The 56,196-nt window shown below is 57.8% G+C and carries 54 protein-coding genes (1 of these 54 running past the window's edge); 21 read left to right on the plus strand and 33 right to left on the minus strand.

Features of this window, described 5'->3' with window-relative positions; all coding sequences use genetic code 11:
* Nucleotides 1-493 carry the 5' portion of a dienelactone hydrolase family protein gene (locus ACTJKV_RS10930; RefSeq protein ID WP_274102422.1) on the minus strand. The gene continues 389 nt to the left of window position 1, outside the view, so 493 of the gene's 882 nt are visible here — the first part of the coding sequence; the start codon lies at nt 491-493; its stop codon lies beyond the left edge, outside the window.
* A gap of 183 nt (nt 494-676) precedes the next feature.
* Between ACTJKV_RS10930 and parE the strand changes: the two genes are divergently transcribed.
* The gene (parE, locus tag ACTJKV_RS10935) at nt 677-2,752 is read left to right on the plus strand and encodes a DNA topoisomerase IV subunit B (RefSeq protein WP_274102424.1); all 2,076 of its coding nucleotides are present in this window, start codon (nt 677-679) and stop codon (nt 2,750-2,752) included.
* 376 nt (nt 2,753-3,128) lie between these two features.
* Here parE and lipA read toward each other — a convergent pair whose 3' ends face one another.
* The 10 genes from lipA to ACTJKV_RS10985 form a co-directional block, all read right to left on the minus strand.
* Nucleotides 3,129-4,103: a lipoyl synthase gene (lipA, locus tag ACTJKV_RS10940; RefSeq protein WP_062427372.1), complete on the minus strand. Its 975-nt coding sequence runs from the start codon at nt 4,101-4,103 to the stop codon at nt 3,129-3,131.
* Nucleotides 4,104-4,135: 32 nt separating this feature from the next.
* Nucleotides 4,136-4,384 (minus strand): GlsB/YeaQ/YmgE family stress response membrane protein, encoded by a 249-nt coding sequence (locus ACTJKV_RS10945; RefSeq protein WP_062598428.1) that lies wholly within the window; start codon nt 4,382-4,384, stop codon nt 4,136-4,138.
* A gap of 42 nt (nt 4,385-4,426) precedes the next feature.
* Nucleotides 4,427-4,681, minus strand: a complete 255-nt coding sequence (locus ACTJKV_RS10950) for a GlsB/YeaQ/YmgE family stress response membrane protein (RefSeq protein WP_440598647.1) — start codon at nt 4,679-4,681, stop codon at nt 4,427-4,429.
* Nucleotides 4,682-4,736: 55 nt separating this feature from the next.
* Nucleotides 4,737-6,182 (minus strand): dihydrolipoyl dehydrogenase, encoded by a 1,446-nt coding sequence (gene lpdA, locus ACTJKV_RS10955; RefSeq protein WP_112519124.1) that lies wholly within the window; start codon nt 6,180-6,182, stop codon nt 4,737-4,739.
* A gap of 63 nt (nt 6,183-6,245) precedes the next feature.
* Nucleotides 6,246-6,893, minus strand: coding sequence for an SGNH/GDSL hydrolase family protein (locus ACTJKV_RS10960; protein WP_440598648.1), 648 nt, complete (start codon nt 6,891-6,893; stop codon nt 6,246-6,248).
* Nucleotides 6,894-6,953: 60 nt separating this feature from the next.
* Complete coding sequence (locus ACTJKV_RS10965) at nt 6,954-8,348, minus strand: pyruvate dehydrogenase complex dihydrolipoamide acetyltransferase (RefSeq protein ID WP_144620757.1); 1,395 nt, start codon at nt 8,346-8,348, stop codon at nt 6,954-6,956.
* A 15-nt stretch (nt 8,349-8,363) separates the two neighbouring features.
* The gene (locus ACTJKV_RS10970) at nt 8,364-9,791 is read right to left on the minus strand and encodes a pyruvate dehydrogenase complex E1 component subunit beta (RefSeq protein ID WP_062598433.1); all 1,428 of its coding nucleotides are present in this window, start codon (nt 9,789-9,791) and stop codon (nt 8,364-8,366) included.
* Nucleotides 9,792-9,808: 17 nt separating this feature from the next.
* The gene (gene pdhA, locus ACTJKV_RS10975) at nt 9,809-10,855 is read right to left on the minus strand and encodes a pyruvate dehydrogenase (acetyl-transferring) E1 component subunit alpha (RefSeq protein ID WP_440598649.1); all 1,047 of its coding nucleotides are present in this window, start codon (nt 10,853-10,855) and stop codon (nt 9,809-9,811) included.
* Nucleotides 10,856-11,006: 151 nt separating this feature from the next.
* Nucleotides 11,007-11,324: an FtsB family cell division protein gene (locus ACTJKV_RS10980; protein ID WP_062427380.1), complete on the minus strand. Its 318-nt coding sequence runs from the start codon at nt 11,322-11,324 to the stop codon at nt 11,007-11,009.
* A 112-nt stretch (nt 11,325-11,436) separates the two neighbouring features.
* On the minus strand, nt 11,437-12,351 hold the full coding sequence (locus ACTJKV_RS10985; protein ID WP_440598650.1) for an AraC family transcriptional regulator: 915 nt from the start codon (nt 12,349-12,351) through the stop codon (nt 11,437-11,439).
* On the opposite strand from ACTJKV_RS10985, the gene ACTJKV_RS10990 reads away from it, so the two are divergent.
* A complete protein-coding gene (locus ACTJKV_RS10990) occupies nt 12,323-12,730 on the plus strand; it encodes a DUF2000 family protein (protein WP_440598651.1) in 408 nt (135 codons plus the stop codon). The genes ACTJKV_RS10985 and ACTJKV_RS10990 overlap by 29 nt on opposite strands.
* 96 nt (nt 12,731-12,826) lie before the next feature.
* Here the strand turns inward: ACTJKV_RS10990 and ACTJKV_RS10995 are convergent, their stop codons facing one another.
* The 3 genes from ACTJKV_RS10995 to ACTJKV_RS11005 all read right to left on the minus strand — a co-directional run bounded on the left by ACTJKV_RS10995 (nt 12,827) and on the right by ACTJKV_RS11005 (nt 14,166).
* Complete coding sequence (locus tag ACTJKV_RS10995; RefSeq protein ID WP_440598652.1) at nt 12,827-13,225, minus strand: DUF6331 family protein; 399 nt, start codon at nt 13,223-13,225, stop codon at nt 12,827-12,829.
* A 27-nt stretch (nt 13,226-13,252) separates the two neighbouring features.
* Nucleotides 13,253-13,510: a hypothetical protein gene (locus ACTJKV_RS11000; protein WP_274102434.1), complete on the minus strand. Its 258-nt coding sequence runs from the start codon at nt 13,508-13,510 to the stop codon at nt 13,253-13,255.
* 113 nt (nt 13,511-13,623) lie between these two features.
* Nucleotides 13,624-14,166: a single-stranded DNA-binding protein gene (locus ACTJKV_RS11005; protein ID WP_062427384.1), complete on the minus strand. Its 543-nt coding sequence runs from the start codon at nt 14,164-14,166 to the stop codon at nt 13,624-13,626.
* A 322-nt stretch (nt 14,167-14,488) separates the two neighbouring features.
* Between ACTJKV_RS11005 and uvrA the strand changes: the two genes are divergently transcribed.
* Nucleotides 14,489-17,410, plus strand: a complete 2,922-nt coding sequence (gene uvrA, locus ACTJKV_RS11010; protein ID WP_062598439.1) for an excinuclease ABC subunit UvrA — start codon at nt 14,489-14,491, stop codon at nt 17,408-17,410.
* 43 nt (nt 17,411-17,453) lie between these two features.
* Nucleotides 17,454-18,254, plus strand: a complete 801-nt coding sequence (locus ACTJKV_RS11015; protein ID WP_274102436.1) for a DUF72 domain-containing protein — start codon at nt 17,454-17,456, stop codon at nt 18,252-18,254.
* Nucleotides 18,255-18,265: 11 nt separating this feature from the next.
* Here ACTJKV_RS11015 and dusA read toward each other — a convergent pair whose 3' ends face one another.
* Nucleotides 18,266-19,294, minus strand: coding sequence for a tRNA dihydrouridine(20/20a) synthase DusA (gene dusA, locus ACTJKV_RS11020; protein ID WP_274102437.1), 1,029 nt, complete (start codon nt 19,292-19,294; stop codon nt 18,266-18,268).
* 217 nt (nt 19,295-19,511) lie between these two features.
* Here dusA and ACTJKV_RS11025 point away from each other — a divergent pair, with 217 nt between their 5' ends.
* The 3 genes from ACTJKV_RS11025 (at nt 19,512) to ACTJKV_RS11035 (ending at nt 20,981) form a co-directional block, all read left to right on the plus strand.
* Complete coding sequence (locus ACTJKV_RS11025) at nt 19,512-19,655, plus strand: hypothetical protein (protein ID WP_162727935.1); 144 nt, start codon at nt 19,512-19,514, stop codon at nt 19,653-19,655.
* An 80-nt stretch (nt 19,656-19,735) separates the two neighbouring features.
* A complete protein-coding gene (locus ACTJKV_RS11030; protein WP_274102438.1) occupies nt 19,736-20,425 on the plus strand; it encodes a fumarylacetoacetate hydrolase family protein in 690 nt (229 codons plus the stop codon).
* 28 nt (nt 20,426-20,453) lie between these two features.
* On the plus strand, nt 20,454-20,981 hold the full coding sequence (locus ACTJKV_RS11035) for a gamma carbonic anhydrase family protein (RefSeq protein WP_274102439.1): 528 nt from the start codon (nt 20,454-20,456) through the stop codon (nt 20,979-20,981).
* A 36-nt stretch (nt 20,982-21,017) separates the two neighbouring features.
* Here the strand turns inward: ACTJKV_RS11035 and zur are convergent, their stop codons facing one another.
* The 3 genes from zur to ACTJKV_RS11050 are packed head-to-tail and all read right to left on the minus strand — an operon-like array spanning nt 21,018 to nt 23,186.
* Nucleotides 21,018-21,428, minus strand: coding sequence for a zinc uptake transcriptional repressor Zur (gene zur / locus ACTJKV_RS11040; protein ID WP_440598712.1), 411 nt, complete (start codon nt 21,426-21,428; stop codon nt 21,018-21,020).
* 5 nt (nt 21,429-21,433) lie between these two features.
* Complete coding sequence (locus ACTJKV_RS11045) at nt 21,434-22,249, minus strand: metal ABC transporter permease (RefSeq protein WP_440598653.1); 816 nt, start codon at nt 22,247-22,249, stop codon at nt 21,434-21,436.
* Nucleotides 22,242-23,186: an ATP-binding cassette domain-containing protein gene (locus tag ACTJKV_RS11050; protein ID WP_440598654.1), complete on the minus strand. Its 945-nt coding sequence runs from the start codon at nt 23,184-23,186 to the stop codon at nt 22,242-22,244. Before ACTJKV_RS11050 ends, ACTJKV_RS11045 begins: the two co-directional genes overlap by 8 nt.
* 103 nt (nt 23,187-23,289) lie before the next feature.
* Here ACTJKV_RS11050 and ACTJKV_RS11055 point away from each other — a divergent pair, with 103 nt between their 5' ends.
* Both ACTJKV_RS11055 and ACTJKV_RS11060 read left to right on the plus strand, forming a co-directional pair.
* Nucleotides 23,290-24,351: a zinc ABC transporter substrate-binding protein gene (locus ACTJKV_RS11055; RefSeq protein ID WP_274102441.1), complete on the plus strand. Its 1,062-nt coding sequence runs from the start codon at nt 23,290-23,292 to the stop codon at nt 24,349-24,351.
* Between the two features lie 80 nt (nt 24,352-24,431).
* Nucleotides 24,432-25,637 carry a GTP-binding protein gene (locus ACTJKV_RS11060; protein ID WP_274102442.1) on the plus strand — a complete coding sequence of 402 codons (1,206 nt, stop codon included), beginning with the start codon at nt 24,432-24,434 and terminating at the stop codon, nt 25,635-25,637.
* A gap of 50 nt (nt 25,638-25,687) precedes the next feature.
* On the opposite strand, the gene ACTJKV_RS11065 is transcribed toward ACTJKV_RS11060, so the two are convergent.
* From ACTJKV_RS11065 to ACTJKV_RS11075, 3 genes are all read right to left on the minus strand, one after another.
* On the minus strand, nt 25,688-26,017 hold the full coding sequence (locus ACTJKV_RS11065) for an RcnB family protein (RefSeq protein WP_062427394.1): 330 nt from the start codon (nt 26,015-26,017) through the stop codon (nt 25,688-25,690).
* A gap of 190 nt (nt 26,018-26,207) precedes the next feature.
* Nucleotides 26,208-27,242 carry an L-glyceraldehyde 3-phosphate reductase gene (gene mgrA / locus ACTJKV_RS11070; RefSeq protein ID WP_274102443.1) on the minus strand — a complete coding sequence of 345 codons (1,035 nt, stop codon included), beginning with the start codon at nt 27,240-27,242 and terminating at the stop codon, nt 26,208-26,210.
* 87 nt (nt 27,243-27,329) lie between these two features.
* Entirely contained in the window at nt 27,330-29,786 is a 2,457-nt protein-coding gene (locus ACTJKV_RS11075; protein WP_274102444.1) for a beta-mannosidase, read from the minus strand.
* A gap of 476 nt (nt 29,787-30,262) precedes the next feature.
* On the opposite strand from ACTJKV_RS11075, the gene ACTJKV_RS11080 reads away from it, so the two are divergent.
* Complete coding sequence (locus ACTJKV_RS11080) at nt 30,263-31,315, plus strand: LacI family transcriptional regulator (RefSeq protein ID WP_274102445.1); 1,053 nt, start codon at nt 30,263-30,265, stop codon at nt 31,313-31,315.
* Between the two features lie 8 nt (nt 31,316-31,323).
* Here ACTJKV_RS11080 and ACTJKV_RS11085 read toward each other — a convergent pair whose 3' ends face one another.
* Entirely contained in the window at nt 31,324-32,838 is a 1,515-nt protein-coding gene (locus ACTJKV_RS11085; protein WP_274102446.1) for an NAD(P)H-hydrate dehydratase, read from the minus strand.
* 349 nt (nt 32,839-33,187) lie between these two features.
* Between ACTJKV_RS11085 and ACTJKV_RS11090 the strand changes: the two genes are divergently transcribed.
* From ACTJKV_RS11090 to hspQ, 4 genes are all read left to right on the plus strand, one after another.
* Nucleotides 33,188-33,526 (plus strand): P-II family nitrogen regulator, encoded by a 339-nt coding sequence (locus ACTJKV_RS11090; protein WP_007753933.1) that lies wholly within the window; start codon nt 33,188-33,190, stop codon nt 33,524-33,526.
* 66 nt (nt 33,527-33,592) lie between these two features.
* Nucleotides 33,593-35,002: a type I glutamate--ammonia ligase gene (gene glnA / locus ACTJKV_RS11095; protein ID WP_062437373.1), complete on the plus strand. Its 1,410-nt coding sequence runs from the start codon at nt 33,593-33,595 to the stop codon at nt 35,000-35,002.
* A gap of 160 nt (nt 35,003-35,162) precedes the next feature.
* Nucleotides 35,163-36,080 (plus strand): DMT family transporter, encoded by a 918-nt coding sequence (locus ACTJKV_RS11100; RefSeq protein WP_274102447.1) that lies wholly within the window; start codon nt 35,163-35,165, stop codon nt 36,078-36,080.
* A gap of 74 nt (nt 36,081-36,154) precedes the next feature.
* A complete protein-coding gene (hspQ, locus tag ACTJKV_RS11105; RefSeq protein ID WP_062437371.1) occupies nt 36,155-36,484 on the plus strand; it encodes a heat shock protein HspQ in 330 nt (109 codons plus the stop codon).
* Between the two features lie 81 nt (nt 36,485-36,565).
* Here the strand turns inward: hspQ and ACTJKV_RS11110 are convergent, their stop codons facing one another.
* A complete protein-coding gene (locus ACTJKV_RS11110) occupies nt 36,566-37,213 on the minus strand; it encodes an invasion associated locus B family protein (RefSeq protein WP_062427402.1) in 648 nt (215 codons plus the stop codon).
* A gap of 318 nt (nt 37,214-37,531) precedes the next feature.
* On the opposite strand from ACTJKV_RS11110, the gene ACTJKV_RS11115 reads away from it, so the two are divergent.
* From ACTJKV_RS11115 to ACTJKV_RS11125, 3 genes are all read left to right on the plus strand, one after another.
* Entirely contained in the window at nt 37,532-39,358 is a 1,827-nt protein-coding gene (locus ACTJKV_RS11115; RefSeq protein WP_153311496.1) for an extracellular solute-binding protein, read from the plus strand.
* A 108-nt stretch (nt 39,359-39,466) separates the two neighbouring features.
* Nucleotides 39,467-40,138: a DsbA family oxidoreductase gene (locus tag ACTJKV_RS11120; RefSeq protein ID WP_144620743.1), complete on the plus strand. Its 672-nt coding sequence runs from the start codon at nt 39,467-39,469 to the stop codon at nt 40,136-40,138.
* A gap of 76 nt (nt 40,139-40,214) precedes the next feature.
* Nucleotides 40,215-41,159, plus strand: coding sequence for a DMT family transporter (locus tag ACTJKV_RS11125; protein ID WP_113265743.1), 945 nt, complete (start codon nt 40,215-40,217; stop codon nt 41,157-41,159).
* Between the two features lie 92 nt (nt 41,160-41,251).
* Here ACTJKV_RS11125 and ACTJKV_RS11130 read toward each other — a convergent pair whose 3' ends face one another.
* The 3 genes from ACTJKV_RS11130 to ACTJKV_RS11140 form a co-directional block, all read right to left on the minus strand.
* Nucleotides 41,252-41,572, minus strand: coding sequence for a hypothetical protein (locus ACTJKV_RS11130; protein WP_062427406.1), 321 nt, complete (start codon nt 41,570-41,572; stop codon nt 41,252-41,254).
* A 138-nt stretch (nt 41,573-41,710) separates the two neighbouring features.
* Complete coding sequence (gene mfd / locus ACTJKV_RS11135; RefSeq protein ID WP_440598655.1) at nt 41,711-45,220, minus strand: transcription-repair coupling factor; 3,510 nt, start codon at nt 45,218-45,220, stop codon at nt 41,711-41,713.
* 3 nt (nt 45,221-45,223) lie between these two features.
* Entirely contained in the window at nt 45,224-45,535 is a 312-nt protein-coding gene (locus ACTJKV_RS11140) for an FAD assembly factor SdhE (protein ID WP_062427408.1), read from the minus strand.
* A gap of 190 nt (nt 45,536-45,725) precedes the next feature.
* Between ACTJKV_RS11140 and recG the strand changes: the two genes are divergently transcribed.
* Together recG and ACTJKV_RS11150 are read left to right on the plus strand one after the other, a co-directional pair.
* On the plus strand, nt 45,726-47,831 hold the full coding sequence (gene recG, locus ACTJKV_RS11145; protein ID WP_274102449.1) for an ATP-dependent DNA helicase RecG: 2,106 nt from the start codon (nt 45,726-45,728) through the stop codon (nt 47,829-47,831).
* Nucleotides 47,832-47,838: 7 nt separating this feature from the next.
* Nucleotides 47,839-48,105: a hypothetical protein gene (locus ACTJKV_RS11150; protein ID WP_113265740.1), complete on the plus strand. Its 267-nt coding sequence runs from the start codon at nt 47,839-47,841 to the stop codon at nt 48,103-48,105.
* Nucleotides 48,106-48,210: 105 nt separating this feature from the next.
* On the opposite strand, the gene ACTJKV_RS11155 is transcribed toward ACTJKV_RS11150, so the two are convergent.
* From ACTJKV_RS11155 to coaD, 7 genes are all read right to left on the minus strand, one after another.
* Complete coding sequence (locus tag ACTJKV_RS11155) at nt 48,211-49,698, minus strand: esterase-like activity of phytase family protein (protein ID WP_274102450.1); 1,488 nt, start codon at nt 49,696-49,698, stop codon at nt 48,211-48,213.
* A 164-nt stretch (nt 49,699-49,862) separates the two neighbouring features.
* Nucleotides 49,863-51,017, minus strand: a complete 1,155-nt coding sequence (locus ACTJKV_RS11160; RefSeq protein ID WP_274102451.1) for an aminodeoxychorismate synthase component I — start codon at nt 51,015-51,017, stop codon at nt 49,863-49,865.
* Between the two features lie 21 nt (nt 51,018-51,038).
* Nucleotides 51,039-52,169: a tRNA guanosine(34) transglycosylase Tgt gene (gene tgt / locus ACTJKV_RS11165; protein ID WP_112358293.1), complete on the minus strand. Its 1,131-nt coding sequence runs from the start codon at nt 52,167-52,169 to the stop codon at nt 51,039-51,041.
* Entirely contained in the window at nt 52,169-53,251 is a 1,083-nt protein-coding gene (gene queA / locus ACTJKV_RS11170) for a tRNA preQ1(34) S-adenosylmethionine ribosyltransferase-isomerase QueA (protein ID WP_274102452.1), read from the minus strand. The genes tgt and queA overlap by 1 nt, the downstream gene beginning before the upstream one ends.
* 189 nt (nt 53,252-53,440) lie before the next feature.
* Nucleotides 53,441-53,950, minus strand: coding sequence for a peptidylprolyl isomerase (locus ACTJKV_RS11175; RefSeq protein ID WP_062427414.1), 510 nt, complete (start codon nt 53,948-53,950; stop codon nt 53,441-53,443).
* Between the two features lie 66 nt (nt 53,951-54,016).
* Nucleotides 54,017-54,586, minus strand: coding sequence for a peptidylprolyl isomerase (locus tag ACTJKV_RS11180; RefSeq protein WP_111850684.1), 570 nt, complete (start codon nt 54,584-54,586; stop codon nt 54,017-54,019).
* A gap of 28 nt (nt 54,587-54,614) precedes the next feature.
* On the minus strand, nt 54,615-55,109 hold the full coding sequence (coaD, locus tag ACTJKV_RS11185) for a pantetheine-phosphate adenylyltransferase (protein ID WP_062427416.1): 495 nt from the start codon (nt 55,107-55,109) through the stop codon (nt 54,615-54,617).
* Nucleotides 55,110-55,503: 394 nt separating this feature from the next.
* On the opposite strand from coaD, the gene ACTJKV_RS11190 reads away from it, so the two are divergent.
* Together ACTJKV_RS11190 and ACTJKV_RS11195 are read left to right on the plus strand one after the other, a co-directional pair.
* Nucleotides 55,504-55,683 carry a hypothetical protein gene (locus ACTJKV_RS11190; protein ID WP_062427417.1) on the plus strand — a complete coding sequence of 60 codons (180 nt, stop codon included), beginning with the start codon at nt 55,504-55,506 and terminating at the stop codon, nt 55,681-55,683.
* A gap of 35 nt (nt 55,684-55,718) precedes the next feature.
* Nucleotides 55,719-55,856: a hypothetical protein gene (locus ACTJKV_RS11195; RefSeq protein ID WP_153311501.1), complete on the plus strand. Its 138-nt coding sequence runs from the start codon at nt 55,719-55,721 to the stop codon at nt 55,854-55,856.
* Nucleotides 55,857-56,196 lie beyond the last annotated feature (340 nt).

Below are 56,196 nucleotides of genomic sequence, written 5' to 3' on the forward strand. Positions count from 1 at the left end.
CAACGCCGTTTTGATCGAAACTTTTCACGCTCGGCGCGTAATACGTCCCGCCGTTTTCGACAGCGAGGTTTTTCAGCCGGTTGAAGTTGCCGCCGAATGTATAATCTTTCATTGCAAGCCGGCGGTCCCCACCTCGTCCATGGATGAAGATCACAGTAAAGGCCTGCCCGTTCGCTGGACCGACGCGCCCCACATCGATGGACCGTCCGCCGATGGACATGGTCTCCATCTCCTGCACACGTTTCGGTGCGAGATCGACATATTGCCGTTTTACCCGCTGCTCAGGAATCTCATCGCGCCCGTTGATGTCACGCAATTCCTGGTAGTCGATCACCTGCGAGGCACCGCCATCCCCCGTGGAAAGCACTGTCTGACTTGAGAAGAGATCATCCTTGAAGGGCTTCAGTGGTCCGCCGCTGGTCTGAGCGTGAGCGGGCATCGCTGCAACAGACAGGCAGAAAAGAGTACAAAAGGTGAAAAGAGCTGTGGACATGCCTTGAGGAACCGTTTGATTTGCGCCACAAGTCTTGCCATCCGGGCTGCTGCAACGCAATCCTTAGCGGTAAAGCATCAAGCCCTTTGTACCCTGCTAGAGTAGCCTGACACCGGTATCGATGTCTGAATCCTGTCTGCTCGCATGGACAAAATCCGGGCAAAATCTGATTGAACTGGACCTATGGACGATAGCAACGATCTTTTTTCCGGCCTTCCCGCAGCCACTCGCGCTGAAGCAGAACCGCGAGAAACCGCACCTGTTGTAGAACCAGTTGCCAAGGCGGCCGTGCAGCCGAAAGCCCCTTCCGCACCCGTCACGTCGTCGGGCGATGATTACGGCGCCTCGTCTATCCGTGTTCTGGAAGGTCTGGAGCCGGTGCGCATGCGTCCCGGCATGTATATTGGCGGTACCGACGAGAAGGCGCTGCACCACCTCTTTGCCGAAGTCATCGATAACTCGATGGACGAAGCCGTCGCAGGCCATGCCAACTTCATCGAGGTGCATCTCGATACCGAGGGTTTCCTGACGGTGAGCGATAACGGTCGCGGTATCCCTGTCGAAAACCATCCGCAGGTACCGGGCAAGTCCACGCTTGAAGTCATCATGACCAAGCTGCATGCGGGCGGCAAGTTCGACGGCAAGGCTTACGAGACCTCAGGCGGTCTGCATGGTGTGGGCGTGTCCGTCGTCAACGCGCTTTCCGACGTGCTGGAAGTGGAAGTCGCACGTAATCGCAAGCTCTACCGCCAGCGCTTCTCGCGCGGCATTCCGCAAGGTTCGCTGGAAGAGTTGGGCGATGTTCATAACCGCCGCGGAACCCGCGTACGCTTCCATCCGGATGCGCAGATTTTTGGCGACCATGCCAAATTCGACGCCGCCCGCATCTTCCGCATGGCGCGCTCCAAGGCCTATCTCTTTGGCGGTGTTGAAATCCGCTGGAGCTGCGATCCGGGTCTCGTGCCCGCAGGCGGCGAAATCCCTGAAAAGGCTGTCTTCCATTTCCCTGGCGGCTTGAAGGATTACCTCTCGGCCACGCTTGGCAAGGACTTCACCGTCACCCGCGAAATCTTCTCGGGCAGAACGGAAAAGACCGGCGGCCACGGTGCGCTAGAATGGGCGGTCACGTGGTATGGCGGCGACAGCCAGGTCCATTCCTATTGTAACACCATCCCGACGCCCGAAGGCGGCACACACGAAGCTGGTCTTCGCATCGCCTTGACCAAAGGCTTGAAGAACTACGCCGAGCTGACGCAGAACAAGCGCGCACGCGAGATCACCACCGATGACGTGATGATCTCGGCTGTCGGCATGCTCTCCGTCTTCATTCGCGAGCCGGAATTTGTCGGCCAGACCAAGGACAAACTCGCGACCGTCGAAGCCCAACGCATCGTCGAAAACGCGCTGCGCGATCCGTTCGATCATTATCTCACCGGCAATCCCGCAGAAGCGGCAAAGCTTCTGGAATGGGTGATCGAGCGCTGCGAGGAGCGTCTGCGCCGTCGCAAGGAAAAAGAGGTCAACCGCAAGACTGCGGTGCGCAAGCTTCGCCTGCCGGGCAAGCTCGCCGATTGTTCTCAGAACACCGCCGAAGGCGCAGAGCTTTTCATTGTCGAGGGTGACTCGGCTGGCGGTTCAGCCAAGCAGGCACGCAACCGCGCCAACCAGGCCATCCTGCCACTACGCGGTAAGATTCTGAACGTCGGTAGCGCCAGCCGCGAAAAGCTCTCTGCCAACCAGCAGATCGCCGATCTCATTCAGGCGCTTGGCTGCGGCACACGCACGAAGTACCGCGACGAGGACCTCCGTTACGAACGCATCATCATCATGACCGATGCCGACGTCGACGGCGCCCATATCGCCTCGCTGCTGATCACCTTCTTCTATCAGGAAATGCCTGAACTGATCCGCGGCAGCCACCTCTATCTTGCCGTTCCGCCACTCTACAAGATCACGCAAGGATCGAAGTCAGCCTATGCGCGCGACGACATCCATCGCGCTGAGCTGATGGAGACCGAGTTCAAGGGCCGCGGCAAGATCGAAATCAGCCGCTTCAAAGGTCTTGGCGAAATGTTGCCGGCCCAGTTGAAGGAAACCACGATGGATCCCTCCAAACGCACATTGCTGCGCGTGGAAATCGACGACGTGGATTTCGAAGGCACGCGCGAGGCGGTCGACAATCTGATGGGAACAAAGGCAGACGCCCGCTTCCGCTTCATCCAGGACAGAGCCGCCTTTGCGGAAAACCTCGATATCTGATTGGTGCCGAAACTAGACTTCCGAAAGGCCTGAAGTGCTTTTATGATCAAAGGTGATCACGGCAAAGGGCCAAACCGCTGCGTCGTCATGGTCACCCCTCTGATCAAGTCGAGGAGACCGGGTCATTCATAAGCCATTGAAAACCTGGATCCTTGGGTCAAGCCCGAGGATGACGCAGAACGGATAAGAGCGTGGCCGAACCTTACAGCTTAGGCCCGAAAATCGGAATCGATTTTCAGAAAGCACGATGCGTAGCTTCAAAAGGTGAAGCGCCATGCGTCCAATAAGACGCACGGCGCTTTAGCTGTCAAAATCGACTTGAAACTTCGGATCCACCTCACGAAGCTCATGGTCAAGCGCTTTGGGCGCCAACCCATCACTCAGCAGCAGCCAGAAGCTTCTTCTCACGATTGGCGCGAAGACGTTCGAAATCGTCACCGGCATGGTGCGACGAGCGCGTCAGCGGGCTGGACGAGACCATGAGGAAGCCCTTTGTATAGGCAACCGTTTCGTAGGACTTGAATTCTTCCGGCGTCACGAAGCGTTCCACCTTATGGTGCTTGCGGGTCGGCTGCAGATACTGGCCGATCGTCAGGAAGTCGACATCGGCGCTGCGAAGATCGTCCATCAACTGCAGCACTTCGTTACGCTCTTCGCCAAGACCGACCATGATGCCGGACTTGGTGAACATGGTGGGGTCCAGTTCCTTCACCCGCTGCAGCAGGCGGACGGAGTGGAAGTAGCGTGCACCGGGACGAACGGTCAGATAGTTGCCTGGAACCGTTTCCATATTGTGGTTGAACACATCCGGCTTGGCCGCAACGACACGCTCCAGAGCACCCGGCTTCTTGAGGAAGTCTGGCGTCAGGATTTCGATGGTCGTGTTGGGAGACGCAGCGCGGATTGCCCAGATCACCTTTTCAAAATGCTCGGCACCACCGTCGGCGAGATCGTCGCGGTCCACCGAGGTAATGACGACGTGGCTGAGGCCCATCTGCTTGACGGCCTTGGCAACATTTTCCGGCTCATTGAGATCGAGTGGATTGGGCTTGCCGGTCGAGACGTTGCAGAATGCGCAGGCGCGCGTGCAGATCTCGCCCATGATCATGAAGGTGGCGTGCTTCTTTTCCCAGCATTCGCCGATATTTGGACAGCCAGCCTCTTCGCACACCGTGACCAGCTTGTGGCTGCGTACCAGTTCGCGCGTCTCGTGGTAACCCTTGGACGTGGGCGCCTTGACGCGGATCCATTCCGGCTTGCGCGCCACTTCCGTATCCGGCTTGTGTGCCTTCTCCGGATGGCGGATGCGCTTCTCTTCCGGCTGGGACATCCTGTCGAGAATAGTGACCATAACAAACCTGCTTCTACCGCTTATAAGCGGCTCTAACGCCTGACGAGCTTGGCGAGGAATAACAGAAGGCTTGCGCCCAGGAAAGACGTGACGAAGTAGCCGAGGCGGCTGTCTTGCACAAAGACATCAAATGTACGCAACAGAGCCACTGCCACCACCGAGCCGACAATGCCGAGAACGATGTTCATGAAGATGCCAAAGCGCATATCCATGAGCTTGCCCGCGAGCCAGCCCGCAAGGCCGCCGATGATGATGGCCGCAATCCAGCCTACACTTTCCATCCGTGATCCCTTTCTTTAACCCGCTGCTTCGGCTGATGTTGGCTAAGCGATCAACCGGGCAATCAGCGTCACGATGATCGCACCCACCGTCGCATGGATGATCTGCACCACCAGCGCATTTTCAATACCAAGCGAAATGCCGAGAGCATTGAACAGATAGCCACCGACAAATGCGCCGATCACACCGGTCAGAAGGCATCCGATCAACCCGCCGCCACCAACGATGAGGCTGGCGAGAAAACCAGCCACCAGACCGATCAGCAGAAAAACAATCCAGGCTTCTGTTGCAATAGACATGACGGCTCTCCTTTGGCGTCGCTCCCTTCAAGAGTGGGAGCGATCAAGCCAATTATCAAGCGTTCAGGACACGTCCATAAGCGTCCAGCACGCTCTCCTTCATCGACTCCGACAGGGTCGGATGCGGGAAGATGGTGTGCATCAGTTCTTCTTCGGTCGTTTCAAGGTTCATGGCGACAACGAAGCCCTGAATGAGCTCGGTCACTTCCGCGCCTACCATATGCGCACCGATCAGTTCACCCGTCTTCTTGTCGAAGATGGTCTTGACCATGCCCTGATCTTCACCGAGCGCCACGGCCTTGCCATTGGCAGCAAAGGAGAAGCGACCCACGCGGATCTCGCGGCCCTGCTCTTTCGCCTTGGCTTCCGTCAGACCGACCGACGCGACCTGCGGATTGCAATAGGTGCAGCCCGGGATCTTGCTCTTGTCCATCGGGTGAACATTCGGAACCCCGGCAATCTTCTCAACGCAGATGACGGCTTCGTGCTCGGCCTTGTGTGCGAGAAGCGGACCTCCGGCAACATCACCAATGGCGTAGATGCCAGGAACATTGGTCTTGCCATAGCCATCGATGACGATGAAGCCGCGCTCGGTCTTAACGCCAGCAGCCTCAAGGCCGATATTTTCGATATTGGCCTGGACGCCAACGGCGGAAATCATCCGATCCGCTGTGATCTTCTGCGAAGAGCCGTCCTTCATCTCGACGGTCGCCGTAATCGAGTTTGCACCCTTTTCGACCTTCGCCACCTTTGCCTCGAGGTGGATCTTGATGCCCTGCTTTTCCAGCTGCTTTTTCGCGAAGGCGGAAATTTCCGCGTCCTCGACCGGCATCACCTGGCTCATGATTTCCACAACGGTAACCTCGACGCCCATGGTGCGATAGAAGCTGGCGAACTCAATACCGATCGCGCCCGAACCCATGACCAGCAGCGACTTCGGCAGCTCTTCCGGCTTCATTGCTTCGAAATAGGTCCAGATCAGCTTGCCATCCGGCTCGATGCCGGGCAGCGCGCGCGGACGGGCACCGGTGGCCACGATGATATGCTTGGCGGTGTAAGTTCCCTCGCCCAGCGTGTTCTTTGGCACAGGCCCCTGCGGCTGAACCACAGGCTTGGTCGACTTGCCGACGACGATCTCACCCGGCTTGGTGATCTTGGCTTCGCCCCAGATAATATCGACCTTGTTCTTCTTGAACAGGAAGCCGACGCCATTATTCATGCGGGCAGCGATGCCGCGAGAGCGCGCGACGATCGCCTTGACGTCCGGCTTGATCGAGCCTTCCAGCGTCAGGCCGTAATCCTTCGCATGGGTGGCCGTATGCATCACATCGGCCGTACGCAACAATGCCTTGGTCGGAATGCAGCCCCAGTTTGAGCAGATGCCCGCGAGATGTTCACGCTCGACGACGGCAACCTTCATGCCCAGCTGAGCTGCGCGAATGGCGGCAATATAACCACCTGGACCGGAGCCAATGACGATAACGTCGTAGGATTGAGCCATTCTATATCCTGCCTTTATCTTTTTGACGGCGACTTCTGCGCCGCTGCGTCAATCGAATTCACATCAAATTCCAAGCAGCATGCGCACCACGGGCTCAAGCCCACGTCCCAGCGCACGCGTGTTTTCAGCGTCCAGGTGAACGCCATCGAGCGGTGTCGTCACCGCAACGGAGGCCGCATCGAAGAAGGCGCAGCCCTTGTCGTCTGCCAGATCGCGATAGAGCGAACCCATCATCTTCGACTGCTCGATGGCACCCGCATACATGGCCGCAAACATATCGTTTGCCGTTTCGCAAATATGCGGCGGCGAAACGATCAGGATCTCCGGCTCGTCATGATCCTCGAAAGACCACGCATGATGCCGGATGAGACTGACCAGCCGCTCCACGCCCTTGACCGCACCGACCGCAGAGCCTGCACCGATACCGCGCTTCAGGTCGTTGGTGCCGAGCATGATGATGACGAGATCAAGCGGGGCATGGCTGTGAAGGATCGTCGGAAGCAGCGTCGCACCATTGCGGTCGCAATCCGCCAGATGATCATCATAAGCGGTGGTGCGTCCGTTCAATCCCTCGTCAATGACATTGACCTCACTGCCCAGGGCCTTCTGCAGCACGCTCGGCCAGCGATCGTCAAAGGCGTGACGCCCGAGATTCTCGGCGTCATATCCCCATGTCAGGCTGTCGCCATAGCAAAGAACGGTCTTCGTCACATCCGCCTCCAGAAGGAGAAGAGCCGAAGGCTGACACCAGCATCCGGCTCGACCATTTTATCAGACCAGCATCGACATCGGGCTTTCGATGTAGCGCTTGAAGGCGGAAGCAAGCTCCGCACCGAGCGCGCCATCGATAACGCGGTGGTCGAAGGCAAAGGTCGCCGTCATCACCGTACCGACTTCGATCTTGCCGCCGCGGACGACCGGCTTCTCGACGCCAGCACCGATGGAGACGATCGAAGCCTGCGGCAGGTTGACGATCGACGTGAAGGACGAAACGCCGAACATGCCGAGGTTCGACACGGATGTCGTGCCGCCCTGGTATTCTTCAGGCTTGAGCTTCTTGTCGCGAGCACGCTTGGCAAGATCCTTGACCTCGTTGGAGATAGCCGAAAGCGACTTCTCCTCAGCCTTGCGGACGATCGGCGTGATCAGGCCATCCGGGATCGACACGGCAACGCCGACGTCGGCGTGCTTGTGAAGAACACGGGCTGTCGATGTCCAGGAAGCATTCGCCATCGGAACATCGCGCAGTGCAAGCGCCATAGCCTTGATGATGAAGTCGTTGACGGAGAGCTTGAAGGCCGGAACCTCGCCCTTCTCGGTCTTCTTCACCGGCGCGGAAGCATTGATTTCGGCGCGAAGCTTCAACATCGCATCGAGCTCGCATTCCATCGAGACCGTGTAGGACGGAACCGTCTGGGTCGACTCGGTCAGGCGCGAAGCAATGGTCTTGCGCATGCCGTCGTGTGGCAGAAGCTCGTAGGAGCCTTCGGCAAACAGCTTGAGAACGCTGTCATCCGACGGACCCTTGGCAGCGGCGGGAGCCGGAGCAGCCGACGATGAAGGTGCCTGTGCCGCGGCAGGCGCAGCCTTCGCGCCACCGGAAGCAACTGCCTTTTCGACGTCAGACTTGACGATGCGGCCATGCGGGCCGGAGCCGGACACAGCGGAAAGATCAAGACCGGCATCCTTTGCCATGCGGCGTGCCAATGGAGAGGCAAAAAGGCGCTCGCCGGACTTGGACACAGGTGCTGGCGTGGAAGGCGCAGCAGCCTGATCTGCAACCGGCTTGTCAGCCTTGGGCGCAGCTTCAGACTTCTCGTCCTTCGGGGCCTCGGCCTTGGCTTCCTGCTTGGGAGCTTCAGCTTTCGCCTCTGATTTGGCAGGAGCAGCATCGCCACCCTTTGCCGCTTCAGCCACGTCTTCGCCTTCGCCTGCGAGGATGGCGATCAAGGCATTCACCTTGACCGCTTCCGTGCCAGCCGGGACCACGATCTTGGCGACCGTGCCCTCGTCCACAGCTTCCACTTCCATGGTCGCCTTGTCGGTCTCGATTTCGGCAATCACGTCGCCGGGAGCAACCTTGTCGCCTTCCTTGACCAGCCACTTGGCCAGATTGCCCTCTTCCATCGTCGGAGAAAGTGCAGGCATGGTGATGTTGATAGGCATCGAAACGCCCTCCCCTTACTTATAGCAGACGGCTTTGACAGCCTGGATGACTTCGTCAACGTTTGGCAGAGCCAGCTTCTCCAGGTTTGCGGCGTAAGGCATTGGAACGTCCTTACCGGCAATGGTCAGGATCGGAGCGTCGAGATAATCGAAAGCAGCGCGCTGAACCTGGTTGGAAATGAAGTCACCGACCGATGACTGCGGGAAACCTTCTTCGACCGTGACCAGGCGGCCGGTCTTCTTGACGGATTCGATGACCGTAGGAAGATCCATCGGGCGGATGGTACGAAGGTCGATCAGCTCGACATCGATGCCTTCCTTTTCCAGTTCGGCGACAGCCTTGACCGCATAGGTCATGCCGATACCGAAGGAAACGATGGTCGCATCCTTGCCCTTGCGATGAATGCGCGCCTTGCCGATCGGCAGGACGAAATCATCCAGCTTCGGCACGTCGAAGCTCTGACCGTACAGGATTTCGTTTTCGAGGAAGATGACCGGGTTCGGATCACGGATCGCCGCCTTCAAAAGGCCCTTGGCGTCGGCTGCCGTGTAAGGCATGACGACCTTGAGTCCTGGGATGTGGCTGTACCATGCTGCATAGCACTGCGAGTGCTGAGCAGCCACGCGGGCAGCAGCGCCCGACGGACCACGGAACACCATCGGTGCGCCCATCTGACCACCAGACATGTAGAGCGTCTTGGCAGCAGAGTTTACGATCTGGTCGATCGCCTGCATGGCGAAGTTGAAGGTCATGAATTCGACGATCGGCTTCAGGCCGGTCATGGCAGCGCCAACACCGATACCGGCAAAGCCGTGCTCGGTGATCGGCGTATCGATAACGCGCTTGGCGCCGAATTCCTGCAGGAGACCCTGGGTGATCTTGTAGGCACCCTGGTACTCGGCAACCTCTTCGCCCATGACGAAGACTTTTTCGTCGGAGCGCATTTCCTCAGCCATGGCATCGCGAAGCGCTTCGCGCACGGTCTGGCTGACGAACTCGGTGCCTTCCGGAATATCCGGATCAGCAGCAACTTCGATCTTCGGTGCAGCCGGTGCCTTCGCCGTTTCCTTGGAAGCGGAAGGTTCTTCGCTGGCTTCGCGGGCCTTGCCGCCGGCGGCGTCAGAACCCGAGCCTGCGGCTTCGGCCTTCGGCTCATCCTTCTTCGGTGCCGCGGAAGACGACAGATCGTCCGCGCTTTCGCCTTCCTGAAGGAGAACGGCAATTGCCGTATTCACCTTGACGTTTTCGGTACCGGCGTCGATCAGGATCTTACCGATGACACCTTCGTCCACGGCTTCGACTTCCATCGTCGCCTTGTCGGTTTCGATTTCCGCGATCACGTCGCCGGAGGTGACCTTGTCACCTTCCTTTTTCAACCACTTGGAAAGCGTGCCTTCCTCCATGGTCGGGGAAAGGGCGGGCATAAGAATTTCTACTGGCATTGTTTTCCCTTTCCCGATCAGAGCAGAATGTCGGTGTAAAGCTCGGATACATCCGGCTCTGGATCGTTCTGGGCAAAGTCGGCGCTGTCGGCCACGATGTCACGAACATCCTTGTCGATCGCCTTCAACTCTTCTTCGCTTGCCCAGCCCTGCTCCATCAACCGCGCCTTGACCTGCTCGATCGGGTCCTGCTCGGAGCGCATCTTCTGCACTTCTTCCTTGGAACGATACTTGGCCGGGTCTGACATGGAGTGACCGCGATAGCGGTAGGTCAGCATTTCCAGAATGATCGGACCCTTGCCGGAGCGGCAATGCTCGAGAGCTTCGTCCGCAGCAGCCTTGACGGCGCGAACGTCCATGCCGTCCACCTGAACGCCGGGGATGCCGAAGCCGGAACCGCGAAGCGAATAGTTCGACTGCGCCGTGGCACGGCTGGTCGAGGTGCCCATGGCGTAACGGTTGTTTTCGACGATGTAGATGATGGGCAGTTTCCAGAGAGCAGCCATGTTGAAGCTCTCATAGACCTGACCCTGATTGGCCGCACCGTCACCGAAATAGGTCACCGACACATTGTCGTTGCCGCGATACTTGTTTGCGAAGGCGAGACCCGTACCGAGCGAAACCTGCGCACCGACGATGCCGTGGCCGCCGTAAAAATGCTTCTCCTTGGAGAACATATGCATCGAGCCGCCCTTACCCTTGGAAAGGCCGCCGCGACGTCCGGTCAGTTCCGCCATGACACCGCGCGGGCTCATGCCGGCGGCCAGCATATGGCCGTGGTCACGATAGGCGGTGATGACCTGATCGCCTTCCTTCTGCGACATCTGCATACCAACGACAACGGCTTCCTGGCCGATGTAGAGGTGACAGAAACCGCCGATGAAGCCCATGCCATAAAGCTGGCCGGCCTTTTCCTCGAAGCGGCGGATGAGCAGCATCTCGCGATACGCGTGGAGTTCTTCGTCCTTGCCGAAATCCGGGGCGTTCTTGCCGGTGAATTCCTTGGCAGGCGTCTTTGCCGTTGTCTTGCGGCCGGATACAGACGCGTTTTTGCGCGGCGCCATTCATCCCTCCCTAGTTGAATTAGAATGGTTGGATCGGCGCGTAACATATGCAAGAACGGTCGCCACAGCAATGCCATAAACGCATGGCACATATTCTAAGTAAACGACTGTATTTAAAAATAAATTCCATGATTAACCGAAATTAGGTTAATCACATATATCCGTTCATGATGACGATTTCGTCCGGTTTCGACATGTTCAACTGATAACGCGAAATCTCGTCGATCATATCCCGCTCAAGCGACCCATCGCTCATCAACTCCACCTGACGCTCCAGCGCCACGCGGGTCTTGACGATCTTGTCCCGCTCAGCGGTTCTGGCAATACGCTGGCGCTCCAGGCGCTCCATGGCTTCCAGTCCAAAATCGCCATGAATGGAATGATAGCCGAAATAGGAAAGAAAGGCGACCGTGATCGCTGGAACAACGAGACGGCCGAACCGTCTTTTCTTATGATGCTTTGTCCACATACTCTGAAAACAGCCTTCAAACGCGCTACTGGAATCACAATAGCCGCATTTGCTTAACCATCCGTTGACCGTGTTTTCGACACTCGCATCAGGGCAAGCAAGTTAACGCTTTTCAGTCTTTGCGATCCTGCAATGCCAGCCACCGGCCCGGCGTGATGCCGAAGGTATCGCGAAAGTGTCGCGTGAGGTGAGCTTGATCCGCAAAGCCTGATTCGACTGCCGCGCCTGCCAGATTGCTTCCCGCCAACAGCAATTGTTTTGCTCGGCCTAGTCGGCGCATCACGAGATAGCGGTGCGGACTTGTGCCAAGCAACTGCCTGAAATGCCTTGCAAGGGCATACCGGTCCAGCCCTGTGATGTTCTCGAGCGTCGCGGATCGCACCGGCTCATCACTATGACTGAGAAGAAAGTCCCGCGCTTGCAAGACCGCCGATTGCGCAACCTTTGTCACCGGTTTGCGCGGCGCTCCTGCTTCACGAGAGAGAATCGTCCCGATCCGCTGGATTGCATCATCCTTGGCGAGATCATCGGGTTCGTGATCAAGGTCCGAAAGAATATAGGCAAGCGTACGGGAGAACTCGACATTGGCGACAACCGGATCCGGCACGAATGGCAAGGAACGAGAGTAACCATCGATGGCACCGATCAACTCGGGCGGCATGTAGACCATGCGATAGATCAGCCCTGCATCCGTTCCAGCAGCCCCATCGTGAACCTCATCTGGATGCAGCACGATGACGTTTCCGGGCATGCTGAACCGCTCGACGCCGCGATAACGAAAGGTTTGCACGCCGTGCAAGGTCAGCCCCAATGCGTAGGTGTCGTGCCGATGCGGTGTAAACCCGTTGCCATGGAACCGCACCTCGGTGCGCTCAATCCCTCTACTTTCCGCAATCACGCGCACCCCGGGCTGAAATTCCGCGCACGAACGTTCAAGACCCAGCGCCCGCTGCACCGCTAGTTGCTCGATGTCCTCGATACCTTCAAAGGAGTAAGACATGTTCGACACCAAAATCGCGATCATCATTCGCGATGACCTTGCCACGTGGCAAAAGCTAAACGTCACCGCTTTTCTGACAAGCGGTATCATCGCTCAATCGCCCGCGATCATCGGCGAAGCATATCGGGATGCCGCGGATAATGTCTACAATCCGATGTCCATCCAGCCAATCGTGGTTCTGACCGCTGACCAAGAGACACTGAGAACCATTCACCGGCGGACGCTGGAGCGAAATGTCACGGCATCAGCCTACATCGAAGAGATGTTCGCAACGGGTCACGACGACGCCAATCGAGAGGTCTTTGCTAGGTTCACTCCGGACAATGTCAAGCTCGTTGGTCTCGCGTTGCGGTCCGATAAGAAGATCGTCGACAAGATTTGCAAGGGTGCAAAGATGCATCCCTGATGTCTCTAAAGCACGTCACTTATAAATGACGATCCTTATCGCAAGGAGCAGCGTGCCAGCAGCAACCGGCGCACCGCGCCGACTGGCGTATGTCCTTCAGGCTGTTGCCCTCAGCATCCTTGAGAACTCCCACTCCCTGTCCTCGATCTCGTCACGATACGGAGCATAGATCGCGTGGGCCTGAATCAACCCGACGCCTATCTCTTCAACTAGGCATACCAGTTGATCTACTGTCAGTATCGCATTGATCTCCAGCACCTCGAGTTTCTCGGATGGCATGTAAGAGCTTCGGACCATTTCCGCAAAATCACTTAGTTGTTCTTGGAGTGACTCGATATCGGTCCATGAAATATCTTCTCCATACTTCGTGAGATGATAAATCATATTAAAAGGAGAAAAACTGAAGGCATTTGGGCCGCAACACTCCTTCTCGCAAAATCTTTCACATTCTTTGACGAGTGCCGAAATTGAAGGCGGAAAACCTAGCTGCTCCATTCATAATTCCTCAAACGGACCCCTCGCTCACCGCTTCGCCTTCAGCAAACGCTTCCAGATCGTTCCACCGAGATATTTGTTAAACACAACAAAATAGGCGACGATGGAGGCGAAGAAGACGATGGCCGATAGGCCACTCAGCTCGAAGCCGTTTTCCGTGCGGCCGCCAAGGATCGACGCGACGAGGAAGCCCAGCACCCAGAACGCCGTAAAAAAATCGAGAATGAAGGCCAGGACGATCCGCCAGGTGGCGGGTTGCGGGGAAGGTGATGTCTGGTCTGGCATATGCGTATCCTTCAATGACTAAAGAAATAAGGGGCAGCGTAACCGCCACCCCTTCATATTGTCTTATCAACTGGCATGAGCGCGCAAAACAACGCGTGCCTCAACCGCCGTCATCAAAACGGGATATCGTCGTCCAGATCGTTGGAGAAGTTGCCGCCGGAGGGCTGGCCACCGCGCGACGCACCGCCGCCACGCGCGGGCTGCTGGTCGTAACCGCCACCGCTGCCCCCACCATAGGAGCCGCCGCCGGCATAATCGCCACCGCCACCAAAGTCTCCGCCACGGCCACCGCCGCCGCCTTCGCCGCGACCGTCAAGCATGGTCAGCGTCGAGTTGAAGCCCTGGAGAACGATTTCCGTCGAGTAACGATCATTGCCGTTCTGGTCTTGCCATTTGCGGGTCTGCAGCGCGCCTTCGATATAGAGCTTGGCGCCCTTCTTGACGTATTGCTCAACGACCTTGCACAGGCCTTCATTGAAAACGACGACCGTGTGCCATTCGGTCTTTTCCTTGCGCTCGCCCGAATTGCGGTCGCGCCAGCTTTCCGACGTCGCAATGCGCAGGTTGGCGATTGGTCGGCCATCCTGCGTGCGGCGAATTTCCGGATCAGCGCCGACATTTCCGACCAGAATAACCTTGTTTACGCTGCCAGCCATATTTATCTTCCTGTCTGCCGAACGTCATGAACGGCATTTTTCCTGTTCAAAAGTCCCGCGCACCATAGACCATCCCCCGCCGCGATGGGCAGCGAGTGGAACGACAATCCACAAGGAATGTTCTTGCCAACGGGCATAGTTGCAATATGTTCCTTTTTTGTTCTATTAAGGCGTGGTGAGTGAGTCAAGCAGATCCAGAAGCATTCCCAGGCGAGAGCGCGCCGGGCAATACCATACCGGAACGTCAATCGTCTCGACACGCCGTTCCAGATGATGACATAAGAACCGATCCGTCCAAACAGCTGAAATCCAGAGCCTTGTCATGAGTGAATTGAAGACGATTTCCATCCGCGGCGCGCGCGAGCACAATCTCAAGGGGATCGACCTTGATTTGCCGCGCAACAAGCTGATCGTCATGACGGGCCTGTCCGGTTCCGGCAAGTCGTCGCTGGCTTTCGATACCATCTATGCCGAGGGACAGCGCCGTTATGTGGAGAGCCTTTCGGCCTATGCGCGCCAGTTTCTGGAGATGATGCAGAAGCCGGATGTAGACCAGATCGAGGGTCTGTCACCGGCGATCTCCATCGAGCAGAAAACGACCTCGCGCAACCCGCGTTCGACCGTCGGCACGGTGACGGAAATCTACGACTATATGCGACTTCTCTTCGCGCGTGTCGGCGTTCCCTATTCGCCCGTGACCGGTCTGCCGATCGAGAGCCAGACGGTGAGCCAGATGGTCGACCGCATTCTTGCTTTCGAGGAAGGCACGCGTCTCTACATTCTCGCACCCATCGTGCGTGGTCGTAAGGGCGAGTACAAGAAGGAACTCGCCGAGCTGATGAAGAAGGGCTTCCAGCGCGTCAAGGTGGATGGCCAGTTCTACGAGATTGCCGACGTTCCTGCCCTCGACAAGAAGTACAAGCACGATATCGATGTGGTGGTGGATCGCGCCGTAGTGCGTCCGGACATGGCTGCGCGCCTGGCCGACAGCCTTGAGACCTGCCTGAAGCTCGCGGACGGTCTGGCCGTTGCCGAATTTGCCGACAAGCCGCTGCCTGCGGAAGAAACGTCCGCCGGCGGTTCCGCCAACAAGTCGCTCAACGAAACGCACGAACGCGTGCTGTTTTCGGAAAAATTCGCCTGCCCCGTTTCCGGCTTCACCATTCCGGAGATCGAGCCGCGCCTTTTCTCCTTCAACAATCCTTTCGGTGCCTGCCCGACCTGCGATGGTCTGGGCTCGCAGCAGAAAGTGGATGAGGCACTGATCGTGCCGGAGCCTGCACGCACGCTGAAGGATGGCGCTATTGCGCCGTGGGCCAAGTCCTCCTCGCCCTATTACAACCAGACGCTGGAAGCGCTCGGCAAAGCCTTCGGCTTCAAGCTCTCCAGCCGATGGAGTGACCTGACGGATGCCGCCAAGAAAGCGATCCTGAAAGGCACCGACGAGAAGATCGAGTTCCAGTATCAGGACGGTGCCCGCTCCTACAAGACGGTGAAGAATTTTGAAGGCATCGTGCCCAACCTCGAACGCCGCTGGAAGGAAACGGACAGCGCCTGGGCGCGTGAAGAGATCGAGCGCTACATGTCGGCAGCCCCCTGCCCGGCCTGCGCCGGTTATCGCCTGAAGCCCGAGGCGCTCGCCGTCAAAATCAACACACTGCATATCGGCGAAGTCACGCAGATGTCGATCAAGGTCGCTCGCGACTGGTTCGAAGGCCTGCCGGAAAAGCTGAACGCCAAGCAGAATGAAATCGCCGTTCGCATTCTGAAAGAAATCCGCGAACGTCTGCGCTTCCTCAATGACGTCGGTCTCGATTACCTCAGCCTGTCGCGCAATTCCGGTACGCTGTCGGGCGGTGAAAGCCAACGCATCAGGCTTGCGTCGCAAATCGGCTCCGGCCTGACCGGGGTTCTCTACGTATTGGACGAACCGTCCATCGGCCTGCACCAGCGCGATAATGCTCGCCTGCTGGAAACGCTGAAGCATCTTCGCGATATCGGCAATACCGTCATCGTTGTCGAGCATGACGAGGACGCCATCCTGACGGCGGACTATGTGGTCGATATTGGCCCCGCTGCCGGCATCCATGGTGGCCAGGTCATTGCCGAGGGCACGCCGCAGGAAGTGATGGCCAACCCGAACTCGCTGACGGGCAAGTATCTGTCGGGCGAAATGGGCGTGCCTGTTCCTGCAGAGCGGCGCAAGCCGAAGAAGGGAAAGGAGATCAAGGTCGTTGGCGCGCGTGGAAACAATCTGAAGAACGTCACGGCTTCGGTGCCGCTCGGCGTCTTCACAGCGGTTACCGGCGTATCGGGTGGCGGCAAGTCCACCTTCCTGATCGAAACGCTCTACAAGTCTGCCGCACGCCGCGTCATGGGCGCGCGCGAGATTCCGGCGGAACACGATCGTATCGATGGCTTCGAATTTATCGACAAGGTCATCGACATCGACCAGTCGCCGATCGGTCGTACACCACGTTCCAACCCGGCCACCTATACCGGCGCCTTCACGCCTATTCGTGACTGGTTCGCCGGTCTGCCGGAGGCGAAGGCCCGTGGATACGCACCTGGCCGTTTCTCCTTCAACGTCAAGGGCGGGCGCTGCGAAGCCTGCCAGGGCGATGGCGTGATCAAGATCGAGATGCACTTCCTGCCGGATGTCTATGTCACCTGCGATGTCTGCCACGGCAAGCGCTACAATCGCGAGACGCTGGACGTAACCTTCAAGAGCAAGTCGATTGCTGACGTGTTGGACATGACAGTGGAAGAAGGCGTTGAGTTCTTTGCCGCCGTGCCTGCGGTGCGCGACAAGCTGCAATCGCTTTTCGATGTCGGTCTCGGCTACATCAAGGTCGGCCAGCAGGCCAATACGCTGTCGGGCGGCGAAGCGCAGCGCGTCAAGCTTGCCAAGGAGCTGTCCAAACGCTCGACCGGCCGGACACTTTACATCCTGGATGAACCGACGACTGGCCTGCATTTCCACGATGTGAAGAAGCTGCTGGAAATGCTGCATGAGCTGGTCAATCAGGGCAACTCTGTCGTGGTCATCGAGCACAATCTCGAGGTCATCAAGACGGCCGACTACATCATCGATATCGGTCCGGAAGGCGGCACAGGCGGCGGTGAGGTCGTGGCAGCGGGCACGCCCGAGCAGATCGTCAAGGAAAAGCGCTCCTATACCGGTCAGTTCCTGAAGGAACTGCTGGAGCGCCATCCGGAAAAGAATATTCAGGCGGCGGAGTGATCCGCCCCCTTCATATGGCAATTCGCGTTGATGGGAGAGACGGATGAGCAAGTCGGGAACGATCCGCGCCGGTATCGGCGGCTGGACCTTCGAGCCTTGGGAAGGCACGTTCTATCCTGAGAAGCTCACCAAGAAACGCCAGCTGGAATATGCGAGCTCCAAGTTGAAGGCGATCGAGGTGAACGGCACCTATTATGGCAGCCAGAAACCCGCGACCTTCGCCAAGTGGGCCTCCGAAGTGCCGGATGGTTTCATTTTCTCGCTGAAGGCCAGTCGTTTCGTCACCAACCGCAAGGTTTTGGCCGAGGCAAAGGAATCGATGACGAAGTTCCTGACGCAGGGGCTGACCGAACTTGGCGAGCATCTCGGCCCAATCCTCTGGCAGTTCGCGCCGACGAAGAAATTCGAGCCGGAGGACTTTGCCGCCTTCCTGGCCTTGTTGCCGGAAAAGCAGGACGGGTTGAAGTTGCAGCATGTCGTCGAAGTGCGCAACGACAGCTTCCAGGTACCGGAATTCATCGAGCTATTGGCCAAGCACAATGTCGCTGTGGTCTGCGCCGATCATCACGACTATCCAATGCTGCCGGATGTGACGGCGGATTTCGTCTATTGCCGTCTACAAAAGGGCGAGGACGATATCGAGACCTGCTATCCTGAGAAGGATGTGAAGGCGTGGAGCGAGCGCCTGAAGACCTATGCAGCTGGCGGCGCGCCAGACGATCTTACAATGATCGCGCCCGACCGAAAAGCCGAGAAGACGCCGCGCGATGTTTTCGCCTTCTTCATCACCGGCGGCAAGATCAACGCGCCGAACGGCGCGCAGCTGCTGCAGACCCTCGTCTGAACCTGCCCTGATTATGCGTCGATTGCCGCCGGCGCTCGCTCGAAGTCGATGGCGTCGAAGGCGGCGGCAATGACTTCGCAGCCGGCGCCGGGTTTCGTCGCGTCGCTGGAGAGGATTTGCCGGAAGCGTCGTGCGCCGGGCAACCCCTGAAACAGGCCGACCATATGGCGGGTGACGTGGTTCAGGCGGCCGCCCTTGGCAATATAATCTTCTGCATAGGCCATCATCGCATCGCGCAAGGCGTCTGGATCGAGATCGCGGGACTGCGCGCCATAGATGCGGTGATCCACCTCCGCAAGGATCGAGCTGTTATGATAGGCAGCACGCCCCAGCATGACCCCATCCATATGCTTCAAATGCTCGTCCGCCTGATCGAGATCGGTGATCCCACCATTGATGCCGATGAAGAGATCGGGAAATTCCTGCTTCATGCGATAAGCCAGCTGATAATCCAGCGGCGGCACTTCGCGGTTCTCCTTGGGTGACAGTCCCTGAAGCCATGCCTTGCGGGCGTGGATCCAGACGGCATCCGCCCCTGCGGCAACCATACGTGCGATGAAGTCTGGAAGAACAGCGTCCGGCTCCTGGTCATCCACGCCGATGCGACACTTTACCGTCACAGGCACAGTCGCCACCGCCTTCATCGCTTCGACGCATGCCGCAACTGTCTCAGGCTCGCGCATCAGGCACGCGCCGAAAGTGCCGGACTGAACGCGGTCGGAGGGACAGCCGACATTGAGATTGATCTCGTCATATCCATAGTCCGAGGCAATTTTGATGGCCTCGGCGAGCTTCCCGGGATCGGAGCCGCCAAGTTGCAATGCCACGGGATGTTCTTGAGGGTGATAGTCCAGCAACTTGTCGCGCTTGCCGTGGATGATGGCATCGGCCACGATCATCTCCGTATAGAGAAGCGCATGCTGCGAAAGCTGGCGATGCAGGAAGCGGCAACGCGTATCGGTCCAGTCGATCATCGGCGCGACGGCGAAGACCTTTCCACGCGCGTAATGCGACGCGCCATCCTTGCGTTGAGAAGTCATCGTCATAATCGTTGGCCAATCCTTGATTGCCGCCTCGTCTCCTTCGCGTGACATAGACGTATCGAAGGCTTAGACGATCGGCGTTTCGGGTCCATATAGGGCGGAATGGCTGAGCGATCTACCCGCGTCTTTTCAAATCCGCGATGCACGAACCGGAACCCTCAATGATCGAAGGGGTTTATGAAGCACGGTGTCAGAAAATTTTGGGGAGATCATGATGAGTGAGAAGAGCGACGAGAAGTCTCTCTACTGGAGCATCGTCGGCGCCGACAGCAACACCAATGCGGGTGTTGGCAGGTTGCTCGCGGTCATCGTCGCCCTCATTGTCGTAGGGGGTTGTGTCGTGTGGCTCTTATCCTGACGGCGAATATTGCAGAAAGATTGGACTGGAAATCGCCTTGAAATTGCGGGACAACACCACTCCCAAGAAGGAGTGCCATTATGTCCGCAACAGTGATCCCCGCCCCCCAACCCGTTCTCCTGCCCGTCGAAGGCACGAACGAAACCTTCCCCGTGCGGCGGGTCTATTGCGTTGGGCGCAACTACGCGGACCACGCCATCGAGATGGGCCATGATCCATCCCGCGAGCCTCCCTTCTTCTTCCAGAAGAACCCGGACAACCTGCTGCCCGCCGGCCAAGACTTTCCCTACCCGCCCCTCTCTTCCAACGTTCATTACGAAGTCGAATGTGTTGTCGCACTGAAAAGCGGCGGCTCGAATATCTCGGTAGACGGCGCGCTCGATCACGTCTGGGGCTATGGTGTCGGCATCGACATGACCCGGCGCGACATGCAGGACGGATTGAAGAAGATGGGCCGCTCCTGGGAAGGCGCAAAGGCCTTTGAATTCTCCGCACCGATTTCGCCACTCGTTCCGGCCTCGAAGATCGGACACCCGGACAAGGGTGCGGTGTGGCTGGATGTGAACGGCGCGCGCAAGCAATCCGGCGATCTCGACCAGATGATCTGGAAGACTGCGGAAATCATCGCCGAACTGTCGAAGGTCTTCACGCTGGCCGCTGGCGATGTGATCATGACCGGCACGCCGGCTGGCGTCGGCCCAGTTGTCAAGGGCGACATCATGGAGTGCGGCGTGGATGGCGTCGGCACTTTGACGGTCAAGGTCGTCTGACACCCGAACAGAAATCGGAGATCCGCCTATGCCAGTCTATCGCCTCGGAACGAGAGTGCCCAACCTGCCAGCAGCGGATCGATACTGGATCGCGCCGGATGCCAATGTCATCGGCTCCGTTACCCTGGGTGACGATGTCGGCATCTGGTTCGGCGCGACGTTGCGCGGCGATAACGAGCCAATGACGGTTGGCCGCGGCACGAACATTCAGGAAGGCGTGATGGTGCACAGCGATCCGGGTTTTCCCGCAACGATCGGCAACGACTGCACCATCGGCCACCACGCCATCATCCACGGCTGCACGATCGGCGACAACACCCTGATCGGCATGGGAGCGACAATCCTGAACGGTGCGAAGATCGGCAAAAACTGCCTCGTCGGCGCCAATGCGCTCGTCACCGAGGGGAAGGAGTTCCCCGACAATTCCCTGATCGTCGGTTCCCCTGCCCGCGTCGTCCGCACGCTGGATGAAAAGGCCGCCGAGGGCATCAGAAAGTCAGCAGAAAAATATGTGGCCAACTGGAAGCGCTTTGCCGAAGAACTGGAGCCCGTCTAGGCTGCCCGCCTACCTTCCAGCCTCGTGCTTTTGAGACTAGACTGCACAGGCCTCACAAAGACCACGGATCTCGATCGTCGTCTTTTCGGCCTTGAACTTCTGTCCCTTGACCCAATCGCCAAGGCGATGATCGATCTCGTGATCGTGAAACTCCGTCACCTGGCCGCAGGCGTTGCAGATGGCGAAGGCCACCGTTCCGTGGTGATGGGTGCAGCAATCCGCGCTTGTGTGGGAGCAGGCTACGAAAGCGTTCAGGCTCTCCAACCGGTGGACCAGACCGAACTCGATCAGCTTTTCCAACGCGCGATAAACCTGCAAGGGCGCGCGAAAGCCGCTGTCCCTCAGCTTGTCGAGGATCACATAGGCACTGAGTGGCGCCTGCGAGCGGGACAGCGCGTCGTAGACCAGCGACTGGTTGCGCGTGAGGTTCTTCGCATTCGTATTCATGTTCATCAGTTCACTCCCTGCTCGGCACTGCGCGACCGTCCCGGCACAGGCAAAAGATTCAAGACGAAAAGCAAGACGGCGGCGACGACAATCGACGGGCCGGACGGCGTGTCGTATTGCAGCGATCCCATCAGTCCGCCGATGACGGCGACAGCACCGATGAGCGACGCCAGCACCGCCATGATTTCCGGTGTCGACGAAAAGCGTCTGGCCGTTGCTGCTGGAATGATCAGCAGCGATGTGATCAGCATGATGCCGACGATCTTCATGGCGATGGCAATGACGAGCGCCATCAGCAGCATGAAGAGAAGCTTCGAACGTTCCGGCCGCAGTCCTTCCGCCTCAGCCAGCTCGGCATTGACCGTGGAGGCCAGAAGCGGCTTCCAAAGATAGACGATCGCCAGGAGCACAAGGATTCCGCCACCCCAGACCATCTGAATATCGGTGACCGAGACGGCAAGAATATCGCCGAAGAGAAAGGCGACAAGATCGATCCGCACCCATGTCATGAAGGCAACGATGACGAGACCAAAGGCAAGTGCGGAATGCGACAGGATACCCAGCAGCGCATCCGCCGACAGAGCTTGACGCCGTTGCAGCAAGAGCAACAGCAGAGACACCGCCGCGGCAACGAGAAAGACGCTGACGATCAGGTTCAATTGAAACAGCAGCGAGAGCGCCACACCCAAGAGCGCGGAATGGGCCATCGTATCGCCGAAATAGGCCATGCGCCGCCAGACCACGAAGCAGCCAAGCGGCCCGGCGGTCAGCGCGACGCCGACGCCTGCAAAGATGGCGCGGATGAAGAAGTCGTCAAACATGCTTCACTCCGGGCGCATGGGTCGTGTCATCAGAGCGATGATCGTGGTGATGGCCGCAGCCGCAGGCATCTTCTTGTTCATCATGGGAATGATTATGAGCGTGGACGTGATCATGGGTGTGATCATGCTCATGATGATGCCCGTCATCGGGATGGCAATGGTCCGTCACCGAGCCGTCGGAATGCATGAAGCGTCCATCCGGCAGATGCGTGTGATCATGGTGGTGGCTATAGACTGCCAGCCCCTTGGCAGCCGCACCGCCAAAGAGGCGCATATATTCCGGGCTCTGGCTCACGGCCTGCGGCGTCCCACGGCAGCAGACATGGCCATTCAGGCAAATGACCGTATCGGTCTCCGCCATCACAACGTGCAGATCGTGGGAGATCAGGAGAATGCCGCAGCCGGTGGAATTGCGGATGGTCTTGATAAGATCATAAAGCGCAATCTCTCCGGAAAAATCCACACCCTGAACCGGCTCATCCAGAACAAGCAGATCGGGCTTGCGGGCAATCGCACGCGCCAGAAGCGCACGCTGGAACTCTCCACCGGAAAGATGCTGGACCTCGGCCTTGGCGAGATGCGCGATGCCGGTGGCATTCAACGCCGCGTCAATTTCACGTGGCGGCAGGGCTCCGGTCAGCGTCATCAGCCGCCAGACGGTCAAAGGCATCGTCCAGTCGACGGAAAGCTTTTGCGGCACATAGCCAACCTTCAGGCCAGCCAAACGCTCGACCTTTCCTTCATCCGGCTTCATCACGCCGATCGCCATCTTGGCACTCGTGGACTTGCCAGAGCCATTCGGTCCAATCAGCGTCACGATCTCACCGCGACGGACGGAAAAGTCGACGCCGCGTACCAGCCAACGCCCGCTCCGTCTCACGCCTGCACTGGACAGGGAGACGAGATTTCCGTTGTTTTTGGCCGGAGAATGAAGCATGGGATTTTCCGATTGCGGCTGTTGCACATGGCTATGGCATACGTTATAGCGTTACGCAACTTATGTAATAACATTACACTTCGATACAAGTGGAGCATACCCTATGAAGTCACTCGCCGCCCTCCTCCTCGCCTCTGCCGCCATGATCGGCGCCTCCAATGCCATGGCCGCGCCGAATGTCGTTGTGTCTATCAAGCCGATCCACTCGCTAGTGGCAGCCATCATGGAGGGCGTCGCAGTGCCGCAGGTCATCGTCGATGGCGGTGCATCACCCCACACCTACAGCCTCAAGCCGTCCAATGCCAAAGCGCTCGAAAATGCAGATGTTGTGTTTTGGGTCGGTGACGGACTGGAAAAGTTTCTGGAAAAGCCGCTGGAATCGCTGGCCGGAAAGGCAACAGTCGTCGAACTGGACGACGCGCCTGGCATCGAAAAGCTGAGTTTCCGCGAAGGCGGCCCCTTCGAAGCCCATGACCATGGCGACCATGAAGGTCATGACCATGCGGAGGCCGAGGGCCATAACCATGCTCACGAGGGCGACGATAAGCACGATCACGAGGGTCATGATCATGCGCATGAAGGCGAAAAAGGTCACGACCACGCACATGAGGGTGAGCACGCGCATGCCCATGAGGACGGACACGACCACGGCGAATACGACATGCATCTTTGGCTGGATCCTGCCAATGCAAGGGCCATGGCGACGGAAATCGAAAAGACGCTGATGACCGCCGATCCGGCCAATGCCAAGACCTATCAGGAAAACACCAAGAAGCTGGTCGACAATCTCGACGCGCTCGACAAGGAGCTTGAGGCAACCGTCGCGCCGATCAAGGACAAGCCCTTCATCGTTTTCCATGATGCCTACCAGTATTTCGAACACCGTTACGGTGTGAAGACGGCAGGCTCCATCACCGTCAGCCCTGAAAACATGCCGGGTGCCGACCGCATCAAGCAGATCCAGGCCAAGGTCAAGGAACTCAACGCGACCTGCGTATTTGCTGAACCGCAATTCGAGCCGAAGCTGGTCAACGTCGTAATCGAAGGCACAAACGCCAAATCCGGTACGCTTGATCCGGAGGCCGGCACGCTGGAAGCGGGACCCGATCTCTATTTCAAGCTGATGCGCGGCATCGCCAATTCGCTGAAGAACTGCCTGTCCTGATCTGACGGGAGACAAAGGGCGGCACGGACCGCCCTTCTTTCGGACCATCTATGTAATGTTATAACAAATGAGGTTGTGATATGAAAAAGAAGCTGCCTGTTACAGTTCTGTCCGGCTTTCTCGGAGCCGGCAAAACCACCCTTCTCAATCATATTCTCGGTAATCGCGAGGGACTGCGGGTCGCGGTGATCGTCAACGATATGAGCGAGGTCAACATCGATGCGGCTCTTATTCGCGATGGCGGAGCGAACCTGTCCCGAACGCAGGAGCAGCTGGTCGACATGACCAATGGCTGCATCTGTTGCACGCTGAGAGACGACCTCCTGAACGAGGTCAGGCAATTGGCAGAGCAGGATCGTTTCGATTACCTGCTGATCGAGTCCACCGGCATTGCCGAACCGCTGCCCGTTGCGGCCACATTCGACTTCCGGGACGACAAGGGTGACAGCCTGTCGGATGTCGCGCAGCTTGATACCATGGTCACCGTGGTCGATTGCGCCAATCTGCTGAAGGACTACGGCTCGGCTGACTTTCTGGCGGATCGCGGCGAAACGGCGGGCCAAGGTGACGATCGGACGCTCGTCGATCTCCTGGTCGAACAAATCGAATTTGCCAATGTCGTGGTGCTGAACAAGGTCTCGGCCGCGAGCCCCGCAGAGCTTGATGCTGCCCGCAAGATCGTCGTCGGCCTCAATCCCGACGCACGTCTTGTCGAGGCCGATTTCGGACAAGTCGATTCAGCGGAGATACTCGGCACCGGCCTTTTCGATTTTGCCAAGGCGGAAACGCATCCGCTCTGGTTCAAGGAGTTGCATGGCTTCAAGGACCACATACCGGAAACGGAAGAATACGGCATCCGCTCCTTCGTTTATCGGGCAAAGAGGCCCTTCGACCCCGCCCGCTTCCATGCCTTCATCAACCGCGACTGGCCGGGCGTCATCCGCGCCAAGGGCTTCTTCTGGCTGGCTACGCGGCCCAACCATGTTGGCGAAATCAGCCAGGCGGGCGCCTTGGTGAAAACCGGCAAGATGGGGCTCTGGTGGTCCTCCGTGCCAAAAACACGTTGGCCGGATGATCCGAGCTTCGAGAAGATGCTGGCACCTTACATGGACACTATCTGGGGAGACAGGCGACAAGAGATCGTCTTCATCGGCGCAGACCCCATGAGCGAGGCAGCACTTCGCCATGAACTCGATGCCTGCCTCGTCAATGCCAAAAGCTTTACGCCGGATGCCTGGCAGACCCTGAACGATCCATTCCCCGATTGGAACAGACAGGCAGCCTGACCCTGCAAAAGAAAGCGGGCGCTCGATGCGCCCGCTTTCCTGTTCATTGGTTACCGCGCTGCGGCGAGGCCGATGATCAGGCCGCTGACGGCATTGATCAACAGGAATTGGTTGTCGACGCGCACCCAGCGCTCATTGCGGCGCGGTTCTCTGAGGTGATAGCGGCGATATTCACGACGGTCGACGAAGTGACGTCGCTCGGCCGGCGTCAAACGCTGACCGCGGTCCCAGCGGTGCTTCTTGATGATCACCTTCTTGGTCGTGACAGTCCGTTCGTGAACCCCACGGCGGTCATGCCCGTAGTCATGGCGACCCTGCGCCTGGGCCATCGGCGCTGCGAGAATTGTCGCAGCCAGAAAAACGGTGACGAGCTTTTTCATGGGTGTTTCCTTTCCTGTTATGATGGGATGACCCTACCGCGCCGAGGATGAATGGAAACTGAAGCATGAAATTACAATATCGTAATGTTGACTAGAACTTAGAGGAAGAAATTAAAGTTCACAATCTCTAATGTGACGAGCAAGTCGACGGTGGCCGCTCGGACTAGAATGCCCGAGCGGTGCTCTTGCCTTACTTTTTCAGTTCGGCAGATTTGGCCCAGAGGTTGATATCCGCATCTCGTGCATAGCGATCGATTTCGGCCAGTTCGTCCGCGGTGAAGTCCGGCTTCTCAAGAGCCTTCACGCAATCTTCCACCTGTTCAGGCCGGCTTGCGCCGATCAGTGCAGAGGTGATGTGACCGCCGCGCAGCACCCAGGCAATCGCCATCTGCGCCAGCGTCTGTCTACGCCTTTCGGCGATGGCATTCAGCCCACGTATGTTCTCGATGTTGCGATCATTGAGGAAGGCGGGGTTGAGCGACTTGTTCTGGCTGGCGCGGCTCGCATCCGGCACGCCGTTAAGATACTTCGTCGTCAGCATGCCCTGTGCCAGCGGAGAAAAGACGATGGAGCCGATGCCGAGTTCCTCCAGCGTATCGACTAGGCCGTCCTCCTCGATCCAGCGGTTGATCATCGAATAGCTCGGCTGATGGATGATGCAGGGCGTACCGAGATCTTTCAGGATCGCCGCAGCCTCACGGGTGCGCTGCGAATTATACGACGAGATGCCGACATAGAGCGCCCTGCCCGACCGCACGATGTGATCGAGCGCGCCGCAGGTCTCTTCCAGTGGCGTGTCCGGATCGAAGCGGTGGGAATAGAAGATATCGACATAGTCGAGACCCATGCGCTTCAGGCTCTGGTCGCAGGACGAGATCAGATATTTGCGGCTACCCCATTCGCCATAAGGACCGGGCCACATATTGTAGCCCGCCTTGGAGGAGATGATCAGCTCATCACGATAACCGGCAAAATCGGTTTTGAGGATTTCGCCGAAGGCGCTCTCGGCGCTGCCTGGAGGCGGACCGTAATTGTTCGCAAGATCGAAATGGGTGATGCCGAGATCGAAGGCTTTGCGGCAAATCTCCTGCTTCGTCTTGTGGGAGAAATCGTTGCCGAAATTGTGCCAGAGGCCGAGCGATATGGCCGGAAGCTTCAGGCCGGTGCGGCCGCAATGATTGTACTTCATGGATGCGTAGCGGTTTTCAGCCGGTTGCCAGGCCATGGTTTTCCTCCCTTGTATGGAATTGCTTATCCGCCGCGGAGGCGGCGGATCGTGGTGCAGTTTAGATTAGAAGATCAAAGTCGGCTTTCAAGCCTGTGACTGCGATGTGTACAGATCGAACAGCTTAAACGACGGCTTGGCCGTCTGCGACTTGTCGCTTGGCGAGAAGACGATGCGACGGCTTTCTCCCGCAGCCAGATCGAAGAGGTTGTCAAAATAGCGCCCGGCGATATCGGCTTCCACCATGACAAAAAGCGCAAGACCTTGCGCCTGAACCTCCACCTCGAAGTCACCATTGTCCAGCGCCGTTACCCGATGGCTGAGACCCGATGGTTGCAGATCGAGCGCCTTGTAGGTATCTCGCACGTGATGCCCCTCGCCCAGCATGCCGTTGGAGGCGATGAAATTCCAGGAGAGCAGCGCGCCGGTTGGAATTTGATCCAGGTCGATCTCGGTCAAGAGCGAGGCGGCATCCGGTCCGCAGGTGCCGCTGGCAGATTTCAGCGGAATCCGAACGCCGTCGAGCGCCAGCGCGAAGATGTTCATGTCGATTTCGACGTCATCCAACGTATCGTTGACCATGGAGAAGCGAACCGACTTACCGTCTTCAGACGGAACGGCTGACACGGCGACCGGCTGGAAGAAGCGCCGTGCCGCATAATGAAGGGCTTTCCAGCTACCGCCATAGTCGAGGCTCGACCACGAGGCGACCGGCCAGGTGTCGTTCAGCTGCCAATAGAGCGTGCCCATGCAATGGGGTTTGAGCGAACGCCAATATTCGACGGCCGTCTTGATGGCGAGCGCCTGTTGCACCTGGCTGACATAGACGAAGTTCTCGAAGTCCTTCGGGAAGCGGAAATAGCGGAACATCGTTGCGGCAATGCGCTCATTGCCGCCCGCATTCTTCTGGTGGAGCTCGATCACAGGCGACGCGATGTTCATGTCCTTGTTGTCCGCATAGGTGCGGATAATCGGCATGGACGTATAGGACTGAAAACCGAACTCCGAGCAGAACCGCGGACGCACCGTCCGGTAATCATCGAAGGATTTGTTCTCGTGCCAGACGGACCAGTAATGCATGTCGCCCGAACCATCCGCGTGCCATGCATCGCCATAGTCCAGATAACCGGAGGCCGGGCTTGACGGCCACCAGATGGCCGACGGGGCCGCCTTCCTCAGCGCGCGCTCGATGGTGCGGTTGAGGCGATCATAGGCGACAAGATAGCGGTCGCGATTGTTGCGGGACTCTTCGAACCAGTTAAGCGCTCCAACGAGTTCATTGTCGCCGCACCAGAGCGCGATCGAGGGATGCGAGGCCAGCCGCTTTACCTGGTAATCGACCTCGAGCTCGACATTGTCGAGGAAGTCTTCGGTGCAAGGGTAAAGATTGCAGGCAAACATGAAATCCTGCCATACCATCAGGCCCAACCGGTCGCAGAGATCATAGAACCAGTCCGGCTCGTAGAAGCCACCGCCCCAGACGCGGATCATGTTCATATTGGCTTCGACCGCGGACAGAAGCAGGTCTTCCGTCTTTTCTGCACTTGAGAGCGAAAACAGCGCGTCCGAAGGGATCCAGTTCGCGCCGCGGCAGAAGATCTCACGGCCATTAACGCAAAGCGTAAAACGGCTGCCGGCCTCATCCTTGTCGGTCAAAAGCTCGACTGTGCGCAAGCCGATCTGACGGGTCATCGTCTCGTCTGGCAATTCGACGCTCAGCGTATAGAGCGCCTGCTCGCCGCTGCCTGCCGGCCACCAGAGCTTGGGATTCTCGACGAAGAACACCTGGCGGATGACAGTTTCGCCGGCAGAGACGCCACAATCGAGGCGTAGCCGTTCATCGCCGAGCGACAGATGCACGGGCAGACTGGCAGGCTGGGCGGCATGGAGTGTCACCTCGACATGCAGTTCAACACCGCCATCCTTATGATGCTGCGTGGTCGTGACATGCTCAATGCGCGCTGTCTCAAGCCGGCGCAGCATGATGTTTCCATAAATACCGAGTGGCGCTATCGCGATGTTCCAATCCCAGCCGAAATGGCACTGCGGTTTTCGCAGAAGATTGCCGTTGGGGATGGGTGAGTTGCCCGGGTGATACGGCACATAAAAAGGCTGAGCCGCCTGGCGGTCCGCGCCTGCCTTTATGCTGGAATGGAAATGGATGCGGATGACGTTTTCACCCGGCTGGAGAGCCGAGGACACGTCCGGTCGGTAGCGACGGAAACAATTGTCGGCTGCAAGCACCGGCACATCATTGACGAAGACGACGGCCACCGTGTCGAGATTGTCGATATCGAGATACCAGTCGGCATCGACATCATCGACCGTAAAACGGCGCTCGATGATCCAGTCGCGATGCGCCACCCACTGCACGTCGTTCTCGTTACGGCCAAAGTAGGGATCGGGAATGATCGATGCCTCATGGAGCGCCGTATGGACGTCACCCGGGATCGTTATGGTGGTTGCATGATCACCCTCGGCCGATGCCAGACGCCACTGGCCTGAAAGATCGATAACGAGATCGCTTGCGTAAGTTGATGCCATTTTCACTGCCTTGCTTATTACGCAACGGCCATGGCGTTGCGACTCCATCCACTGTCAGCAATGCGGTCAAAACGAGTCGTCGCTCTTTCCGCAGCCATGAAAAATCAGATCGAGAATTCCTCCGGGCAGAAACGTTATCGTAAAAAACTATGACCGTCACGCCCGAAAAGTTCGATCAACACACATCGGGATTTACGTCAGCCAAGATCAAGCGTAAGAAATCAACATATATTTTGAATATCAGCTAACTAGAAGAGTTTTTTAAGATCATTTGGAAACAAATCATCCCCTTGTTGTCGTCAATATGTCCTACTATCTCCCCTTCTCACACCAACCTTTCAACCTCTCTCACGCCATCCAACCTGCATCGTTTCAGACGCTCCAAGTCACAAGCCGTACCGGTTACGACACCTTGAGCTTTGCAATGGAATAAAACCGCACTACGATGCCCGTCCGGTTATGGGAGGCGGCGGCAAATGAACGATAGCACGGACATAGAAGCAGGCGGCCAAGCGCTTTCGTCCAATGAACGCCCGACGCTGAAGACCATTGCCTATATGACGGGTCTCGGCATCACTACAGTCTCCCGCGCCTTGAAAGACGCACCCGATATCGGGGCGGATACCAAGGAGCGCGTGCGGCGTGTCGCCCGCCAGATCGGCTATCAGCCGAACCGTGCCGGCGTTCGCCTTCGCACCGGAAAGACCAATGTCATTGCGCTGGTTCTCAGCGTCGATGAAGAGTTGATGGGTTTTACCTCGCAGATGGTCTTCGGCATCACCGAGGTTTTGACCAACACACCCTACCATCTTGTCGTCACACCCCACACGCATGCCAAGGACACGATGACCCCAATCCGCTACATTCTGGAGACGGGATCGGCAGATGGCGTCATCATTTCCAAGGTCCGCCCCGAAGATCCACGCGTGCGCCTGATGACCGAGCGCAACATGCCCTTCGCCACCCATGGCAGAAGCAGCATGGGCATCGATCACCCCTTTCATGACTTCGATAACGAAGCCTATGTCTACGAGGCGATGAAGCGCTTAGCCCAGTGCGGCAGGAAACGCGTGGCCGTGCTGCTGCCGCAAAGCCAGTTCTCCTATCACGACTTTGCCCGTCGCGGATTTGAGCGTGGATTGAAAGACTTTGGGATCACTGAGTTCGCCCTGCCCAATATCAACAACGACACGCCTTTGGAGGAGCTGAAGCAGGAAACGGCACGGTTGATGAGCGGCAGCGATGTGCCGGATGGCATCGTGTCGATCAGTGGCAGTTCGACGATTGCGATCGTGGCCGGGATCGAAGCGAGTGGCAAGAAGGTCGGAACGGATGTGGATATCGTGTCGAAACAGTCAGCCGACTTTCTCAACTGGCTCCGACCGGAAATCCATACAATGAACGAGGATATCAAGCTGGCGGGTCGCGAGCTTGCCCGTGCCGTGCTGGCACGCATAGAGGGCAGACCGACGTCAGAACTTCAGACGATCAGCAAGCCCGTCTGGTCCAGCCATACGCCGAAGCTGTAACACACTCGTCAGCCTGTCCTGACCCTCGCCTCGAAAGCCTCGAATGGCCGTACCGCCGATGCCAGATCTTCGGCGATCAAGCCCGGCCCAAGCCTCTGCCCCATCTCCCCATGCAACCAAACGGCCGCAGCGGCAGCTTCGAATGCCGGCACCTGCTGCGCCAAAAGCGCGCCGCAGATACCGGCCAGCACATCGCCAGATCCCGCAGTCGCCAGCGACGAGGGTGCGTTGGTGTTGACGCTTGCCCGACCGTCGGGAGCTGCAATCACCGTATCGGCTCCCTTGTAGATGATGACGGCATTGCTGCATTTGGCAGCGGCTTGCGCCTTTTCGATTTTGCTTAGTGTGGCATCCGCATGAATATCCGGGAACAGTCGTGCAAACTCGCCCTCGTGCGGCGTCATGATCCTGGGCGCGTCTTCGGAAAAGAGCGAAATGAGCTTGAGAGTATCATCCTTGAAGGCCGTAATCCCATCGGCATCGAGCACGAGCGCGCGATCCTTGAGGAGCGCTACGAACGCTCTGGCTTTTTCCAGATCGCCAAAACCAGGCCCGAGAACATAAGTCCCATGGCGTGCGTCTTCAGCCCATTCCCCGAGAGCGTCTCCATCGTCGATCGGTGTCACCATCACCGCCGTGAGTGTCGCCGAAAGAACGGAGATCGCCTCTTGTGGAGCCGCGATCGTCACGATCCCGGCGCCTGCCCGCAAGCCGGACATCGCCGTCATCCGCGCGGCCCCTGTCGAATGGGACGGACCTGCGAAGACCGTCAGATGACCGCGTTTGAACTTGTGCGTCTCCACATCATCATGGACAAGATAACTCTTCCAAAGATCGGGGGAGTTTTCCCATAGAGCTCCAACATTCGCTTCGACGATGCGTCGAGGAATGCCGATATCGAACACCTCCAGCGCACCGCAAAACTCGCGTCCCGGCATCAGCATATGACCCGGCTTCTTTGCCACGAAGGTTACTGTCCGGGCAGCCTTGAATGCAGAGCCGAGGGCAACACCCCGGCGGCCGCAGAGCCCCGAGGGAAGATCAATCGCAATGACTGGTGTTCCTGCGTGCCCCACAGCGCGAATAACCGCAGCAACTTCCGGCGGAACTTCGCGCGAAAGCCCTGCCCCGAAAATCCCGTCGATGACCACGTCGCCATCACGCGGGGTGAATGCGGCGAGCGATTGATTGCCGATATCGCCCGAAACATCGATCCACGCCTCATAAGCCTGCTGGGCGGCACCTTTGAGCTTGACCACATCGCCGAACACGAACACCGCGACATCCGCCCCCGCTTCACGAAGAGCGCGAGCGGCAACAAAACCGTCGCCGCCATTGTTGCCTGCTCCACAAAGCACAGCGTATCGGCGCGCTTCAGGATAGTGCCGCAATGCGCAAGCAGCGACCGCTTGTCCTGCGCGCTCCATCAGCGAGATGATGGAAATCCCGCTGGCTTCAGCGGCGGCATCAATGCGGCTCATAGCAACCGGATCGACCAAACGATATTGAACGGAATGAGTCATAATTCGCACCTCATCGGAAAATGCGGCGAAACGCAACCGGCGCTTTTTAAGGCAAGAAAGAAAGACTAAAAATAAGTCAAATGATCATTTTTTTAGCAACCACACGACATCGGGGCGTGTAGGCTAACGAATTGTAATTGTGGCCGCTTCAGATGAATTCTGCCATATTTGGCGCGGTTGGTGAGCATGTTGTGGACTCAACATGCTCAGACCGCGCGGAATTGTTCCCTTCGACGTCAGATTTCGCAGATTTTTTATCCAAAGCGGCTTCCGATCTGGCACGATACGTGCATTCTTGTGGCGGAGCGGACAGACCGCTTTAACGGGAGAAGCGGAGAGATATTTTCTCATGAAAAAGATCGAAGCGATCATTAAGCCTTTCAAGCTCGATGAAGTGAAGGAAGCCCTTCAGGAAGTCGGCCTCCAGGGAATAACGGTTACGGAAGCCAAGGGCTTTGGTCGTCAAAAAGGCCATACTGAACTTTATCGCGGCGCAGAATATGTCGTCGACTTTCTGCCGAAGGTGAAGGTCGAGGTGGTGCTTGCAGATGAAAATGCGGACGCTGTGATCGAAGCGATTCGCAATGCCGCTCAGACAGGGCGCATCGGCGACGGAAAGATTTTCGTCTCGAATGTGGAAGAAGTTATCCGTATTCGTACGGGTGAAACGGGTGTTGACGCCATTTAAAAAAAGACGAGCCGAAAAAGGCTCATGCTTCACCGGGTTGAACATTACCACTCAAGGAAAATTGCTATGACCACCGCCAATGATATCTTGAAGCAGATTAAGGACAACGATGTAAAATTCGTCGACCTGCGCTTTACAGACCCAAAGGGCAAGCTGCAGCACGTCACCATGGACGTGGCCTGCGTGGACGAGGACATGTTTGCCGACGGCGTCATGTTCGACGGCTCCTCCATCGGAGGATGGAAAGCCATCAACGAGTCCGACATGGTGCTGATGCCGGATCCAGCCACCGTTCATATGGACCCGTTCTTCGCGCAGTCCACCATGGTCATCATCTGCGATATTCTCGATCCGATCTCCGGCGAATCCTACAACCGCGACCCGCGCGGCACGGCCAAGAAGGCTGAAGCCTACCTCAAGGCGTCGGGTATCGGTGACACGGTTTTCGTTGGTCCCGAGCCTGAATTCTTCGTCTTCGACGACGTGAAGTACAAGGCCGATCCCTACAATACCGGCTTCAAGCTCGACTCGTCCGAACTGCCATCCAACGACGATACGGATTACGAGACCGGCAACCTTGGTCACCGTCCGCGCGTCAAGGGTGGCTACTTCCCAGTACCACCTGTCGATAGCCTCCAGGACATGCGTTCCGAGATGCTGACGGTTCTTGGCGAAATGGGCGTGGTCGTTGAAAAGCACCACCACGAGGTCGCCTCTGCGCAGCACGAACTCGGCGTCAAGTTCGACACCCTGGTCTCCAGCGCCGACAAGATGCAGATCTACAAGTATGTGGTCCACCAGGTCGCAAACGCCTACGGCAAAACCGCAACCTTCATGCCGAAGCCCATCTATGGCGACAACGGCTCGGGCATGCACGTTCACCAGTCTATCTGGAAGGGCGGCAAGCCAACCTTCGCAGGCGATGAATATGCCGGCCTCTCCGAGACCTGCCTCTATTACATCGGCGGCATTATCAAGCACGCCAAGGCGATCAACGCCTTCACCAACCCGACGACCAACTCCTACAAGCGTCTGGTCCCGGGCTATGAGGCGCCGGTTCTGCTCGCCTACTCGGCACGCAACCGCTCGGCATCGTGCCGCATTCCGTTCGGCTCCAACCCGAAAGCAAAGCGCGTCGAAGTCCGCTTCCCGGACCCGACCCAGAACCCATATCTCGGCTTCGCCGCCATGCTGATGGCAGGCCTCGACGGCATCAAGAACAAGATCCATCCCGGCAAGCCGATGGACAAGGATCTTTACGACCTGCCGCCAAAGGAACTGAAGAAGATCCCAACGGTCTGCGGCAGCCTGCGCGAAGCGCTCGAAAGCCTCGACAGGGACCGCAAGTTCCTGACCGCTGGTGGCGTGTTCGACGACGACCAGATCGATGCCTTCATCGAACTGAAGATGCAGGAAGTCATGCGTTTCGAAATGACCCCGCACCCTGTCGAATTCGACATGTACTACTCGGCTTAAAGGTTCGCGTGAGGCGCTCTTCGGAGCGCCTCTCTCAAACCTTACGCCATCCTGGCAGGATATATGCCCATCGAACGACTTGAGGCGCCCTGCGGGGCGCCTTTCTCTTTCCAACGAGCAGGTCGCCGATGAGTAGTCTGCTCACATGCGAAAACTGGAAATGCCCATGAGCCCCGCCCCGTCCCCTCGCCTGCGTGACTGGCTGATCTTTCTGGCCGTTCCCTTCTTCTTCTCCAGCAATGTGATATTCGGGCGCGGCATCAGCGGCGAAGTCTCACCCTTTACCACGGCATTTCTGCGTTGGTCGCTATCCACCCTTTTCGTGCTACCCTTCATCCTGGGCGACTGGCGCGCCTGCGTCACCTTCATCCGCAAGAAGACAATGCTCTGGTTTGTGCTCGGCGCGCTTGGCATGGCGGTGTGTGGTGGCGTGGTCTATTGGGGCCTGACAAAAACCTCGGCCGCCAACGGCACGCTGATTTACACCACATCCTCGCTCTTCATCATCATCTTTCAGCGCATCTTCCAGGCTCGACCGATCAGACGGCTTGAACTCATTGGTATGCTCATTGCCTTTGCCGGCGTGGCGGAGATCGTTCTGAAGGGAGATATCTCGCAACTATGGGCATTGAATTTCAACATTGGCGATCTCGCAATCTTGAGCGGCGCCATCGCCTTCGCAATCTACTCCCTGCTGCTGCGTGATCCCGCCGCGCGCGATCTCGCATCGCTGAGCCTCTTTGGCACGATCGCCTTTTCCGGCGCTCTTGTTCTGGCACCACTCGCTGGCATAGAACTTTTCAACGGCGGCCTTTTACCCTCGACGCCGACGGCCTGGGCAAAGATTGGTGGTATCATTCTCTTTGCGTCGATTGCGGCCTTCTACTGCTTCACGCATACGGTCCGCGTGTTCGGACCGGTTACAGCCGGCATTACGCTTTACATGATGCCGCCAGTATCCATCGTCATGGCCGTGTTGTTTCTTGGCGAGACATTCGAACCATATCATGCGGTGGGCATTATACTTGTGACAGGAGGCGTGGTTCTCGCAACGGCACCTTTGGGAAAAATCCGCTGATAGGCGCTTGAGACCGCTACATCTTGATATTTCCGCATCATACCCCAAATTATACGGGGAAAGGATGACATGCCATGAAACAACGAAACGCAAAATTTACGATCGGTGAAGTCGTTCGCCACAAGGTGTTTCCGTTCCGCGGTGTGATATTCGACGTTGATCCCGAATACGCAAATACCGAGGAATGGTGGAACGCGATCCCGGCTGAGATCCGCCCCGACCGCGACCAGCCCTTCTACCACCTGCTGGCGGAAAACGATGAGACGGAATACGTCGCATACGTCTCTGAGCAGAACCTTGTGCATGACGAGAGCGAGCAGCCATTGCGCAATCCGAATATCACCCGGATATTCGACACCACTCCCAATGGTGAACTCAGGCCAAAGTCGGCCATGACGCATTGAGCCAGCAAGCCCCAAAACCCAGACACGAAAAAACCGGCCTCAAACGAAGCCGGTTCTTTTTTTTGATCTCTGCAGATCAGATTAGTTTGCAGGCTTGGCCTTGGCAGCGTCCTGTGCTGCTTCCAGCTTCTTGCGGGCTTCCTCAGCCTTCTTCTGCATGCCTTCCTGCAGCGAACGCTGGCTTTCGGCAAGCTGAGACTGGCTGATCGGCTGGCCGTCATAAGCACCGGTGAAGCCGTTCAGCGCAATCTTGATCGGGTTCGGAGCGCGACGGAAGTTGATCGAGGTGAAGACGACTTCGTTGCCCTTCTTCAGGCTTGCAATCATCGCATCCGTCAGCTGCACTTCAGCGGTGCACTTGTCTGGAAGGCAGACGGCGTAATCGAGCTTCTGGCCCTTGCCGCCATCGATCTGCATGACGACGCCCGGAGGCAGAAGACGTGCAGTCGGGACGGACACCTGAAGGATCTTGCGGTTGACCTTGCCTTCGACGCTGATCAGGCCAACGGCGGTGATCATCTGGCCGTTCTGGGCAAGAACGATATTCTGCACGACGCAAACATCATTGTCTTCCTGCTTGCTGCAGGTCTTGAACCAGCCCAGCGGCGGAGCGCCTGCCGGAGCGGCAGCCTGCTGAGCCTGAGAAACAGCCGGTGCAGACACGGCGCCCAGAGAAAGAACGAGAGCAGACAGGGCCGCCCGGGTGAATGTGTTTGCAGTTTGCATCATAAGAGTTCCGTCTCCTGAATTTATGCGAAGCAGCGCTTCATGTGAGCACCGCTCAACATCGCCGGTATCCGTCTGCCCGTTCCACTGTCGTTTAAATGAGGCAAATGCGTGACCCGAGTGTTTCGGGACTCCTGTTACATCCCGATCGACCTGATATCCAGCATTTCTTTTACTTTTTCCTTGTATCCGACAAGATTTCCATGATCGGATGCCCCTGTCCGCTGTGATAGATTTGCGCGGGAATCAAACAAGACAGGCGATTTGAGTTCAGGTCCCACGACCTTGGAATCAACAGCCCGAATGCGACAGGATAGTGACATGCGAAGCCTTTTGGCGCTCATTCCCGCCCTTCTTATCTCCGGCATGGCGATGGCTGAACCGCTTCACGGCATTTCGATGCATGGCAAACCCGCCCTGCCGGCGGACTTCAAGAACCTTCCTTATGTCAATCCGGACGTCAAGAAAGGCGGACGCGTCTCCTACGGCGTCGTCGGCACATTCGATGCGCTCAATCCCTTCGTTTTGAAGGGTATGCGCACCACCGCGCGTGGCGTTTGGGACCCGGAATTCGGCAATCTTCTTTATGAACCGCTGATGCAGCGCTCCCATGACGAGCCCTTCACCCTATACGGCCTGCTGGCGGAAAGCGCCGAATGGGACGATGAGCGAACCTACATCCAATTCAACCTCAATCCGAAAGCCCACTGGCAGGATGGCAAGCCCGTCACGCCGGAAGATGTGATCTTCAGCTTCAATCTTTTGAAGGAAAAGGGTCGTCCGCCTTTCGACAGCCGCCTGAATGGCGTTGCCAAGATGGAAAAGGTGGGCGAGCGCAGCGTTCGCTTCACCTTCAATGAAAAAGCCAATCGCGAGACACCTCTCATCCTGGCATCCTCCACGCCGATCCTGCCCGCCCACGCCATCGATGCCAAAACCTTCGAGCAGGCAGGCCTCGGGCCGGTGATCGGCTCCGGTCCCTATCGAATCAAGACCCTGCGACCTGGCGAACAGATCGTCTGGGAACGGGACAAGAATTATTGGGGCAAGGATATTCCCTCGAAGATCGGTTTCGATAATTACGACGAGATCAGCGTCACCTACTTCCTGCAGGTGACGACGATGTTCGAAGCCTTCAAGAAGGGCGATATCGACATCTATCCGGAAGGCGATGCAATCAACGGTACCTCTGATACCTCCCACTGGGGCCAGGCTTATAATTTCCCGGCGGTTCAGCGGGGCGACATCTCGAAAGATGTTTTCGAACCGGGCCTACCGTCTGGCATGTTCGGTCTGGTCTTCAACACCCGTCGCCCTATGTTTGCCGACGAGAAGGTGCGTGAGGGACTGTCCTACGTGCTCGATTTCGAGTGGATGAACCGAAACATTCTCGGTGGCGCCTTCAAGCGAACCCAAAGCTACTGGCAGAACTCCAAGCTCGGTGCCTATGGCAACCCGGCCAACGAAAAGGAATTGGCGCTGCTCGGCGACGCCGCAAAGCGTCTGCCGCCGGAGATCCTGGCAGGCACCTACGAAATGCCGACGACCGACGGAACGGGCGCAGATCGCACCGTCCTGAAGAAAGCCGTCTCCAAGCTCGGTGAGGCTGGCTTGACCATCAAGAACGGCAAGATGGTCGATAAGGATGGCAGGCCGCTGAGCTTCGAGCTCATGACGCAAAACCCTGCTCAGGAGCGTATTGCGCTTGCCTACCAGCGTTCTCTGAAGCTGATCGGCGTCGATATGGCGATCCGCTCCGTGGATGACGGGCAGTATCAATCCCGCTCGAATAGCTTCGATTATGACATGATCATCCGTTCCTTCCCGTCGTCCTTGTCGCCGGGTGCAGAACAGATCAATCGCTGGGGCTCGGTCTCGAAAAATGCCAACGGCAGTTTCAATTATGCCGGCGTTGCGGACCCGGATGTCGACCGGATGATCGAGGCCTTGCTGCAGGCCCGTGAGACGGAAGATTTCGAGGTTGCCGTGCGCGCCTATGATCGGCTTCTGACGGCTGGCCACTATGTGATTCCGCTCTACTATATCGGTGCACAATGGGTAGCCCGCTGGAAATATATCGACCGGCCGGAGAAGACCCCGCTCACCGGAAACCAGAAGCAGACATGGTGGGACGCGCGCGCGCAGTAGAAGGCTTGCGCCGCTCCACCAGTGACGGTTCCCTTTTGGTAACGCCTTGTGCCGTAAGCACAGACTATCTAGATGAGGCGTTATTCAAACACAGGAAGGAACAGCACCATGCAACGCATTGTCATCGACATCGTCTCGGACATGGTGTGTCCCTGGTGCTATCTCGGAAAAGCGCGTCTCGATCTGGCCCTGGCTGAAGTTCAGGACGAAGTCAGCGTCGACATCAACTGGCGTCCATATCAGTTGAACCCGGATTATCCGCCGGAAGGAGTCGATCAGAAAGTCGAGTTGGAAAAGAAACTCGGCGGCAAGGATCGCGTCGAACAGGCCCATAAGATGCTCACCGAACTCGGTCGTGAAGTGGGTATTGCCTATGATTTCGAGGCGATCAAAATCGGTCCGAACACGCTTGACGCGCACCGGCTTTCGCTCTGGGCGCATGCCGAGGACCGCGCGCTTCAGGACAGAATCGTCACGGCACTGTTCAAGGCAAACTTCGAAGAAGGCCGCAATATCGGCGATCATGCCGTGCTGATCGACGTCGCAGGTAAATGCGGTATGGACCGCGAACTCGTATCCCGCCTACTGGCGTCAGATGCTGATAAGGATACGATCAAGGCCGAGATTGATGCGGCGCAGCAAATGGGCGTTTCCGGGGTCCCGTTCTTTATCCTGGATCAGAAATACGCCGTCAGCGGCGCACAAACGCCGGACGTGCTTATTAATGCACTGCGGGATATTGCCAAAATGAAAGCGGAAGAGCATAGGGCAATGAACTGATCGCAGCGCCCGAAATGGCGTGAGTAGCGCCTCGTCGCCGCTGCGATTTTCGACCCAGTAATCCAGCGGTGATTTCGTGCCAGACAGCAGGTTGAAGGGCATATTGCTCGCCTTTGCCGCCTTCGCGGCCTATGCTTTCAGCGATGCAAGCGTAAAACTTATCGACGGGCAACTCCCACCCGTCGAATCGGGCTTCTTCGGAGCGTTCTTCGGGCTGCTCGCACTCCCCTTCATCCGCAAGCGTCACGATGCCTGGACAGATATCGTCCGCACGACGAACCGGTCTCTCTGGCTTTTGCGGTTCTTTGCCACCGGTGCCAGCACCATCGGCAGCGTCGTCGCATTTACCCATCTTGCCATGGCGGAAGCCTTTGCCCTGATTTTCCTCCTGCCCTCCTTCGTCACCATCATGTCGGTCATCTTTCTAAAGGAGCAGGTCGGCATCAAGCGGTGGTCGGCGGTCATCATCGGCTTCGCCGGCGTTCTCATCATCTTGAGACCGGGCTTCCGCGAACTCTCCATCGGTCATCTCGGGGCGATCATTGGCGGCATGGGCGGGGCGATCTCCATCGTCATCTTCCGCGCGATCGGGCCACGGGAAAAGAACATCTCGCTTTATGGAGCGGGCCTGCTTGGCTGCCTTGCTGTCTGCGGCGTGTTGATGATTCCCACCTTCACGCTTCCGAACGCCGAACAATGGCTGATGCTGGCTGGCTACGGCCTGCTGGCGGCGCTTGCCAATGTCCTCATCATGTATGCCGCGCAATATGCGCCCGCAGCGGTGATCGGCCCGACGCAGTACAGCCAAATGCTCTGGGCCATTCTTTTCGGATACCTGATCTTCGGCGACAGGATAGACGGCTGGATGCTCGTCGGCATCGCACTGATCGTGGGCTCTGGCCTGCTGACGCTGATGCGCGAAAAACAGCGGAACGTGCCACTGCCAAACTCTGTTGCTGCATCGGACCAGAATGTAACGGCCGTTATGTTGCCGGATGAAAAAACGGAGGCGGGCCGATAGTCGGCCCGCCCCGTTTATAACCACTTGATTGAAAAATTTTATTTATTTTCGTCTTACAATATCAGCTCACATCAACAGCAATATCATTCACATCAATCGCAGACACGGACGCGATACATGTCGCCAAATCCGTCCTGACGCCATGCAACATGGCAACGGGGATAGACGGGCTCGTAAACGACAGGGGGCGGGCCGTAATAGGTGGGTTCGGCGTAAACAGGCGTGCCATAAACCGGCCTGTCATGCGCAGCAGACAGCAATGCGCCGCCTACGAGTGTACCAGCAATACCGGCGGCAAGGCCGCGGCCGAAATTGTTGCGTGCTTCAGCTTGGCTGGTGGTGGCAATTGTGGTGCCCGCAATTGTCAAAGCAACCAGACCAGCGGTGACAAATCTGTTCTTCAATGTCCACATAGTCCTGCTCCTTAAAATCTGTCAGCACATCGTCCTGTGCTGATGAGGATGAGACTACGCCCCGGAAGACTACCGATACATGTCCGTTTGATTAATTCCCTGTAAGGAATCTCAAGGACGCGATTTTTCTTACTTGCGTCAGGATTTCGCCAGTTCCGCAAGCTGTGTCATGATCATCGCCGCGCCGGCCAGGCGCTTTTCAGGCGTCGGCAGATCGCGGGTGAGGAACACGCTGTGGTCAGGCCTGATCTTTGCCATGGAGCCCTGCTTGGCGATGTAGCCAACGAGTGCCGCCGGGTTCGGGAACTCCTTGTTGCGGAACTGCACGACGACGCCCTTCGGACCGGCATCCAGCTTCTCGACATTGGCGGTACGGCAGAGCGACTTGACGTAAACGATCTTCAAGAGATGCTGCACTTCCTTCGGCAGCGGCCCGAAGCGGTCGATCATTTCCGCGCCGAAGCCGTCGATCTCGTTGAGGTCCGTCAATTCGCCCAGGCGACGGTAAAGCCCCATGCGCAGGTGCAGGTCAGGCACATAGCTTTCCGGAATCATCACGGAGGTACCGACGGAGATTTGTGGCGACCAGCCGGTGTCGATAACGTCGTCCTCGCCCTTCACCTCGGCAACCGCTTCTTCCAGCATCTGCTGGTAAAGCTCGAAACCGACTTCCTTGATATGGCCGGATTGCTCTTCGCCAAGCAGATTGCCGGCACCGCGAATATCGAGATCGTGGCTGGCAAGCTGGAAGCCCGCACCGAGCGTGTCGAGCGACTGAAGCACCTTCAACCGGCGCTCGGCCATCGTCGTCAGCACCTTGTTGACCGGCAGCGTGAAGAGCGCAAAGGCGCGAACCTTGGAACGCCCGACACGACCACGTAGCTGATAGAGCTGTGCCAGACCGAACATGTCCGCGCGGTGGACGATCAGCGTATTGGCGGTCGGCACGTCGAGACCGGATTCAACGATGGTGGTGGACAGAAGCACATCATATTTGCCGTCATAGAAAGCATTCATGATGTCTTCCAATTCCCCCGCCGGCATCTGCCCATGGGCAACTGCGACCTTCAGCTCGGGCACATCCGATTGCAGGAAGGCTTGAATGTCCGCCAGATCGGCCAGACGCGGGCAGACATAGAAGCTCTGCCCGCCGCGATAATGCTCGCGCATCAAAGTTTCGCGGATGACAAGTGGATCGAAAGGCGAAATGAAGGTGCGAACCGCCATGCGGTCGACCGGCGGCGTGGTGATCAACGACAGTTCGCGCACACCCGTCATTGCCAATTGCAAGGTGCGGGGGATTGGCGTTGCGGATAGTGTCAGAACGTGAACATCGCTCTTCAACTCCTTCAGCCGCTCCTTGTGCTTGACGCCAAAATGCTGCTCTTCGTCGATGATCAGAAGGCCGAGATTGGCGAAGGTGATCCCCTGCCCCAGAAGCGCATGCGTGCCGACAACGATATCGGTCTTGCCTTCCGCTACTTCCTTCTTGACGAGATTGAGCTCCTTCGCGCCGACCAGGCGCGACGCCTGCTGTACGCGGATCGGAAGTCCACGGAAACGCTCTGAGAAGGTGCGGAAATGCTGACGTGCCAGAAGCGTGGTCGGCACGACGACGGCCACTTGAACGCCATTCATGGCCGCAAGGAAGGCCGCGCGCAGCGCCACTTCCGTCTTGCCGAAGCCCACATCGCCGCAGATCAGGCGGTCCATGGGCCGGCCGGCACCAAGATCGTCCCGGATCGAGTCGATGGCATTCATCTGATCTTCAGTTTCCTCATAGGGGAAACGCGCGGCAAACTCGTCGTAGAGGCCATCGGGTGCCGTCAAAACCGGCGCCTGGCGCACGAGACGAGCGGCAGCAATCCGAATGAGATCGCCTGCCATATCGAGGAGGCGTTTCTTGAGCTTCGCCTTGCGCATCTGCCATGCGCCGCCGCCAAGCTTGTCAAGCTGGGCTTCCGCCGCATCCGAACCGTATCGGGACAGAAGATCGATATTCTCGACCGGCAGGAACAGCTTGGCATCGTCGGCGTAATGCAGTTCAAGGCAGTCACGCGGAGCACCGGCGGCCTCGATGGTGCGGAGCCCGACGAAGCGACCGATACCATGTTCGGCATGCACGACGAGCGATCCTTCGTCCAGTCCCGCTACTTCCGAAATGAAGTCGGCACCGCGCTTGCGGCGTTTGGAGCGGCGCACCATGCGGTCGCCAAGGATGTCCTGTTCGCCGATAATGGCGAGATTGCTCGTACCGAGGGTCGTCTCAAAACCGGCTTCGAGGCTGAGAACCGCCGATGCCGCCTCGCCCTTTGCGAGTTTCTCGATCTCTTTGAGTGATGAGATCGGCTTGATTTTTTCAAGCCCGTGCTCGTTCAAAACCTGCAAGAGGCGGTCCAGCGACCCTTCCGACCAACCGGTAATCAGAACCTTCCAGCCCTTGGACCGGCGCTCGGCAATGTGTTTGACTGCCAGATCAAAGACATTGACGCGGTCTTCGCTGCCGCCTTCGGCCGGAGGCTTTGCCCAGCGAGGACCCACATGTGCATCGAGAGTGGCCACTGGCCTGTCGTTGGAGTCCTGCTCATTGAAGGGCGTCAGGCGCACGGCATTGACGGCGTTCAGCGCCTCATCGAAGCTCTTGCCGCCGAGGTAGAGTTGGCTGGGTGACACCGGCTTGTAAGGCGCGCCCTGCGTGGCACCCTTGGTCTGGCCGGAATTGCGCCGCGCCTCGAAGTAATCATGCACGAGCTTGGAGCGCTCGACAGCCGCCTCGCGCGCGTTGTGATCGGTGACGATGCGGAAGCCTTGCAGATAGTCGAATGCGGTTTCCAGCTTCTCGTAGAAGAGCGGCAGCCAGTGCTCCATGCCGGCATAACGTCGGCCTTCCGAGACAGCCTGATAGAGTGAATCGTCACGGGTGGCGGCGCCGAAGAGCGACAGATAATTCTTGCGGAAGCGGCTGATCGTATCCGGCGTCAGCGTCACTTCACTCATCGGGCTGAGATCGAGCGAGCGGGCCTGGCCAATGGTGCGCTGGCTGGCGGGATCGAAGGTGCGTATGCTCTCCAGCGTATCGCCGAAGAAATCAAGACGCACCGGCTCTTCCGTGCCGGGAACGAAGACATCGAGAATACCGCCGCGCACGGCAAATTCGCCGACCTCGCGAACCGTCGCAACACGGTCGAAACCGTTACGCTCCAGACGCGCGGCGATCTCTTCCATGCGGATCTGATTACCCGGCTTGGCGGAGAAAGCCAGACTCTCGATGACATCGCGCGGCGCCATCTTTTGCAGCATCGCATTGACCGTGACGAGCACGATGGCCGGATGCGGCTTCTTTTGATGCTGGATGAGGCCGGAAAGCGCTGCCAGCCGGCGCGCGGAAGTATCCGCACTCGGGGACACGCGGTCGTAGGGAAGGCAGTCCCACGCGGGCAACGTCAGAACCGGAATGTCCGGGGCCACGAACCCAAGGATCTGCTCGAGATCTGCAACGCGGTGTCCGTCCGATACGACATAGGCAACGGATGTTCGACCGCGCGCCATATCTGCCAGGAGAAGCGCCTCCACTCCGGACGGCACATTTCCAATGGTCAGCGGCGTATCGGCCGATGCCACCAGCTTCACATCAATCCCGGCGATCATAAATCAGGCTTTCGTTGTCTCGGATGTGACCGGATCGAAGTCCGGGCGATAAGAGGCGATTTTCATGAAGAGAGGCGTCTGGAATTTTTCAGGGATCGGCAGAGCGCCCGTCACCATCTTGACGAGGTCGTTGTCCTCCTCAGCCATGATCACTTCCAGCTCGTCGAGTTCTGCATCTGAAAGATCGCCGATATTGTCTTCGGCGAACTGGCCCAAAACCAGATCCATTTCGCGAATGCCGCGGTGCCAACAGCGATAGAGAATCCGCCGGCGTCTCGGTTCGAGGTCGGCACTCGTGCGCACCAGTCCAGTCATCGCAGTCACCTGTTTGTTGGAAATTCAACAAATTGTTGATTTTCGTTCTCCTATAGAACAGGACAGGAACGCTTGGGAACCGCTATTTGTGCAAATATGCGGCACAGGGCATAAAAACTGCCGGTGATAAACGCGCTTTATCGGTGTCGCGCTATTGCAATGGGGACAGCCTTCCCCGATTTTGCAGCCCATGCGCCCCGCCATACTCGATCCCCTGTTTGCCACAGTCTCTTCGCTTGCCGGCGTCGGGCCGAAGCTTGCCGATCTGTTGGCAAAACTTTTGGGCCGCGAGAACGCCGAAGACACCCGCGTTATCGATCTGCTGTTTCATGCGCCGTCCAATATCATCGACCGGCGTAACCGCCCGGGCATCGCGCTTGCACCGCAGGGCGCCATTGTCACCATTCAGGGACGCATCGACCGGCACCAGCCTGCGCCGCCCGGCAATCGCTCGGCACCCTATCGTGTCTTCCTGCATGACGAGACAGGCGAACTGGCGCTGACCTTCTTCCGCGCGCGCGGCGACTGGCTATCAAAGGCGCTTCCTGTCGATGAAGAGGTGATGGTCAGCGGCAAGATCGACTGGTTCAATGGCCGCGCCTCCATGGTTCATCCGGATTTCATGGTGAAGGTCTCGGAGGCCGACAATCTGCCGCTGGTCGAAGCCGTCTATCCGATGACGGCCGGTCTTTCGCCCAAGATATTGAAGCGTTCCATCGATAGCGCGTTGCAGCGCCTGCCGGTCTTCCCCGAATGGATCGACGAGACGCTTGCCACACGCCAAAGCTTCCCGCATGTGGCCGATGCCTTCCGCGATTTGCACGATCCACGCGACACTGTCGATATCGATCCGCAGGCCCCTGCCCGCCGCAGGCTTGCCTATGACGAGTTCCTGGCCGGACAGCTTTCGTTGGCACTGGTCCGACAGAGACTGCGCAAGGTCGCGGGTCAGCCGATCCGCGCCAAGGGAGATTATGCAGCGCGCATTCTGGCAGGCCTGCCCTTTTCGCTGACCGCAAGCCAGAACGCTGCGGTGAAGGATATTCTGACCGACATGGCAGGCGAAGACCGCATGCTCCGCCTGCTTCAGGGCGATGTCGGCGCGGGCAAGACGCTGGTGGCCCTGATGGCGATGGCAACGGCTGTGGAGGCCGGTGGCCAGGCCGTACTGATGGCGCCGACGGAAATTCTGGCGCGCCAGCATTTTGCAACGATGACGAAGTACGCCGCCGCCGCCGGCATCTCCTGCGAGGTTCTGACGGGCAGAACCAAGGGCAAGGAGCGCCGCGAAATCGAGGAGCGCATCGCATTCGGCGAAGCACAGATCGTGATTGGCACGCACGCCCTGTTTCAGGACAGCGTGTCCTACAAGAACCTCGTTCTTGCGGTGGTGGATGAGCAGCATCGCTTCGGCGTGCATCAACGCCTTCGTCTCACCGCCAAGGGCATCACGCCGCATATGCTGGTCATGACGGCAACACCCATTCCCCGCACGCTGGTTCTCGCCGCCTTCGGCGATATGGATGTCTCCAAGCTGACTGAAAAGCCCGCAGGCCGAAAGCCGATCCAGACGGTGACCATTCCCAATGAGCGGATCGGGGACATCGTCGACCGGCTGCGCAGCGCTTTGGCAGAGGGCAAGAAGGCCTACTGGATTTGCCCTCTGGTCGAGGAATCGGAGGAATCGGATCTCATGTCGGCAGAGGAACGACATGCGGTGCTCTCGCAGTCCTTGCGCGCCAATATCGGCCTCATCCATGGGCGGATGAGCGGGCCTGAGAAAGATGCTGCGATGCTTGCCTTCAAAAGCGGCGAAACGCGCCTGCTTGTGGCAACCACTGTCGTCGAAGTGGGCGTGGATGTGCCGGATGCCACGATCATGGTCATCGAGCACGCCGAGCGTTTCGGCCTTGCCCAACTTCACCAGCTGCGCGGTCGTGTCGGACGTGGCGACGAGGCCTCCACCTGCATATTGCTGTACAAGGGTCCGCTCAGCGAGAACGGCAAGGCGCGGCTCTCTATCCTGCGCGATAGCGAGGACGGCTTCCTGATTGCCGAAGAGGATCTGAAGCTGCGCGGCGAAGGAGAACTCCTCGGCACCCGCCAATCCGGCACGCCGGGCTTTCGCATAGCGAGCCTCGAGGCGCATGCCGATTTGCTGGAGATCGCCCGCAAGGATGCAGCCTATATGATAGAAAAAGACGCCGAGCTTGTGAGCGAGCGCGGCAAGAACCTCAGAACCCTGCTTTATCTCCATCGCAGGGACGAAGCCATCCGCTTCCTCCACGCAGGCTGATACACTCATGACAATCACACCCAACCCGCCACCGGCCTTCCAGAAGGGCTTTGCCCTGTGTTCGCCTGAAAACATTCTTCAACCGAAGACCTTCGCCAAGAGCGAGAAGAAGGCGATCGCAAAAGGCTTTAAGAAGCCCGGCCGCAAGCAAGCCTGGGCAGACGCTCTGGAACAGGGCTGGAGCGTCAGGCTCGTCTATATGCGCCTCTTCGTGCCCGTGTTTCATTCCACCACGTCCGGCGCGCAGGAATTCGAAGAGATCGACGACGATTGATATGCGTAAAAGAGCCGCGCCGAATGTTTTCGGCGCGGCTCTTTTTATGCGTAGATTCAAAAAGGTAAAGCGTTCTTTGTGCGTCCAATTAGGACGCACGGCGCTTTAGCGCTTGGCAACGCCCGGCAGCGTCACGCGGAACACCTGGAACATGGTGTCCACATCCGCATCACCTTCCGCCTTGTAAGACTTCCCAACCTGGAAACCGTCTTGCGTCAGGAAGTCGTTGTCATTGGCGACGAAGAGGAAATAATCATCCGGTGCGGAAGCATCGAGGACGCTTGCAATCGACATGGCCTCCCACTTCTCCGACAGGTTGTTCTTGTCGTTCGCGGCGCCATTGTGCAGGCCGAAGCGGGCAAGGTCCTTGGCGTCGTTGAGATCGATGAAGTCATGCAGAGCGGCTGGCTTGATGGCGCTATCCAGTACACCCTTGGGCGCAACCGGCTTCACATCGTCGAATTCGCCACCGGCGATGTCCGTCGCGCCGGAGAGATCCACGAGTTCTATTCTGCGGTAGACCGATGTATCGCCCTTCATGCCCTGACCATTGTTGCTGTCACGCGCCAGCATCAGGAATGCCTTGTCCGACAAAGCCAGGATTTCGCTCTGTGCTGCGACAAGCTTCTTATCCTTGCCCTCGAACTTCGGCAGCGGCACGACATATTCATGCACGAGCTTCAGGTGATCGACATCGCTCGCATCATAGACAAGTGCGCGGGTGTGATCGCGGGTCGATGAGGAATCGCCGCCATCCTGACGGGTTGCCGATTGCAAAACGGCGATGAGGTATTTGCCATCCGGGGTCAGCGACATGCCTTCCAGACCCTGATTGTTCTGGCGCCCAGTTTCGGGGTCCTTCGGATCGGGCTTCTTACCGCCTTCGCCAACGTTGTTGGAAGAGAAGTTGATCTCACCCTTGCGCATCGGCAGCAGCGCCTTGGGCGGTTGCGTGGCCGAGATCATCTTACCGTCGGCAGAGAAGTGATAGATATACGGGCCGTACTCGTCGCTGATGAGGAACGAGCCGTCGGCCAGACGCACCACCGCCTCGGCATCGAGAGAGACTTTGCCTGTAGACGCGAAAGGCAGCACAGGTGTGGCGCCGCTCGCCGGACGGGTACCGGCCTCAGGATCGAGGCCCGTCATGTTCTTGCCCTGCTCATCGGTCAAAAGCAGCGTATCGGCAAGCGTTGCCTGAACACCCGTCTGCTGCTTGTCCGCAGCCACATCACCGCCCGTTGCGGGCATCAGCGTCACATCGATCTTGTTGATACGGGCATTGTAGTCCGTCGTTCCTTCGACATTGTAGCCACGGTCCGGCAGCAGCCAGAGGGAACCGCGATAGCCATCGCCTTCCTTCTTCCAGCTGGTGACATCGATCGCCATGCCCGAGCCGGAGCCAAAGGTTTCGCCGAACTTGTCGCGCTGGCTGGCGGGGATACGACCAACGGCGACCAAGCCCTTGCTCGCGTAGCTGACGCCGTTTGCAGCAGCGGTGGTTTCAGCCATCACGGCAGCAGGAAACATGAAAATCGATGCCGCCAAGGCGGCAGCAAGCCGGCGAGAGGCAGAAGAACGGAATGATGTCATGGAACGGTATCCTTGAGAAAACAAAGAAAGACGAAGTCTTCGACACAGCATGTAGCGCGGGCGCACCGTGTTCCGGTTCGTGAAGAAGCCTGCTCCCTGGTACCTGTCTCTAAGATCGATCCATGACACTTGCATGACGGCTGAGGTTTATGGCGTTAGCGAGCTTAGACGAGCTTTCGGTCGCCGGCCGCAAACTTTGCCTTGAGAAGGCATTCGTCATATTCGGACTGCGCGGTGGAATCGAAGACAATCCCGCCACCGACATTGAAGGTCGCGCGCCCATCGTCGAAAAGGGTGATGGTGCGGATCGCGACCGAAAACCGCATGTCACCCTTTGGTGAAATCATGCCGATCGCGCCGCAATAGACGTCGCGAGGCCCGACCTCCAGGTCATGCAATATCTCCATCGCCCGCATCTTCGGTGCTCCTGTTACCGAGCCGCAGGGAAAGAGTGCTGCAAAAATGTCGGCGATCGTCATGTCCGGCAGGAGCTTTGCGCGCACATGGCTGACCATCTGGTGCACGGTCGGATAGGTCTCGATTTCGAAGAGCTTTGGCACATCCAGAGTACCGACTTCTGTGATCCGCGAAATGTCGTTGCGCAGCAGATCGACGATCATGCGGTTTTCTGCGAGCGTCTTCTCGTCCTTGCCCATAGCGGAAATGATTGCTGCATCCTCATCAGCCGACGCTCCGCGCTTGACCGTACCCTTCATCGGATGGGTCTCGATCCAGCTGTCCGCATTGACGGAGAAGAAGAGTTCCGGCGAACGTGAAAGGATGACGGGTCCGTCCAGGTGAACCAGCGCACCGTATTTGACTGGCTGTCGCTCGATCAGAGACCAGAAGGCGAGAAGCGGATCTCCATGCCACCGACCAGTGACAGGCATGGTAAGGTTAGCCTGGTAACAATCTCCTTGGCGGAGATGCTGATGCAGTCGATTGAACTGTTTCTCGTAGTCAGCAAAGGTCCATGACGCCGTGAGATCGCTCAAAAAATCGTCAGGCGCCATAAGTTTCAATGGCTTGGATGCCGCACTTGTATCACCGGATGGTGACGAAAACACACCAAAGCACAATAGCGGGCAAGCCCGATCTTGCTCTGCGAGAGGCCTCAGCTTGGGCTCGAAAAGGTATCCTGCCTCATAGGACATATAGCCGGCTAAATATTTTCCGCTTGTTCTGGCGGCCTGCATTCTTTCAAGCGCGGGAAAGACGTCGCTGGCCTCATGCGCAACGATAATCTCCTCCGGCTCCGTAAACAGCGTCACGGTGCCGGTCGTATCGTCACGAAAAAGAACGTAAGGCGCATCTAGCATTCAGCTATCCGATGATGGTTGTCACACCGGATCGATATCGCCTTTCGCCCACATTTCAATGGTCTCCGCATAGAAATCCGGAAAGCGACCTTCTTCGATCGATTTGCGAATCCCCTGCATCAACTCCTGATAATAGGCGAGATTGTGCCAGGATAGAAGCATGCCGCCCAGCGCTTCGTTGGACCGAACCAGGTGGTGCAGATAGGCGCGCGAATAATCGCGCGATGCCGGGCAGTTGGACTGCTCGTCCAACGGACGCATGTCTTCCGCGTGACGGGCGTTGCGGATATTCACCCTGCCTCGGCGGGTAAAGGCAAGGCCATGACGACCGGAGCGGGTCGGCATCACGCAATCGAACATGTCGATGCCGCGTGCCACGGATTTCAAGATATCGTCCGGCGTGCCGACGCCCATCAGGTAGCGCGGCTTTTCGGTCGGCAGAACCGGCAGCGTCGTATCGAGCATGGCAAGCATCACATCCTGTGGCTCGCCCACCGCAAGACCACCCACGGCATAGCCCTTGAGATCAAGCTGCTTCAGCCCTTCGGCGGAACGAATACGCAGGTCCGGCTGGTCGCCACCTTGAACGATGCCAAACATCGCCTTACCCGGCTGCTCGCCAAAGGCGACCCGGCAGCGTTCCGCCCAGCGCAAAGACATTTCCATCGCGCGTTCGATTTCCTTGCGCTCGGCAGGAAGCGCCACGCATTCATCGAGCTGCATTTGGATATCCGAATCGAGCAACCCCTGAATCTCGATGGAGCGCTCCGGCGACATGTGATGAAGTGAGCCATCGACATGGCTCTTGAAGGTCACGCCCTTCTCATCCAGCTTGCGCAGGCCAGACAGCGACATCACCTGGAAGCCGCCACTGTCTGTCAGGATCGGATGCGGCCAGCGGATCAGCTCATGCAGGCCGCCGAGACGTGCCACGCGCTCCGCGCCGGGCCGCAGCATCAGGTGATAGGTGTTGCCGAGAATGATATCGGCGCCAAGCTCGCGGACCTGATCGAGATACATGGCCTTGACGGTGCCGACGGTGCCAACCGGCATGAAGGCGGGCGTGCGGATGACGCCGCGCGGCATCGCAACTTCGCCAAGACGCGCGCCGCCGCTGGTTGCTTTAAGGGTGAAGGTGAAATTCTCGTGCATCAGACTTTCCGGAACAGCAGGCTGGAATCGCCATAGGAATAGAAGCGGTAGCCGGTTTCGATGGCGTGAGCATAGGCAGCCCTCATCGTCTCCAGCCCGCAGAAAGCCGAAACCAGCATGAAGAGCGTGGATTTCGGCAGGTGAAAATTGGTCATCAGAATATCGACCGCTTTGAAGCGGTAGCCGGGCGTGATGAAGATACCGGTGGCGCCGGACCATGGACGTATCTGCCCGTCATCACCAGCCGCACTCTCGATCAGCCGCAGCGATGTGGTGCCGACACAGACGATGCGCCCGCCCCTTGCCTTCACCGCGTTCAGCTTCTGCGCGGTCTCATCCGAGACACAACCGATCTCCAGATGCATCTTGTGATCATTGGTATCATCTGCCTTGACCGGCAAGAACGTCCCCGCTCCGACATGCAGTGTGACGAAATGGCGCTCGACCCCAGCCTTATCCAGCGCGTCGAAGAGTGCCGGGGTGAAATGCAGACCCGCGGTCGGTGCGGCAACGGCGCCTTTTTCGCGGGCATAGATGGTCTGGTAATCCGTCTGGTCCTGCGCATCTTCGGCGCGTTTCGCGGCGATGTAGGGCGGCAGCGGGATATGGCCGACAGAAGCAATGGCCTCATCCAGCACCGGTCCGGAGACGTCGAAGAGCAGCGTGATTTCGCCCTCGTCGCCCTTTTCCTCGACCGTCGCTTCCAGGAAAGCGAGACCGCAGGCATTGTCGCGCTCATAACCGAAGCGGATGCGATCGCCTGCCTTGATGCGCTTGCCCGGCCGCGCAAAGGCCTTCCATCGGCTGGCACCGGCACGCATGTGAAGCGTTGCCGAAACCGGTGTCTCCTGCGCGCCATCGCGCAACCGCACACCTTCGAGTTGGGCAGGAATGACCCGCGTATCGTTGAAGACCAAGGCATCGCCGGGCTTCAGGAAGCTCGGAAGATCGAAAACCTGATGATCGGTCATACGATCCGTATTGGGATCCACGACAAGCAGGCGCGCGCTATCGCGCGGATTGGCTGGGCGCAGCGCAATATTCTCCTCGGGGAGATCAAAATCGAACAGGTCAACGCGCATGAAGGGCTCTTATCAAGTGTCTCGATCGGCTCGCATTGCCCTGCCAGATCGGCAGCGAAACGAGCAGAATATCAAAACCCGCCTCGCAGAGACTGCCGGCGGGTTATGGTTGGCAAAAAGGTAGCCGTGCTGCACTCGGCAAACGTCATCCCGCCCTGCCAGTCAGCAAGGCGGGAGACTTCACTTTGATCAGGCGGCAGATGCCAGACGGATCGACACGATCGAATCGGGGTCCTTGACGGGCTCGCCCTTCTTGATCTTGTCGATGGCGTCCATACCCTCGATAACCTGGCCCCAGACGGTGTACTGCTTGTTGAGCCAAGGAGAATCCGTAAAGCAGATGAAGAACTGCGAGTTGGCGGAATTCGGGCTCTGCGAGCGCGCCATGGAGCAGGTGCCGCGGACATGCGGAATGGCAGAGAATTCAGCCTTCAGGTCTGGCTTCTCGGAGCCGCCCATGCCGGCACGCGCCGGGTTGAAATCGGCAGAACTCTTCTTGCCGAACTTCACGTCACCGGTCTGCGCCATGAAGTCGGCGATCACGCGGTGAAAAACAACGCCGTCATAAGCCTGCTCGGACACCAGTTCCTTGATGCGAGCCACGTGGCCAGGAGCGACGTCCGGCAGAAGCTGGATGACAACCTTACCGGTCGTCGTTTCCATGATGAGGGTGTTTTCCGGATCCTTGATCTCGGCCATGTTATCTCTCCTTGCTAGGGTAGGTTTGAGGGGGCAGAACGCCCGTTTGACGTGATCTTCCTGACGTTACTTCTTCGTCACCGTCACCTTGACCATACGGTCAGGCTCGGAGACTTCACCGTTTCCGCCGGCGCCACGCTTGATCTTGTCGACGAATTCCATGCCCGAGACGACCTTGCCGACCACAGTGTACTGGCCGTTGAGGAAGGGTCCCTGATCGAACATGATGAAGAACTGCGAATTTGCGGAGTTGGGATTTTGCGAACGGGCCATGCCGACCGTGCCACGCTCGAAGGGAACCTTCGAAAATTCGGCTGGGATATCCGGCAGGTCGGAACCGCCGGTGCCTGCGCGGCGCGCATCGAAGCCCCTGTTCATGTTGCCATACTGCACGTCACCGGTCTGCGCCATGAAGCCATCGATAACGCGGTGGAAAGCAACGCCATCATAGGCGCCCTTCTTGGCAAGAGCCTCGATCTGCGCCACATGCTTCGGCGCGACGTCCGGCATAAGCTGGATGACGACCGGGCCGTCTTTCAGCTGGATGGTCAGAAGATCGGCAGCAGATGCGATCGTGCTTGCGGCAATCGCGCTGACGAACATGGCGCCTGCAAAGGCAAACTTCAGCAATTTCATTCGGACTGGCTCCACCTATGTGCCGAAACTAGCGTTTCAGCTTTGTGTTAAGGGCTTCAAGCACGGCTTTGGGCACGAAGGCCTCGACATTGCCGCCCATGGCTGCGATCTGACGGACCAATGTGGCGGTAATGGGCCGGGACGCGGTTCCCGCGGGTAAGAACACCGTCTGGATATCCGACGCCATTTGCCGGTTCATGCCTGCCATCTGCATTTCATAATCGAGATCGGTTCCGTCTCTCAGGCCTCGAACGAGAAGTGTCGCGCCGTGCTCTCTGGCCGCATCGACAACGAGATTGCTGAAGGAAACGACCTTCAGCCGGTCTTTCGCTGCAGGCAGCACATTGTTCAGGGATTGGCGGATCAGATCGGCCCGTTCATCAAAGCTGAACATCGGCACCTTGCCCGGATGAACGCCGATGGCGACGATCACGTCAGACGCAACATTCAATGACTGGATGAGAACATCCAGATGTCCGTTGGTCATCGGATCGAAAGATCCGGGATAAAAGGCAATCGTCATACCGCTCTCGATACTTCCGTCTTTGTGGGCCTTTTGTCACGTCAGCATCGCATCTGCAAGACTGATGCAGTCAAACGTCAGGTGAATAGCGGATGAATACAGCATTCAGCGCAGCTTCAAAGCGATGCTCTATAACGTCAAGCATCGATAGCGCACCGGGCCCGACGCCCAAGTGGAGATGGAAATGCTGGCATTCATGGTGATCCTCACAGTCGCCACGTCCTTTGTGGTCGAGCAGGTCTTTATGGATTGACGTGGACTGCCAATTTTCTGAACGCCAGATGAACGCGACATTCAAGGAAGCTTCAGAGGCGCAATGCTAATCGATTTTTAACAGTATTTCGGAACCCGACTCGATGTCAGGCGTTCAGTTCGCAGGCAAAGGAACAATCACATGTTTGCAAAAGAAAATCGGTCTACCTCAGCGAAGATCGGCGTCATCAGCACTGCCTGGACAATGCTTCTCATCGCGATGGTTGCAACAACGTTCAGCCTCTATGCGCAGAAGCCACAGCAGCAGGAAGCAAGCTTCCCTCAGCTGACATCTCGCTACCAGTACACGAACTACTATTGATCCATCGGGGAAACTCGAACAGACCGGAGTAAGAAATGATGATCACCGTTTTGACAGTCCTATCCGCTTTGATAAGCGTCATGTTCGTCGCATCGGTGGTCTCGGTTGTTTCCGAACTTCGGAAAGAGGACGAGGAGTTCAAGGAAGTGATGGAACGCAGCAAGGCGTTCTGATCGGCGACCAATCACTTCCAACTGTCATGGAAAGCCGTCTCATACGAGGCGGCTTTTTTTAATGTCTGCACGCAAGCGCACCGTGATCGAATCGGTAGTGACAGCGTGACTATCGGCGCCTGTCTGCAGCCCAAACCACGTGGCGATCTCAGATTCGCTCATACGCTTTGGGTCCTTGTTTTATCGCATGTCGCTATCACAAAACCACTGCACACTTTTGCTTGGACCAAGCTTTAACGGCGAAAGCGCCCCGTCCTAGTCAAGAGGCAGTCAGGCTGAAGCCTTTGGGTGGCATCGTTCAATTCGCACAATCAGTTGACTCGTCCGCACCAACAGAATT

This window comes from Agrobacterium sp. 22117 (assembly GCF_052045735.1).
In the GTDB taxonomy this organism is placed as follows: Bacteria; Pseudomonadota; Alphaproteobacteria; order Rhizobiales; family Rhizobiaceae; genus Agrobacterium; species Agrobacterium cavarae.

What these genes read in the sequence shown, in the direction of transcription:
- parE (WP_274102424.1), top strand. Translation starts at nt 677, where the DNA reads ATGGACGATAGCAACGATCTTTTTTCCGGCCTTCCCGCAGCCACTCGC.
- lipA (WP_062427372.1), bottom strand. Translation starts at nt 4,103, where the DNA reads ATGGTCACTATTCTCGACAGGATGTCCCAGCCGGAAGAGAAGCGCATC.
- ACTJKV_RS10945 (WP_062598428.1), bottom strand. Translation starts at nt 4,384, where the DNA reads ATGGAAAGTGTAGGCTGGATTGCGGCCATCATCATCGGCGGCCTTGCG.
- ACTJKV_RS10950 (WP_440598647.1), bottom strand. Translation starts at nt 4,681, where the DNA reads ATGTCTATTGCAACAGAAGCCTGGATTGTTTTTCTGCTGATCGGTCTG.
- lpdA (WP_112519124.1), bottom strand. Translation starts at nt 6,182, where the DNA reads ATGGCTCAATCCTACGACGTTATCGTCATTGGCTCCGGTCCAGGTGGT.
- ACTJKV_RS10965 (WP_144620757.1), bottom strand. Translation starts at nt 8,348, where the DNA reads ATGCCTATCAACATCACCATGCCTGCACTTTCTCCGACGATGGAAGAG.
- ACTJKV_RS10970 (WP_062598433.1), bottom strand. Translation starts at nt 9,791, where the DNA reads ATGCCAGTAGAAATTCTTATGCCCGCCCTTTCCCCGACCATGGAGGAA.
- pdhA (WP_440598649.1), bottom strand. Translation starts at nt 10,855, where the DNA reads ATGGCGCCGCGCAAAAACGCGTCTGTATCCGGCCGCAAGACAACGGCA.
- ACTJKV_RS10980 (WP_062427380.1), bottom strand. Translation starts at nt 11,324, where the DNA reads ATGTGGACAAAGCATCATAAGAAAAGACGGTTCGGCCGTCTCGTTGTT.
- ACTJKV_RS10990 (WP_440598651.1), top strand. Translation starts at nt 12,323, where the DNA reads ATGTTCGACACCAAAATCGCGATCATCATTCGCGATGACCTTGCCACG.
- ACTJKV_RS10985 (WP_440598650.1), bottom strand. Translation starts at nt 12,351, where the DNA reads ATGATGATCGCGATTTTGGTGTCGAACATGTCTTACTCCTTTGAAGGT.
- ACTJKV_RS10995 (WP_440598652.1), bottom strand. Translation starts at nt 13,225, where the DNA reads ATGGAGCAGCTAGGTTTTCCGCCTTCAATTTCGGCACTCGTCAAAGAA.
- ACTJKV_RS11000 (WP_274102434.1), bottom strand. Translation starts at nt 13,510, where the DNA reads ATGCCAGACCAGACATCACCTTCCCCGCAACCCGCCACCTGGCGGATC.
- ACTJKV_RS11005 (WP_062427384.1), bottom strand. Translation starts at nt 14,166, where the DNA reads ATGGCTGGCAGCGTAAACAAGGTTATTCTGGTCGGAAATGTCGGCGCT.
- uvrA (WP_062598439.1), top strand. Translation starts at nt 14,489, where the DNA reads ATGAGTGAATTGAAGACGATTTCCATCCGCGGCGCGCGCGAGCACAAT.
- ACTJKV_RS11015 (WP_274102436.1), top strand. Translation starts at nt 17,454, where the DNA reads ATGAGCAAGTCGGGAACGATCCGCGCCGGTATCGGCGGCTGGACCTTC.
- dusA (WP_274102437.1), bottom strand. Translation starts at nt 19,294, where the DNA reads ATGACTTCTCAACGCAAGGATGGCGCGTCGCATTACGCGCGTGGAAAG.
- ACTJKV_RS11025 (WP_162727935.1), top strand. Translation starts at nt 19,512, where the DNA reads ATGAGTGAGAAGAGCGACGAGAAGTCTCTCTACTGGAGCATCGTCGGC.
- ACTJKV_RS11030 (WP_274102438.1), top strand. Translation starts at nt 19,736, where the DNA reads ATGTCCGCAACAGTGATCCCCGCCCCCCAACCCGTTCTCCTGCCCGTC.
- ACTJKV_RS11035 (WP_274102439.1), top strand. Translation starts at nt 20,454, where the DNA reads ATGCCAGTCTATCGCCTCGGAACGAGAGTGCCCAACCTGCCAGCAGCG.
- zur (WP_440598712.1), bottom strand. Translation starts at nt 21,428, where the DNA reads ATGAATACGAATGCGAAGAACCTCACGCGCAACCAGTCGCTGGTCTAC.
- ACTJKV_RS11045 (WP_440598653.1), bottom strand. Translation starts at nt 22,249, where the DNA reads ATGTTTGACGACTTCTTCATCCGCGCCATCTTTGCAGGCGTCGGCGTC.
- ACTJKV_RS11050 (WP_440598654.1), bottom strand. Translation starts at nt 23,186, where the DNA reads ATGCTTCATTCTCCGGCCAAAAACAACGGAAATCTCGTCTCCCTGTCC.
- ACTJKV_RS11055 (WP_274102441.1), top strand. Translation starts at nt 23,290, where the DNA reads ATGAAGTCACTCGCCGCCCTCCTCCTCGCCTCTGCCGCCATGATCGGC.
- ACTJKV_RS11060 (WP_274102442.1), top strand. Translation starts at nt 24,432, where the DNA reads ATGAAAAAGAAGCTGCCTGTTACAGTTCTGTCCGGCTTTCTCGGAGCC.
- ACTJKV_RS11065 (WP_062427394.1), bottom strand. Translation starts at nt 26,017, where the DNA reads ATGAAAAAGCTCGTCACCGTTTTTCTGGCTGCGACAATTCTCGCAGCG.
- mgrA (WP_274102443.1), bottom strand. Translation starts at nt 27,242, where the DNA reads ATGGCCTGGCAACCGGCTGAAAACCGCTACGCATCCATGAAGTACAAT.
- ACTJKV_RS11075 (WP_274102444.1), bottom strand. Translation starts at nt 29,786, where the DNA reads ATGGCATCAACTTACGCAAGCGATCTCGTTATCGATCTTTCAGGCCAG.
- ACTJKV_RS11080 (WP_274102445.1), top strand. Translation starts at nt 30,263, where the DNA reads ATGAACGATAGCACGGACATAGAAGCAGGCGGCCAAGCGCTTTCGTCC.
- ACTJKV_RS11085 (WP_274102446.1), bottom strand. Translation starts at nt 32,838, where the DNA reads ATGACTCATTCCGTTCAATATCGTTTGGTCGATCCGGTTGCTATGAGC.
- ACTJKV_RS11090 (WP_007753933.1), top strand. Translation starts at nt 33,188, where the DNA reads ATGAAAAAGATCGAAGCGATCATTAAGCCTTTCAAGCTCGATGAAGTG.
- glnA (WP_062437373.1), top strand. Translation starts at nt 33,593, where the DNA reads ATGACCACCGCCAATGATATCTTGAAGCAGATTAAGGACAACGATGTA.
- ACTJKV_RS11100 (WP_274102447.1), top strand. Translation starts at nt 35,163, where the DNA reads ATGCCCATGAGCCCCGCCCCGTCCCCTCGCCTGCGTGACTGGCTGATC.
- hspQ (WP_062437371.1), top strand. Translation starts at nt 36,155, where the DNA reads ATGAAACAACGAAACGCAAAATTTACGATCGGTGAAGTCGTTCGCCAC.
- ACTJKV_RS11110 (WP_062427402.1), bottom strand. Translation starts at nt 37,213, where the DNA reads ATGATGCAAACTGCAAACACATTCACCCGGGCGGCCCTGTCTGCTCTC.
- ACTJKV_RS11115 (WP_153311496.1), top strand. Translation starts at nt 37,532, where the DNA reads ATGCGAAGCCTTTTGGCGCTCATTCCCGCCCTTCTTATCTCCGGCATG.
- ACTJKV_RS11120 (WP_144620743.1), top strand. Translation starts at nt 39,467, where the DNA reads ATGCAACGCATTGTCATCGACATCGTCTCGGACATGGTGTGTCCCTGG.
- ACTJKV_RS11130 (WP_062427406.1), bottom strand. Translation starts at nt 41,572, where the DNA reads ATGTGGACATTGAAGAACAGATTTGTCACCGCTGGTCTGGTTGCTTTG.
- mfd (WP_440598655.1), bottom strand. Translation starts at nt 45,220, where the DNA reads ATGATCGCCGGGATTGATGTGAAGCTGGTGGCATCGGCCGATACGCCG.
- ACTJKV_RS11140 (WP_062427408.1), bottom strand. Translation starts at nt 45,535, where the DNA reads ATGACTGGACTGGTGCGCACGAGTGCCGACCTCGAACCGAGACGCCGG.
- recG (WP_274102449.1), top strand. Translation starts at nt 45,726, where the DNA reads ATGCGCCCCGCCATACTCGATCCCCTGTTTGCCACAGTCTCTTCGCTT.
- ACTJKV_RS11150 (WP_113265740.1), top strand. Translation starts at nt 47,839, where the DNA reads ATGACAATCACACCCAACCCGCCACCGGCCTTCCAGAAGGGCTTTGCC.
- ACTJKV_RS11155 (WP_274102450.1), bottom strand. Translation starts at nt 49,698, where the DNA reads ATGACATCATTCCGTTCTTCTGCCTCTCGCCGGCTTGCTGCCGCCTTG.
- ACTJKV_RS11160 (WP_274102451.1), bottom strand. Translation starts at nt 51,017, where the DNA reads ATGCTAGATGCGCCTTACGTTCTTTTTCGTGACGATACGACCGGCACC.
- tgt (WP_112358293.1), bottom strand. Translation starts at nt 52,169, where the DNA reads ATGCACGAGAATTTCACCTTCACCCTTAAAGCAACCAGCGGCGGCGCG.
- queA (WP_274102452.1), bottom strand. Translation starts at nt 53,251, where the DNA reads ATGCGCGTTGACCTGTTCGATTTTGATCTCCCCGAGGAGAATATTGCG.
- ACTJKV_RS11175 (WP_062427414.1), bottom strand. Translation starts at nt 53,950, where the DNA reads ATGGCCGAGATCAAGGATCCGGAAAACACCCTCATCATGGAAACGACG.
- ACTJKV_RS11180 (WP_111850684.1), bottom strand. Translation starts at nt 54,586, where the DNA reads ATGAAATTGCTGAAGTTTGCCTTTGCAGGCGCCATGTTCGTCAGCGCG.
- coaD (WP_062427416.1), bottom strand. Translation starts at nt 55,109, where the DNA reads ATGACGATTGCCTTTTATCCCGGATCTTTCGATCCGATGACCAACGGA.
- ACTJKV_RS11190 (WP_062427417.1), top strand. Translation starts at nt 55,504, where the DNA reads ATGTTTGCAAAAGAAAATCGGTCTACCTCAGCGAAGATCGGCGTCATC.
- ACTJKV_RS11195 (WP_153311501.1), top strand. Translation starts at nt 55,719, where the DNA reads ATGATGATCACCGTTTTGACAGTCCTATCCGCTTTGATAAGCGTCATG.